Source organism: Actinomadura sp. SCN-SB (genome assembly GCF_043906805.1).
GTDB lineage: Bacteria > Actinomycetota > Actinomycetes > Streptosporangiales > Streptosporangiaceae > Spirillospora.
This window is the reverse complement of the sequence record NZ_JBIMPP010000022.1, coordinates 1-57,671: the sequence shown is the minus strand read 5'-3', so window position 1 is coordinate 57,671 and position 57,671 is coordinate 1. Positions and strand designations below refer to the sequence as shown.

At 72.0% G+C, this 57,671-nt stretch carries 48 protein-coding genes and 1 pseudogene (1 of these 49 running past the window's edge); 28 read left to right on the top strand and 21 right to left on the bottom strand.

Features of this window, described 5'->3' with window-relative positions:
• From ACGWYJ_RS16665 to ACGWYJ_RS16655, 3 genes are all read left to right on the top strand, one after another.
• Positions 1–1,122, top strand: partial view of a branched-chain amino acid ABC transporter permease gene (locus ACGWYJ_RS16665; RefSeq protein ID WP_395106938.1) — the 3' portion only. 15 nt of this gene lie to the left of the window's left edge; only the last 1,122 of its 1,137 coding nucleotides appear in the window; its start codon lies beyond the left edge, outside the window; it ends in the stop codon at positions 1,120–1,122.
• A 92-nt stretch (positions 1,123–1,214) separates the two neighbouring features.
• Positions 1,215–1,955 (top strand): ABC transporter ATP-binding protein, encoded by a 741-nt coding sequence (locus ACGWYJ_RS16660; protein WP_395106937.1) that lies wholly within the window; start codon positions 1,215–1,217, stop codon positions 1,953–1,955.
• The gene (locus tag ACGWYJ_RS16655) at positions 1,945–2,673 is read left to right on the top strand and encodes an ABC transporter ATP-binding protein (RefSeq protein WP_395106892.1); all 729 of its coding nucleotides are present in this window, start codon (positions 1,945–1,947) and stop codon (positions 2,671–2,673) included. Before ACGWYJ_RS16660 ends, ACGWYJ_RS16655 begins: the two co-directional genes overlap by 11 nt.
• A 74-nt stretch (positions 2,674–2,747) precedes the next feature.
• Here ACGWYJ_RS16655 and ACGWYJ_RS16650 read toward each other — a convergent pair whose 3' ends face one another.
• Together ACGWYJ_RS16650 and ACGWYJ_RS16645 are read right to left on the bottom strand one after the other, a co-directional pair.
• Complete coding sequence (locus ACGWYJ_RS16650; RefSeq protein WP_395106891.1) at positions 2,748–3,326, bottom strand: DUF4352 domain-containing protein; 579 nt, start codon at positions 3,324–3,326, stop codon at positions 2,748–2,750.
• A 202-nt stretch (positions 3,327–3,528) separates the two neighbouring features.
• Positions 3,529–3,984, bottom strand: a complete 456-nt coding sequence (locus ACGWYJ_RS16645; protein ID WP_395106890.1) for a PaaI family thioesterase — start codon at positions 3,982–3,984, stop codon at positions 3,529–3,531.
• 131 nt (positions 3,985–4,115) lie between these two features.
• On the opposite strand from ACGWYJ_RS16645, the gene polA reads away from it, so the two are divergent.
• The 7 genes from polA to ACGWYJ_RS16610 all read left to right on the top strand — a co-directional run bounded on the left by polA (position 4,116) and on the right by ACGWYJ_RS16610 (position 14,620).
• The gene (gene polA, locus ACGWYJ_RS16640; RefSeq protein WP_395106889.1) at positions 4,116–6,836 is read left to right on the top strand and encodes a DNA polymerase I; all 2,721 of its coding nucleotides are present in this window, start codon (positions 4,116–4,118) and stop codon (positions 6,834–6,836) included.
• 240 nt (positions 6,837–7,076) lie between these two features.
• Entirely contained in the window at positions 7,077–8,180 is a 1,104-nt protein-coding gene (locus tag ACGWYJ_RS16635; protein ID WP_395106888.1) for a polysaccharide deacetylase family protein, read from the top strand.
• A gap of 333 nt (positions 8,181–8,513) precedes the next feature.
• On the top strand, positions 8,514–9,995 hold the full coding sequence (gene rpsA, locus ACGWYJ_RS16630) for a 30S ribosomal protein S1 (RefSeq protein ID WP_285694183.1): 1,482 nt from the start codon (positions 8,514–8,516) through the stop codon (positions 9,993–9,995).
• Positions 9,996–10,669: 674 nt separating this feature from the next.
• Positions 10,670–12,625: an endonuclease/exonuclease/phosphatase family protein gene (locus ACGWYJ_RS16625; RefSeq protein WP_395106887.1), complete on the top strand. Its 1,956-nt coding sequence runs from the start codon at positions 10,670–10,672 to the stop codon at positions 12,623–12,625.
• A 96-nt stretch (positions 12,626–12,721) separates the two neighbouring features.
• Positions 12,722–13,231, top strand: a complete 510-nt coding sequence (locus ACGWYJ_RS16620) for a GNAT family N-acetyltransferase (RefSeq protein ID WP_395106886.1) — start codon at positions 12,722–12,724, stop codon at positions 13,229–13,231.
• A 23-nt stretch (positions 13,232–13,254) separates the two neighbouring features.
• Entirely contained in the window at positions 13,255–13,860 is a 606-nt protein-coding gene (gene coaE, locus ACGWYJ_RS16615) for a dephospho-CoA kinase (protein ID WP_395106885.1), read from the top strand.
• A gap of 10 nt (positions 13,861–13,870) precedes the next feature.
• Complete coding sequence (locus ACGWYJ_RS16610; protein WP_395106884.1) at positions 13,871–14,620, top strand: integrase; 750 nt, start codon at positions 13,871–13,873, stop codon at positions 14,618–14,620.
• An 11-nt stretch (positions 14,621–14,631) separates the two neighbouring features.
• Here ACGWYJ_RS16610 and ACGWYJ_RS16605 read toward each other — a convergent pair whose 3' ends face one another.
• Entirely contained in the window at positions 14,632–20,535 is a 5,904-nt protein-coding gene (locus ACGWYJ_RS16605) for a TIR domain-containing protein (RefSeq protein WP_395106883.1), read from the bottom strand.
• Positions 20,536–20,593: 58 nt separating this feature from the next.
• Here ACGWYJ_RS16605 and ACGWYJ_RS16600 point away from each other — a divergent pair, with 58 nt between their 5' ends.
• Complete coding sequence (locus ACGWYJ_RS16600; protein WP_395106882.1) at positions 20,594–21,826, top strand: SLC13 family permease; 1,233 nt, start codon at positions 20,594–20,596, stop codon at positions 21,824–21,826.
• On the opposite strand, the gene ACGWYJ_RS16595 is transcribed toward ACGWYJ_RS16600, so the two are convergent.
• From ACGWYJ_RS16595 to ACGWYJ_RS16585, 3 genes are all read right to left on the bottom strand, one after another.
• Entirely contained in the window at positions 21,816–22,727 is a 912-nt protein-coding gene (locus tag ACGWYJ_RS16595) for an inositol monophosphatase family protein (RefSeq protein WP_395106881.1), read from the bottom strand. The genes ACGWYJ_RS16600 and ACGWYJ_RS16595 overlap by 11 nt on opposite strands.
• Positions 22,728–22,796: 69 nt before the next feature.
• Positions 22,797–23,564, bottom strand: a complete 768-nt coding sequence (locus ACGWYJ_RS16590) for a hypothetical protein (RefSeq protein WP_395106880.1) — start codon at positions 23,562–23,564, stop codon at positions 22,797–22,799.
• Positions 23,565–23,610: 46 nt separating this feature from the next.
• The gene (locus ACGWYJ_RS16585) at positions 23,611–24,660 is read right to left on the bottom strand and encodes a hypothetical protein (protein WP_395106879.1); all 1,050 of its coding nucleotides are present in this window, start codon (positions 24,658–24,660) and stop codon (positions 23,611–23,613) included.
• A 149-nt stretch (positions 24,661–24,809) separates the two neighbouring features.
• Between ACGWYJ_RS16585 and ACGWYJ_RS16580 the strand changes: the two genes are divergently transcribed.
• Together ACGWYJ_RS16580 and uvrB are read left to right on the top strand one after the other, a co-directional pair.
• Positions 24,810–25,961, top strand: coding sequence for a sensor histidine kinase (locus ACGWYJ_RS16580; RefSeq protein ID WP_395106878.1), 1,152 nt, complete (start codon positions 24,810–24,812; stop codon positions 25,959–25,961).
• A gap of 103 nt (positions 25,962–26,064) precedes the next feature.
• Positions 26,065–28,194, top strand: coding sequence for an excinuclease ABC subunit UvrB (uvrB, locus tag ACGWYJ_RS16575; protein ID WP_395106877.1), 2,130 nt, complete (start codon positions 26,065–26,067; stop codon positions 28,192–28,194).
• Positions 28,195–28,352: 158 nt separating this feature from the next.
• Here the strand turns inward: uvrB and ACGWYJ_RS16570 are convergent, their stop codons facing one another.
• Entirely contained in the window at positions 28,353–29,009 is a 657-nt protein-coding gene (locus tag ACGWYJ_RS16570; RefSeq protein ID WP_395106876.1) for an RDD family protein, read from the bottom strand.
• A gap of 137 nt (positions 29,010–29,146) precedes the next feature.
• On the opposite strand from ACGWYJ_RS16570, the gene ACGWYJ_RS16565 reads away from it, so the two are divergent.
• Positions 29,147–29,977: a TIGR03620 family F420-dependent LLM class oxidoreductase gene (locus tag ACGWYJ_RS16565; protein WP_395106875.1), complete on the top strand. Its 831-nt coding sequence runs from the start codon at positions 29,147–29,149 to the stop codon at positions 29,975–29,977.
• A 128-nt stretch (positions 29,978–30,105) separates the two neighbouring features.
• Here ACGWYJ_RS16565 and ACGWYJ_RS16560 read toward each other — a convergent pair.
• Both ACGWYJ_RS16560 and ACGWYJ_RS16555 read right to left on the bottom strand, forming a co-directional pair.
• Positions 30,106–30,411: pseudogene (locus tag ACGWYJ_RS16560) on the bottom strand (Uma2 family endonuclease); the annotation flags it as partial.
• A 123-nt stretch (positions 30,412–30,534) separates the two neighbouring features.
• Complete coding sequence (locus ACGWYJ_RS16555; protein ID WP_395106874.1) at positions 30,535–30,915, bottom strand: VOC family protein; 381 nt, start codon at positions 30,913–30,915, stop codon at positions 30,535–30,537.
• Between the two features lie 165 nt (positions 30,916–31,080).
• On the opposite strand from ACGWYJ_RS16555, the gene ACGWYJ_RS16550 reads away from it, so the two are divergent.
• From ACGWYJ_RS16550 to ACGWYJ_RS16535, 4 genes are read left to right on the top strand one after another with little or no spacing between them, the layout of a single operon-like run.
• A complete protein-coding gene (locus tag ACGWYJ_RS16550) occupies positions 31,081–31,833 on the top strand; it encodes an ABC transporter ATP-binding protein (RefSeq protein WP_395106873.1) in 753 nt (250 codons plus the stop codon).
• A complete protein-coding gene (locus ACGWYJ_RS16545) occupies positions 31,833–34,352 on the top strand; it encodes an ABC transporter permease (protein ID WP_395106872.1) in 2,520 nt (839 codons plus the stop codon). Before ACGWYJ_RS16550 ends, ACGWYJ_RS16545 begins: the two co-directional genes overlap by 1 nt.
• Positions 34,353–34,385: 33 nt before the next feature.
• Positions 34,386–34,913, top strand: a complete 528-nt coding sequence (locus tag ACGWYJ_RS16540; RefSeq protein ID WP_395106871.1) for a GNAT family N-acetyltransferase — start codon at positions 34,386–34,388, stop codon at positions 34,911–34,913.
• A 56-nt stretch (positions 34,914–34,969) separates the two neighbouring features.
• Positions 34,970–35,995: an SGNH/GDSL hydrolase family protein gene (locus ACGWYJ_RS16535; RefSeq protein ID WP_395106870.1), complete on the top strand. Its 1,026-nt coding sequence runs from the start codon at positions 34,970–34,972 to the stop codon at positions 35,993–35,995.
• Here ACGWYJ_RS16535 and ACGWYJ_RS16530 read toward each other — a convergent pair.
• From ACGWYJ_RS16530 to pip, 12 genes are all read right to left on the bottom strand, one after another.
• Entirely contained in the window at positions 35,955–37,130 is a 1,176-nt protein-coding gene (locus tag ACGWYJ_RS16530) for a nitronate monooxygenase (RefSeq protein ID WP_395106869.1), read from the bottom strand. The two genes, ACGWYJ_RS16535 and ACGWYJ_RS16530, sit on opposite strands and share 41 nt — an antisense overlap.
• Before the next feature lie 33 nt (positions 37,131–37,163).
• Entirely contained in the window at positions 37,164–37,559 is a 396-nt protein-coding gene (locus tag ACGWYJ_RS16525; RefSeq protein WP_395106868.1) for a Zn-ribbon domain-containing OB-fold protein, read from the bottom strand.
• Positions 37,560–37,561: 2 nt separating this feature from the next.
• The gene (locus ACGWYJ_RS16520) at positions 37,562–38,752 is read right to left on the bottom strand and encodes a thiolase family protein (RefSeq protein ID WP_395106867.1); all 1,191 of its coding nucleotides are present in this window, start codon (positions 38,750–38,752) and stop codon (positions 37,562–37,564) included.
• A gap of 58 nt (positions 38,753–38,810) precedes the next feature.
• Positions 38,811–39,677 carry an ectoine/hydroxyectoine ABC transporter ATP-binding protein EhuA gene (gene ehuA, locus ACGWYJ_RS16515; RefSeq protein WP_395106866.1) on the bottom strand — a complete coding sequence of 289 codons (867 nt, stop codon included), beginning with the start codon at positions 39,675–39,677 and terminating at the stop codon, positions 38,811–38,813.
• Positions 39,664–40,317, bottom strand: a complete 654-nt coding sequence (gene ehuD, locus ACGWYJ_RS16510) for an ectoine/hydroxyectoine ABC transporter permease subunit EhuD (protein ID WP_395106865.1) — start codon at positions 40,315–40,317, stop codon at positions 39,664–39,666. The genes ehuA and ehuD overlap by 14 nt, the downstream gene beginning before the upstream one ends.
• 4 nt (positions 40,318–40,321) lie before the next feature.
• Positions 40,322–41,041, bottom strand: coding sequence for an ectoine/hydroxyectoine ABC transporter permease subunit EhuC (gene ehuC / locus ACGWYJ_RS16505; protein WP_395106864.1), 720 nt, complete (start codon positions 41,039–41,041; stop codon positions 40,322–40,324).
• A gap of 3 nt (positions 41,042–41,044) precedes the next feature.
• Positions 41,045–41,938, bottom strand: a complete 894-nt coding sequence (gene ehuB, locus ACGWYJ_RS16500) for an ectoine/hydroxyectoine ABC transporter substrate-binding protein EhuB (protein WP_395106863.1) — start codon at positions 41,936–41,938, stop codon at positions 41,045–41,047.
• A 162-nt stretch (positions 41,939–42,100) separates the two neighbouring features.
• Positions 42,101–43,009: an ectoine hydroxylase gene (gene thpD / locus ACGWYJ_RS16495; protein ID WP_395106862.1), complete on the bottom strand. Its 909-nt coding sequence runs from the start codon at positions 43,007–43,009 to the stop codon at positions 42,101–42,103.
• Positions 43,006–43,422, bottom strand: a complete 417-nt coding sequence (locus ACGWYJ_RS16490) for an ectoine synthase (protein WP_395106861.1) — start codon at positions 43,420–43,422, stop codon at positions 43,006–43,008. Before ACGWYJ_RS16490 ends, thpD begins: the two co-directional genes overlap by 4 nt.
• Before the next feature lie 80 nt (positions 43,423–43,502).
• The gene (ectB, locus tag ACGWYJ_RS16485; protein WP_395106860.1) at positions 43,503–44,765 is read right to left on the bottom strand and encodes a diaminobutyrate--2-oxoglutarate transaminase; all 1,263 of its coding nucleotides are present in this window, start codon (positions 44,763–44,765) and stop codon (positions 43,503–43,505) included.
• Between the two features lie 127 nt (positions 44,766–44,892).
• On the bottom strand, positions 44,893–45,492 hold the full coding sequence (ectA, locus tag ACGWYJ_RS16480; RefSeq protein ID WP_395106859.1) for a diaminobutyrate acetyltransferase: 600 nt from the start codon (positions 45,490–45,492) through the stop codon (positions 44,893–44,895).
• 567 nt (positions 45,493–46,059) lie between these two features.
• On the bottom strand, positions 46,060–47,031 hold the full coding sequence (gene pip / locus ACGWYJ_RS16475) for a prolyl aminopeptidase (RefSeq protein ID WP_395106858.1): 972 nt from the start codon (positions 47,029–47,031) through the stop codon (positions 46,060–46,062).
• A 399-nt stretch (positions 47,032–47,430) separates the two neighbouring features.
• Between pip and ACGWYJ_RS16470 the strand changes: the two genes are divergently transcribed.
• The 10 genes from ACGWYJ_RS16470 to ACGWYJ_RS16425 all read left to right on the top strand — a co-directional run.
• Complete coding sequence (locus ACGWYJ_RS16470) at positions 47,431–48,933, top strand: hypothetical protein (RefSeq protein ID WP_395106857.1); 1,503 nt, start codon at positions 47,431–47,433, stop codon at positions 48,931–48,933.
• A gap of 321 nt (positions 48,934–49,254) precedes the next feature.
• On the top strand, positions 49,255–50,973 hold the full coding sequence (locus tag ACGWYJ_RS16465; protein ID WP_395106856.1) for a CTP synthase: 1,719 nt from the start codon (positions 49,255–49,257) through the stop codon (positions 50,971–50,973).
• Positions 50,970–51,635, top strand: a complete 666-nt coding sequence (locus tag ACGWYJ_RS16460; RefSeq protein ID WP_395106855.1) for an NUDIX domain-containing protein — start codon at positions 50,970–50,972, stop codon at positions 51,633–51,635. The genes ACGWYJ_RS16465 and ACGWYJ_RS16460 overlap by 4 nt, the downstream gene beginning before the upstream one ends.
• Before the next feature lie 187 nt (positions 51,636–51,822).
• Complete coding sequence (locus tag ACGWYJ_RS16455; protein ID WP_395106936.1) at positions 51,823–52,752, top strand: site-specific tyrosine recombinase XerD; 930 nt, start codon at positions 51,823–51,825, stop codon at positions 52,750–52,752.
• Positions 52,753–52,846: 94 nt separating this feature from the next.
• Entirely contained in the window at positions 52,847–53,833 is a 987-nt protein-coding gene (locus ACGWYJ_RS16450) for a ParA family protein (protein WP_395106854.1), read from the top strand.
• 115 nt (positions 53,834–53,948) lie between these two features.
• A complete protein-coding gene (locus ACGWYJ_RS16445) occupies positions 53,949–54,809 on the top strand; it encodes a segregation and condensation protein A (protein WP_395106853.1) in 861 nt (286 codons plus the stop codon).
• Positions 54,802–55,407: an SMC-Scp complex subunit ScpB gene (gene scpB, locus ACGWYJ_RS16440; RefSeq protein ID WP_395106852.1), complete on the top strand. Its 606-nt coding sequence runs from the start codon at positions 54,802–54,804 to the stop codon at positions 55,405–55,407. Before ACGWYJ_RS16445 ends, scpB begins: the two co-directional genes overlap by 8 nt.
• Positions 55,404–56,135 (top strand): pseudouridine synthase, encoded by a 732-nt coding sequence (locus ACGWYJ_RS16435; RefSeq protein ID WP_395106851.1) that lies wholly within the window; start codon positions 55,404–55,406, stop codon positions 56,133–56,135. Before scpB ends, ACGWYJ_RS16435 begins: the two co-directional genes overlap by 4 nt.
• A gap of 35 nt (positions 56,136–56,170) precedes the next feature.
• Positions 56,171–56,533: a chorismate mutase gene (aroH, locus tag ACGWYJ_RS16430; RefSeq protein WP_395106850.1), complete on the top strand. Its 363-nt coding sequence runs from the start codon at positions 56,171–56,173 to the stop codon at positions 56,531–56,533.
• 39 nt (positions 56,534–56,572) lie between these two features.
• Positions 56,573–57,671, top strand: a 1,099-nt coding sequence (locus ACGWYJ_RS16425; protein ID WP_395106849.1) for a prephenate dehydrogenase, incomplete at its 3' end; no start/stop codon positions are given.

Sequence of the window (57,671 nt, the reverse complement as noted above, 5' to 3'; positions counted from 1 at the left end):
AGCCGGAGGTGGGCGACCCTGCCGCCGGCCGGCCGGTGGACCGTCTACCTGCTGCTGATCGTCGGGGCCGTGCTGCTGCCGTCGTCGACGATCGGCGAGTTCATGTCGCCGGAGAGCGACTGGTCGACGCTGCTGTTCTTCCCGATCGGCGGGTACATCCTGCTGGCGATCGGGCTGAACGTGGTGGTGGGGCAGGCGGGCCTGCTCGACCTGGGTTATGTCGCGTTCTTCGCCATCGGCGGCTACGCGATGGCGATCCTGGGGAAGAACCTCGGCTGGAACTTCTGGGAGATCCTGGCCGTGGGCATCCTGCTGGCGGCGCTGTCCGGGGTGATCCTGGGCGCTCCCACGCTGCGGCTGCGGGGCGACTACCTGGCGATCGTCACACTGGGCTTCGGTGAGATCATCCGGATCTCGGCGCGCAACACGCCGGCGATCGGCGGCCCGAACGGCATCTCCGGCATCCCGCACCCGCCGACGCTGACCGAGTGGGAGATCCCCGACGTGGAGCCGTGGACCTCGCTGGGGCTCGGCGGCGTTTCCCCGTTCCAGTACGGGGCGCTGGACATGCGGCCGTACTACTACCTGATGCTGGCCGCCATCGTCATAACGATCATCTTCGTGAAGCGGCTGGAGCGCAGCCGGGTGGGCCGCGCCTGGGCGGCCATCCGCGAGGACGAGGACGCGGCCGAGCTGATGGGCGTCCCGACGTTCCGGTTCAAGCTGGCGGCGTTCGCGATCGGCGCGGCCATCGGCGGCCTGGCCGGCGTCCTGTACGGCGCGCAGGCGACGTCGATCATCCCCGCGAACTTCCTGTTCATCGTGTCGGCGCTGCTGCTGTCGTCGGTGGTGCTGGGCGGTTCGGGTAACCTGCCGGGCGTGATGCTGGGCGCGTTCCTGGTGGCCTGGCTGCCGGAGCGGTTCCGTGAGCTGGCGGACTACCGCGTGCTGATGTTCGGTGCCGCGCTGGTGCTGATGATGGCGCTGCGGCCGGAGGGCCTGCTGCCGTCCAGGCAGCGCAAGGCCGAGCTGGCCGAGGGCACCGGCGGGATGGGCAGCATGGGCGCCGAGGTAGCCACGCCCACCAGCGCGCCCGGAGCGACCGAGGTGGTGTCCAAATGAGCCGTGGCGAAGCCGAGAAGACGATCCCCGAGGCTTCCGAGGCCCCCGAGGCGCCGGGCGGTGAGCCGCTGCTGGAGCTGAAGTCGCTGACCATGCGCTTCGGCGGCGTGGTCGCGGTGAACGAGCTGGACCTGACCGTGCGCAAGGGCGAGATCTTCGCCCTGATCGGGCCGAACGGAGCGGGCAAGACGACGGTGTTCAACGTGACCACCGGCGTCTACCGGCCGACGTCCGGGGACGTGGTGTTCGACGGCCGGCGGCTGAACGGCATGAAGCGGTTCGCCGTCACCAAGCTCGGCGTGGCGCGCACGTTCCAGAACGTGCGGTTGTTCCACAACATGACGGCCCTGGAGAACGTGATGGTGGGGGCGGACGCGCACCACCGCACCGGGTTCGTCAGCGCCTCGCTGGGCCTGCCCCTCCACCGCAGGGAGGAGCGGGACGGCCGGGACAAGGCCAGGGAGCTGCTGACGTTCGTCGGCATCCCGCACCGGATCGACGAGGTCGCCAAGAACCTGCCGTACGGCGACCAGCGCCGGCTGGAGATCGCGCGTGCGCTGGCCACCGACCCCACCCTGCTGCTGCTGGACGAGCCCGCCGCCGGCATGAACCCGGCGGAGAAGCTGTCGCTGCAGGAGCTCATCCGCAAGATCCGCGACAGCGGCCGCACGGTGCTGCTCATCGAGCACGACATGGGGCTGGTGATGGGGATCAGCGACCGGGTGGCGGTCCTGGACTTCGGCCAGAAGATCGCCGAGGGCCTGCCCGCCGAGGTGCAGAACAACCCGAGGGTGATCGAGGCGTACTTGGGGGCTCCCGCCGATGCTTCTTGAGATCGAGGACGTGCACGTCCACTACGGAAAGATCGCGGCGCTCAAGGGCATCACGATCGAGGTCGGGCAGGGCGAGATCGTCTCGCTGATCGGCGCCAACGGGGCCGGCAAGACCACGACCCTGAAGACCATCTCCGGCCTGCGCCCGCTGTCGGCCGGCCGGGTGCGGTTCGACGGGAAGGACATCAGCCGGATGCCCGGCCACCGGCGGGTGCTGGCGGGCATCGCCCAGGCCCCTGAGGGCCGCGGGATCTTCCCCGGGATGTCGGTCGAGGACAACCTGCTGATGGGCGCCTACAGCCGCAAGGGGGACGTCTCCAAGGACCTCAGGCAGGTCTACGAGCTGTTCCCTCGGCTGGCCGAGCGCAGGACGCAGCCGGGCGGCACCATGTCCGGCGGCGAGCAGCAGATGCTCGCGATCGGGCGGGCGCTGATGACCGAGCCCAAGGTGCTGCTGCTCGACGAGCCGTCGATGGGCCTGGCGCCGATGCTGGTCCAGCAGATCTTCTCGATCATCGCGGAGATCAACCGGCGCGGCACCACCGTCCTGCTGGTCGAGCAGAACGCGCAGCAGGCGCTGCAGCTCGCCCACCGCGCCTACGTCCTGGAGACAGGGACCATCGTGAAGTCGGCCCCTGCTTCGGAACTGCTGGACGACCCGCAGGTGCGCGCCGCTTATCTAGGCGGCGACCTCGGTGAGGCGGCGCAGAACGCATAGCCCCGCCGTCGACGTGCCCGCCGCCTCCCGCCCAGGGGGCTGCGGGCACGCCGGCTTTCCGGCCTGTCAAGGCTTCAGGGCAGTTTGACGTCCACGGGCGAGGGCTCGCTCACCGCGCCCACGCCCGGTTCCCCCTGGAAGCGGATCGCGGTGGGACGCTCGCTGCGGGGGACGTCGTACCAGATGTCCAGCTCGACCCGCATGCCCGCGCCCACGGGGAACTGCTCGGGCATCCGCTTGACCAGCATCGCCTCGCGGTCGAGCGCGATGGTGCGGCCGGACGCCAGCACCAGCACCTGTTCCTTGGGCACGAACGTCTGCCCGGTCCGGCCCGTGTTCTCCACCACGAGCCGCACCCGGACGTACCGGCCCTTGGGCGCCACGTCGGCGTGGCTGCCGACGAGTTCGGGCATGCCGCCGGTGTAGCCGATGACGGTGAACGCGGTCTCCCCGCTGCGCGCGGTGGGGGTCTTCACCGCCTTCTCCCCGTCCCGTACGGGACGCGGCGGGAGCTCATAGGTGGGCTTGGCGGCCGTGCGGCCCTCCTCGGCCCCGTCGTCCGAACAGGCGGTCGCCGTGAAGACCGTGACGGCCAGCAGGGGGAGCAACCGGGGAAGCAACTGGGGAAGCACTGACCAGGTGCGCAGGGCCATGGGGCGTTCCGGTCCTTGATCGGGGAGGGGGACCGGACCCGGAACCACCTTTGGGGCCGCGCCCGCCCTGTCCGGACACGCGCGTTGTCTACTCAGTGATCCCGGGCCGTTCCGATGCACGCTACCGACCGTTCCTCGGGCGAGGCAAAGGAAAGCCGGTACCGGCCTCTGCAAAACACGCCAAATCGCTGGATCGTTCCTGTCAGGTCGCGGGCTTGTCACGCAGCATGCAGGTGAGGCGGGCGGTGCACACGCGACGCCCCTGCTCATCGGTGATCACGATGTCGTAGGCGGTGAGCGTCCGCCCGCCGTGGACCTGGGTGGCGACGCCGGTGACCCAGCCCTCGGAGGCGGAGCGGTGGTGCGTGGCGTTGATCTCGATGCCCATCGCGCTCCGGCCCGGACCGGCGTGCAGCGTCGCGCCCACCGACCCCAGCGTCTCGGCCAGGACGCAGGAGGCGCCGCCGTGCAGCAGCCCGTACGGCTGTGTGTTGCCCCGCACGGGCATCCGGCCGGTCACCCGCTCCGGTGTGGTCTCCAGGAGCTCGATGCCCAAGGCGCTCGCCAGACCGCGGTTCACCCCGGACCCGGCGCCCTCCGCGTCTGGCGGTGCGGCGTCCTGTGGCGGCGCGGCGAGGTCCCGCCCCTCCGTCGTCATCGAGCCTCCTTTTGCCCCTTCTTACCCCTTGAACCGCACTTCGGGTGAACTCCCGGGGGTGTGGGGGCCGGCCCCCCGGGAAGCACCTCGAAGCGACTCGAACTGTCGCACACGCAGACTAGAGTCCAGGTGTGGCAACGACAGCAGCGACCCCCGACGACAAGCGGCAAGACCGGCTTCTCCTGCTCGACGGGCATTCCCTGGCCTACCGGGCGTTCTTCGCCCTGCCGGTGGAGAACTTCACCACCACCGACGGCCAGCCGACCAACGCCGTGTACGGCTTCACCTCGATGCTGATCAACGTCCTGCGGGACGAGGCGCCCACCCACATCGCGGTGGCCTTCGACCGTTCCGAGCCGACGTTCAGGCACGAGCAGTACGTGGAGTACAAGGCGGGCCGGAGCAAGGCGCCCGACGAGTTCCGCAGCCAGGTCAGCCTGATCTTCGAGGTGCTGGACGCCCTGCGCGTCCCGCGGCTGTCGGTGGCCGGCTACGAGGCCGACGACATCATCGCCACACTGTCGGTCCAGGCCGGCCAGTCCGGTATGAAGACCCTGATCGTCACCGGCGACCGGGACGCCTTCCAGCTCGTCAGCGAGGACGTCACGGTCCTGTACCCGGTCCGCGGGGTCTCCGAGCTGTCCCGGATGGACCCGGCCGCCGTCGAGGCCCGCTACGGCGTGCCGCCCGAGCGGTACCGCGAGCTGGCCGCGCTGGTGGGGGAGAGCAGCGACAACCTGCCCGGCGTCCCCGGGGTCGGGCCCAAGACCGCCGCCAAGTGGCTCGCCAAGTACGGCGACCTCGACGGCCTGGTCGCGCACGTGGACGAGATCAAGGGCAAGGCCGGCGACAACCTGCGCGAGCACCTGGGCCAGGTGCTGCGCAACCACCAGATCAACCGGCTCGACACCGAGGTCGGGCTGGAGATGCGGCCGCCGCAGCTCACCATGGGCCAGTGGGACCGCGAGGAGATCCACACCCTGTTCGACTCGCTGCAGTTCCGGGTGCTGCGCGAGCGGCTGTACTCCACCCTGGCGCCGGCCGAGCCCGAGGCCGAGGAGGGCTTCCAGGTCGCCCGCGAGGAGCTGGAGCCCGGCGCGCTGGCCGCCTGGCTGGAGGAGAACGCCGGGCCCTCGGCCCGTACCGGCGTCGCGGTCACCGGAACGTGGGCGCGCGGCACCGGCGAGGTGACGGGCATCGCGCTGGCCTCGTCCGCCCCGGCCACGTCCGGCCCGGCGCCCGCGGTGTACCTCGACCCGGCCGAGCTGATCGAGGACGACGAGCGGGCCCTGGCCGCCTGGCTGGGCGACCCGACACGGCCCAAGGCGCTGCACGAGGCCAAGGGCCCGAGCCTGGCGCTGGCGGCCCGGGGCATGGAGCTGCGCGGCCTCACCAGCGACACCGCCCTGGCCGCCTACCTGGCGCTGCCCGGGCAGCGCACCTTCGACCTGGCCGACCTCGTCCTGCGCTACCTGCACCGGGAGCTGCGCGCCGAGGCCGACGACTCCGGGCAGCTCACCCTCGACGGGTCCGGCGAGGCCGAGGCCGCCGACGACCTGGCCGTACGGGCCCGCGCCGTGGCCGAGCTCGCCGACAGGCTCGACGCCGCCCTGGAGGAGCGCGGCGCCACCCGGCTGCTGCACGAGGTCGAGCTGCCGCTGGTGAGGGTCCTGGCCGGCATGGAGCGGGCGGGCATCGCCGTCGACACCGGCCGGCTGGCCGAGATGGAGGCGAGCCTGGCGGGTCAGGAGAAGGAGGTCGAGCAGCTCGCCCACCAGGCCGTGGGGCACGAGTTCAACCTGGGCTCGCCCAAGCAGGTGCAGCAGGTGCTGTTCGAGGAGCTCGGGCTGCCCAAGACCAAGCGCACCAAGACCGGCTACACCACCGACTCCGAGGCCCTGACCAACCTGGCCGAGAAGAGCGACCACCCGGTGCTGGAGCACATCCTGCGCTGGCGCGAGGTCTCCAAGCTCAAGAGCATCGTCGCGTCCCTGATCCCGATGGCCGACGACTCCGGGCGCATCCACACCACGTTCAACCAGATGGTCGCGGCCACGGGGCGGCTGTCGTCCACCGATCCCAACCTGCAGAACATCCCCATCCGCACCGCGGAGGGCCGCCAGATCCGCGAGGCGTTCGTGGTCGGCGAGGGCTACGAGTCGCTGCTCACCGCCGACTACAGCCAGATCGAGCTGCGGATCATGGCGCATCTCTCGGAGGACGAGGCCCTGCTGGAGGCATTCCGCGCCAAGGCCGACTTCCACACCATCACCGCGTCCCGGGTGTTCGGCCTGCCGCCCGAGCAGATCGACCCCGAGCTGCGCGCCCGCATCAAGGCGATGAACTACGGCCTGGCCTACGGCCTGTCGGCGTACGGCCTGTCGCAGCAGCTGCGCATCTCACCGGACGAGGCCCGGGCCCTCATGGAGGAGTACTTCCAGCAGTTCGGCGGCGTCCGCGACTTCCTGCGCGGGGTCGTCGACCGCGCCCGCAAGGACGGCTACACCGAGACCATCATGGGCCGCCGCCGCTACCTGCCCGACCTCACCTCCGACAACCGCCAGCGCCGTGAGATGGCCGAGCGGATGGCGCTGAACGCCCCGGTGCAGGGCTCGGCCGCCGACATCATCAAGGTCGCCAGCCTCAACGTCGACCGCGCCCTGCGGGAGCACGGCCTGCGCTCCAGGATGCTCCTCCAGGTGCACGACGAGCTGGTCTTCGAGGTCGCCCCCGGCGAGCACGAGGTCCTCACCGGCCTCGTCCGCGACCAGATGTCGTCCGCCTACGAGCTGAAGGCCCCTCTCGAGGTGAGCATGGGCACCGGCCCGACCTGGGAGTCCGCCGCGCACTAGACGGCCGCCGACCCAGGGCTCGCCCCGCCTGGGCGCCCTGCCGCGTGCCATGAGTGCCGCGCTGCCGGGGCGTCCTGGTGACCTGCGCGCGCTGGGACGGGAGTTCGCCGTCAGGGCGGTCGTTGCCTGAGTGGCCGGATTCGTCTTCGGTAGCGATGTGGTTTGCGGGGCGCGAGAGCGGCCGGTGAGAGATCATTGTGCGGGCGCCGGGGGTGCCGGGAATTCGATCGAGGGAGACGCGTGCCACTCCTCCACAAGATCGCCGCTGTCGTGATCGTCGCCGCCGTGGTCGCCGGGCTCTGGCTGCCCGGCGAGCGGGACGGGTCCCGCGCCGCCACCCAGGCGAAGGAGCCGGTGGCGCAGGCCGGCGGCGTCGGGCACCGGAGTCCCCCGCCGGCACCGGGGCCGGCACCGGGGAAGGCGGCGCCTTCGCCCGCCGGGACCGTGGGCCCCGCCACGCCCGCGGCCGCCGCCGCGAAGGCCAACGAGCTGGGACAGGTCCCGGTGATCATGTATCACCGGATCGTCCCGAAGCCGGAGCGCGACCTGGACCGGTCGGCGAAGGACTTCCGGGCCGAGCTGGTGCGGCTCGCGAAGAGCGGCTACGTGCCGATCACGGCGGGCGAGTTCGCCGCCGGGTGGATCAACGTGCCGGCCGGGCGGCATCCGGTCGTGCTGACCTTCGACGACAGCATGCCCGAGCAGTTCTCCCTGGACGCCCAGGGCCGCCCCAAGGCGGGCACGGCGGTGGCGATCATCCAGGAGGTGGCGCGGCGGTACCCGGGGTTCCGGCCCACCGCCACGTTCTACCTGACCAAGGACCTGTTCCGGCTGGACGGGCAGGAGGCGGCCGGGCTGGCCTGGCTCCTGCGCAACGGGTTCGAGCTGGGCAACCACACCCTGAGCCACCGGAACCTCTCGCAGCTGTCCAAGAAGGACGTGCAGAGGGAGATCGGCGACATCGAGGCCAGGATCGTCCGGCTCACCGGCAGGCACACCACCACGCTGGCCTACCCGTTCGGCGCCGAGCCGGACAAGCGGTCGTGGGCGGCGAAGAAGGACGGCGCGTACGCGTTCAAGGGCGTGTTCCTGGCCGGCTGGAAGCCGTCGGAGTCCCCGTTCGACAAGGACTTCGACCCGCTGGCGATCACCCGCGTCCAGTCCGAAGGCAAGATCGACAGGAACGACTGCGCCCGGTACTGCTCGGCCGCCTGGCTGGACGAGCTGGAGAGGAACCCCGAGTCGCGGTACACCTCTGACGGCGACCCCAACACGATCACGTTCCCGCGGGCCGCCGAGGACCGGCTGGCCAAGGAACTGCGGGGGCGTGGCCGGGTGTACTGAGTTCCCATCTGTTCTCTGATCCGACTCTGTCTCGCCTTCATCGCGCCCTGGGGCGCGTCCGCGAGAACCCCGCGTCGCGGGGGCCGGTCCACTGTGACGGGGGTGGCGTGGACCGCGCCGATTGACCACGCGGTTTCCGTCCCATATGCTGATCGCTGCGCTGTGGGCTTGCGCGTGCTTCGGACAGAGCAGGCTCGCGCTCGGTCAGGTCGACATCGGTTTCCCTGACGTGGTTCGTGGCCACGTCCCATCTCCGGTCATCGGCAGGGCGGAAAAGGGCCCTCCGCGCACTACGCGCAACTACGCATGTCCGTATCCGGAGCCAGCCGACACATGACGAGCAGCACCGAGGCAACCTCGACCACCCCGCAGGTAGCGGTCAACGACATCGGGTCCGAGGAAGCCTTCCTCGCCGCGATCGATGAGACCATCAAGTACTTCAACGACGGCGACATTGTCGAGGGCACTGTCGTCAAGGTCGATCGTGACGAGGTCCTCCTCGACATCGGCTACAAGACCGAGGGCGTCATTCCCTCGCGCGAGCTGTCCATCAAGCACGATGTCGACCCCAACGAGGTCGTCACCGTCGGCGACCACGTCGAGGCCCTGGTCCTTCAGAAGGAGGACAAGGAGGGCCGGCTGATCCTGTCCAAGAAGCGCGCGCAGTACGAGCGCGCCTGGGGCACGATCGAGAAGATCAAGGACGAGGACGGCATCGTCACCGGTACGGTCATCGAGGTCGTCAAGGGCGGCCTGATCCTCGACATCGGTCTGCGCGGCTTCCTCCCCGCCTCCCTGGTGGAGATGCGGCGGGTGCGCGACCTCCAGCCGTACGTGGGCCGCGAGCTCGAGGCCAAGATCATCGAGCTGGACAAGAACCGCAACAACGTGGTGCTGTCGCGCCGCGCCTGGCTGGAGCAGACGCAGAGCGAGGTCCGCCAGACCTTCCTCAACACCCTGCAGAAGGGCCAGGTCCGCAAGGGCGTCGTCAGCTCGATCGTCAACTTCGGCGCGTTCGTCGACCTCGGCGGCGTGGACGGCCTGGTGCACGTCTCCGAGCTGTCCTGGAAGCACATCGACCACCCGTCCGAGGTGGTCGAGGTCGGCCAGGAGGTCACCGTCGAGGTCCTCGACGTCGACATGGAGCGCGAGCGGGTCTCGCTGTCGCTGAAGGCGACGCAGGAGGACCCCTGGCAGCAGTTCGCCCGCACCCACCAGATCGGCCAGGTCGTGCCGGGCCGCGTCACCAAGCTGGTGCCGTTCGGCGCGTTCGTCCGGGTCGAGGAGGGCATCGAGGGCCTGGTGCACATCTCCGAGCTGGCCGAGCGCCACGTGGAGATCCCCGAGCAGGTCGTCCAGGTCGGCGACGAGATCTTCGTGAAGATCATCGACATCGACCTCGACCGGCGCCGCATCAGCCTGTCGCTCAAGCAGGCCAACGAGAGCGCCGCCGGCATCGAGGAAGAGGACTTCGACCCGACGCTGTACGGCATGCCGGCCGAGTACGACGAGCAGGGGAACTACAAGTACCCCGAGGGCTTCGACTCCGAGACCGGCGAGTGGCTGCCCGGCTACGACCAGCAGCGCGAGACCTGGGAGCGGCAGTACGCCGAGGCCAGGGCCCGGTTCGACGCCCACCGCAGGCAGATCGAGGAGGCCCGCAGGGCCGAGGCGGAGGCCGAGGGCGGCGCCCCGTCCGGCGGTGGCGAGACCTCCTACTCCGGCGGCGCCGAGCGCGAGGACACCTCCTCCGGGGCCCTGGCGACCGACGAGGCGCTGGCGGCGCTCCGCGAGAAGCTCTCCGGCGGCCAGTAACATCACCCGGCCGGCGCCCCGGTCCCTTCCCAGGGGCCGGGGCGCCGGCGGTCGCGTTTCCGTCGCCCTGCCTTAGCCGATGTTCATCGGCGCGTGCGGGCCGGCGGTGTATCCCTTCGGTGTCCGGCGAGCACGGCCGGGACCGGCCCCACCCCGGGCCCGTCCCGGCCATGACTCGTTGCTCCTCCGTGCTCCTTGTGTCCTGCTGCCGCGTAGCGGAGACGGAGGGCGACCGGCGCAGGCCCCTACCCGGGCGTGCGCCGATCCAACCCCGAACCGTCCCGCCCGCAACGCACCCCCACGCGACCCGCGAGGCGGAGGCGGCTCGTCCAGTGGTACGGGCGGGAGGCCGCCCATGGTTCGCGGGATCCTGGACGGTCACGCACCGTTTCCGGGCGGTCATGCGCCGTTTCCGCGAGGTCCCGGGCGGTTCCGGCGGCGCGGGGACGCGGCCGGCGCGGGCGTTCATGACCGCGCGAACACGGGCACGGAGCCCGGGCCTGGAGGCCGCCGCTGCGCTATTCTCGCGCGCGACGGCCAGGTATCGCGCGGATCGCGGTGCCCGCCCTTCGTGCCGCCGCAGTACCGCGACACCGATGTACCGCTCCACAGCGGTACCGCGCCATCGCGGTACCGCCCCTCCGCCCGATCGTCCCCGGGGAGCAAACGTTCAATTGGCCACCACACAGCTCGGTACCAGGCCCGGTGAACCCGTCCAGCCGGCAGGCGCGCCGATCGTCCCCCAGGGGCCGGCGCGGCTGGCGCTGATCGCGGTCACGGCGGCGGTGCTCGCGCAGACGCTGCGGTTCGCGCTGCCCCAGTACGACCATTTCGCCGACACGGCCGGGACCGCGGTCGCGGGCGTCGTGCTCCTGGCGGTGTACCTGGCCGGGCTGGCGGCCCCGGTGATCAGGAGCGTGGCGGGGCCGCGCGGGCTGCTGCTGGCCGGGGTCGGCGGGCTGCTGGTGGTGCGGCTGCTCGCGCAGGCGCTGACCCCGCAGACCTGGCTGGCGTTCGCGGGCACCGCCATCGGCATGATCGCTGTGGCCGCGTTGTACGAGGGCGCGCGCGGTCTGTCGGGCGTGGGCTTCGCGACCGCCACGGTGGCGGGACTGTCGGCCGACACCGCGATGCGGATGGCGTTCGCGACATGGGACCCGTCGTGGCGCTCGGGCGTGGGCCCGTGGCTGGCGTGCCTGCTGTTCGTGGGCCTGGGCGCCGCCGCGCTGTTCAGGGAGCTGGGCTCGGGCCCGGTCGAGCCCCCCGGCATCTCCTGGCGGGACGCCTTCGGGGCCGTGGCGTTCGGGCCGTTCCTGGCGCTTCAAGTGCTGGTGCTGTCCAGCCCCGGGTTCGTGGCGTCGGCGAGCTGGCGGTCGCTGACCGCCGCGCACGTCGTGATCGTGGTGGGGCAGGGCCTGGCGCTGGCGTTCCTGGCCTCGGGACTGGCCGTGCGCGCCGTGCCCGGCGGCGTCTGCGTCCTCGGCGGGACGCTGCTCGGCGTCGGCGCCGCCGCGGTCTCGGGCACCTACTCCATCGCGGGCGTCGAGGTGGTCCCGGTCGTGGTGGTCGGGCACGTGCTGTCGGCATGGCTGCTGGCGGTGGCGTGCCGGGCCCCGCTGCGCCGCGCCGGGACGGGCGGCCCGGTGTGGAGGGTCGACGTGGGCGCCGCGACCGGTGGCCTGCTGATCGGCCTGATCCTGGTGTCGTACCAGGTCAGCGCGCTGGAGCCGCTGCCGTTCCCGAACAACGCGCTGCCCGGCCTGGCGGGGCTCCTGCTGGGCGCGCTGGCGGCGATCGCCGCGGCCCGCGGCGGTCCGCTGCCGGCCCGCGCGCCGCTGCGGGCGCTCACCGCGGGCGCCGCCGCGCTCGTCCTGCTGCTCGGCACGCTGGCCTTCGCCGTGGCCGGGCCGGACGGAACGGCGCAGGCCGCACCGGCGGACGGCCGTGTGCGGTTGCTCACCTACAACATCCACGACGCCGTCAACCAGAAGGGGCGGCTCGACCCGGAGAGCATCGCCCGCAACATCGAGGCGCAGCGGGCGCACGTGGTGCTGCTCCAGGAGGCGGGCCGCGGGTCCCTGCTGTCGGGGACGACCGACGTGGGCGTGTGGCTGTCGCGGCGGCTCGGCATGACGCTCCTGTGGGGCCCGGCCGCCGACGGGCAGTTTGGCAACGCGATCCTCACCTCGCTGCCGGTGGAGGACTCGGGCATCGGGCGGATGCCGAGGGGTGACTGGTCGCAGATCCGCGGGTACGTGTGGGGACGGCTGCGGGTCGGGGACCGGTCCCTGACCGTGTGGTCGACGCACCTGGAGGGCGGCGCCGACCAGGCGGAGGAGCGGACCCGGGAGATCGCGGCGCTGGTACGGGCCTGGGGCGGCGCGCCCCGCACGGTCATCGGCGGCGACTTCAACGCCGCGCCGGGCAGCGCCGAGATCACCCGGGTGCTGGACGGCACCGAGCTGCGCAGCGCCGCGCCCAGCGGCGACCCGTCGCCGACCACGGCCGACGGCCGCCGGGTCGACTGGATCTTCGGCACCGACGACCTGCTGCTCTCCGACTACGACGTGCCGCGCTCGGCGGCGTCCGACCACTATCCGGTCGCGGTGACCGTCTCGATCGGCCCCTGAAGCGGCCTCCGACGAGCCACCTTTGACGAGCGGCCTTTGATGTCGGGAGGCGACCGGGCGGCTCCGCGGCCAGGGTCCGGGGATCTCCCAGGAGGGATGGGCATGAGTGAGCCGGAGGGGCGGGGCGCCGTCATCGAGCGCGCCGCGCTGGCCGACGCGGGGGAGATCCTGACCGTGCAGCGCGCGGCCTACGTCGCCGAGGCCCAGCTTTACGGCGACCCGTTCATCCCGCCGCTGGTGGAGTCGCTGGAGCAGTTGCGCAAGCTGCTCGGCGGGGACGACGCGGTGGTGCTCAAGGCGGTGGTGGACGGCCGCCTGGTGGGGGCGGTGCGCGCCCAGTTCAGCGACCGCACGTGCCTGGTGGGGCGGCTCGTGGTGGCGCCGGACATGCAGGGCCGCGGCATCGGGCGCCGGTTAATGGAGGCGCTGGAGCGGGAGGCGGCGGACCGCGCGGACGCCTGCGTGCTGTTCACGGGCCATCTGAGCGAGGGCAACCTGCGTCTCTACCGGCGGCTCGGCTACGGCGAGACGCACCGTGAGCGGGTCGCCGCCCACCTCACCCTCGTGCACATGCGCAAGGCGCTCGTCCCCGCCGCCGCGCCGTGAACGCCGCGCCCTACAGTGGTGCCGTGCTGAAAGTGGGACTGACCGGCGGCATCGGGGCGGGCAAGAGCGAGGTGTCGTCGCTGCTGCGCGAGCGCGGCGCGCTGGTCGTCGACGCGGACGTGATCGCACGCGAGGTGGTGGAACCGGGCACGCCCGGTCTGGAGGCGATCGTCGCCGAGTTCGGCGAGGACGTCCTGCGGCCCGACGGCACGCTGGACCGGGAGAGGCTCGGTTCGATCGTCTTCGCCGACCGGGACCGGCTGGCCGCGCTGAACGCCATCGTGCACCCGCTGGTGGGCGAGCGGATGCGGGAGCTGGTGGACACGGCGCCGCCCGACGCGATCGTGGTGTACGACGTGCCGCTGCTGGTGGAGAACGGGCTGGCGGAGAACTACGACGTGGTCGTGGTGGTGGACGCCCCCGTGGAGGTGCAGCTCGACCGGCTGACGTCCCGGCGCGGCATGAGCGAGGAGGACGCCAGGGCGCGGATCGCCGCCCAGGCGTCCCGCGAGGAGCGCCGCGCCGTCGCCACCCACGTGATCGACAATTCGGGCTCCCTGGACGATCTCAAGGCCCAGGTGGACGCCCTCTGGGAGGATCTGACCCGGCGTGCGGGCTCGGCCGGGTGAGGGGGGCGCGATGCGGGTGACGTGGGCGACCGACGAGGGCAGTCCCGAACGTGGCAACGAGGACTTCGTCGCGTCCGCTCCGGGCGCCGTCGTCGTCCTGGACGGCTGCGGGCTGCCGCTGGGCACCGATCTCGGCTGCGTCCACGGCACGGCCTGGTACGCCCGCTCGCTCGGCATGAGGCTGCTCTCACGGCTCGTGGACGGCCTCGGAGGGGCCCGCCCGTCCTCGCCCCCGGTCGGGCCCCCGGAAGGGACGTACAGGCCGGATCAGCGCCCTCTGGTGGGCCGCCTGGCGGGCGCCATCGCCGATGTGGCGGCGTCCCACCGGTCGACCTGCGACCTGCGCCGCCCGACGACGCCCGCGGCGACCGTGCTGGCGCTGCGCGTCCGCGGCGAGCTCGTGGACTACCTCGTGCTGGCCGACTCGACCCTGCTGCTGGACGGCCCGGACGGGCTCCGGGAGATCACCGGGGGCCGGGACTACGCCGCCGCCGACCCCGCCGTCGCCCGGCACGCGATCACCGGCACCGTGCCGCTGGCCGGCCTGCGCCACGCCTACCTCCTCACCGACGGCGCCACCCGCCTGGCCGACCGGTTCGGCCTCGCCGACTGGCACGGGCTGGCCGGCACCATCCGCGAGCAGGGCCCGGCCGCGCTGATCGCCCGCACCCGCGAGGCCGAGCGCAGCGACCCGAGCGGCGCCCGCTGGCCGAGGGGCAAACCCCACGACGACGCCACCATCGCCCACTGCGCCTTCTGAAGGCGGGCTCGTCAGAAGTCGGCCTCCATGGCGATCTGGCGTACCTCGGGGAGGTAGGCGTCAAGTTCGCCTGGCTCGAAGCGGCACATGCCTATCGCGTACCAGAACTCGCCTGCCGTGTTGCCCTCCCGCTTGTAGCGGCCCTCGGGGGCGAGGGCGGCCCATCCCTCGGAAAGGCCGAGGAGGGTGACGCGGGGGGACGGGGCGTCCCGCCCTGTGGGGTCGGGGACGTTCCACAGGATGACCGCGCCGTCGTCGCCCGCCCCTGCGAGAAGCGTCCCGTCCGGGCTGAACTCCACCGCCCAGACGCGGCGGGTGTGGCCGGTGAGGGTGTGCAGGTGGTGTCCGGTGTGCGCGTTCCAGAGGTGGATGACCAGGTCGTCGCCCGCCGTGGCCAGCAGCGCGCCGTCCGGGCTGAACGCGCACGTCCACAGCCGCCCGGCGTGGCGGGTCAGGACCCGCTGCGGCTCGCCGGTGCGCGCGTCCCACAGCCGCGCCGTGCCGTCGTGCCCGGCGCTGGCCAGGGTCCGGCCGGAGGGGTGGTGGCGGACGCGGTAGACGCGGTCGGTGTGGCCGTGCAGCTCCGACAGCAGGGTGCCCGAGCGGGCGTCCCAGATGCGCACCAGGCCGTCGTCGCATCCGGTGGCGACCCGCGCCCCGTCGGGGCTGAAGTCGATGGAGCGGACGCGGCCCCGGTGGTCGGCGAGGTTGACGATCTCGCGCCCGGTCGTCCAGTACCAGAGGCGCACGGTGTCGTCGTCGTTGGCGGTGGCCAGGACCTCCCCGCCGGGGTTGAACGCCTGCGCCCACACGTGGTCGGTCTCGACGTTCAGCTCGCGCTCGAACGTGCCCGTCCCGGCCTGCCACAGGTGGACGCCGCCGTCGTTGGTGGCGGTGGCCAGCCGCGTCCCCGCGGGGCTGAACGTGGCGAAGGTGAGGTTGTCGGCGATGCCGCGCAGCACGCGCACGAGGCGGCCGGTGCGCGGCTCCCACAGGCGGACCAGGCCGTCGTTGCCGCTGGTGGCCAGGAGGCCGCCCTCGGGGCTGAACGCGACACCGGTGGTGCGCCTGCCGTGGCCGCGCAGGACGAAGCGGCACTGGCCGGTCTCGGTGTCCCACAGCCGGGCGGTTCCGTCGTTGCTGCTGGTGGCGAGCTGCGCCCCGTCCGGGCGGAACGCGAACGGCCACACCGCCCCCCGGTGCCCGGACAGTTCCAGGCGCTGCCGCCCGGTCGCGGCGTCCCAGAGGCGGACGGACCCGGCGCTGTCGGCGGTGGCGAGGCGGCCGCCGTCCGGGCTGAACGCCGCCTGGTAGATGGCGCCGCTGTGACCGGACAGCGTCAGCTTGTGGCGGGCGCCCTCCCAGAGGCGGACCGAGCCGTCGGTGTCTCCGGTCACCATCAGCTCGCCATCGGGGTGGAACGCGATGGCGTAGACACGGCCGGTATGGCCGAGCAGCTCTTCCCGTATCTCGCCCGTGTGAATGTCCCAGAGCCGCACGGTGCCCGTCTCGTCGCCCGCGGCCAGCAGTGCCCCGTCCGGGTGGAACACCGCGCGGAACACCGCGCCCCTGTGGCCGGTGAGAGTCCGCTGGAGGGCACCGGTGGTCAGGTCCCACACGCGCAGGGTCCCTCCCGCGTCACCTGTCACCATCAGGGACCCGTTCGGGTCGAAGACCGCGGTGTAAACGGGAGCGGTGTGCCCTGCCAGCTCGTGCCGCAGTTCCCCTGTCGCGGCGTCCCAGAGGCGAATCGTGCCGTCCGCGGCCCCTGCCGCGATGAGGGGATCGGGTCCGGGGCCGACGACGACGGGCCAGACCCCTTCGGGATGGACGGTGTGCGTGTGCGCGGTGTGTCCCGTGGCCAGGTCCCACACGCGGACGGTGCCATCGGCGGCGCCCGTGGCGAGCAGGTTGCCCTGGGAGTCGAACGCCACCGCGTAGGCGCGGCCCCGGTGCCCTTGGAGAGTGCGCAGGGGAGTGCCGGTGACCGCGTCGCAGATGACGACGCCTCCGTCCTCGCCTCCCACCGCGACCACGGAACCGCCGGGGCTGTAGGCGAGCGGCTGCGGCAGCCTGCTCGTCTGGAAATGGAACCCGTACGGGACCCCGACCGCCGCAGGGGCCATCTCGATGCCCACGGGCCGTCCCGGGGCGATCGCGGCCTCGCGCAGCTCGGGGGAGCGCGCGATGCGGTCGGGGAGCGCGGCGGCGATGAGCGCGGCACGGGTCCAGCGGCTGCCGTCCACCACGGCGTCGCGCAGGTCGGCGCGGGCGAGCCGGGCCCGGGACAGGTCGGCGCCGCGCAGGTCCGCGCCGGTCAGCCGCGCCTCGTCCAGCCGCGCCCCCGCCAGGGACGCGTCGCGCAGGACGGCGCGTGACAGGTTCGCCCCCACCAGATGGGCGTCGGTGAGGTCGGCGCCGGTGAGATCGACCTCCTGGAGGTCGCGGTAGGACAGGTCCTCGCCCTGGAGGCGGGCGCCGCGCAGGTCGGTGCGGGCCGGCGTGCGCAGCCTGGTGGTGATCTTGATGGCGTTGGCGCGGGCGGCGTCGGCCGCGCCCGGATCGGCCAGGACCTCCGCCACCCAGTCCTGGCAGGCGCGGGTGTCGGCCAGGTCGCACAGGAAGTCCACGGTGAGTTGCGACAGCGCCCTGCGCGACAGTGCCGCGGGCGTGCCGCCGCCCTCGAACTCCATGGCGATGTGCCGCGCCACGAGCCACTCCATGACCGACCCGTGGATGAACCCGAACATGCCCTCGGCGGTGCGCACCAGCAAACTCCCCGCGCCCACCGCGTGCGTCACCTGCTCGGACGACAGCCGTCCCTCGGCCAGATCGCTGAGCGTCCCGGCGACGTCGGCGAGCTCGGACAGTTGCAGGAACTCCTCGTTGCCCTCCCACAGCCGCAGCGCGAGCGTGCCGACCGCCGTCCACATGTCCTCGACGGTCAGCCCGGAGGGCCCGCCCGACTGGCGGACGCGCTCCGCCTCGTAGGTGAGCCAGGACGTCAGGATCTCGCGGTACAGGTCGGCCGGGCTGACGGTCGCGCGCGCTTGGGCGACGGCGCGCAGCCGGTCCTCGGGCAGGTCGGCGATGAAGCTGAGCATCCGCGGGTTGCTGGTCAGGCCGAGCAGCTCCCCGATGCTGTGCAGGGCGCGCAGCCGCGTGTCCGCGGCCTCCTCGCTGCCGTACCGGCCCACCAGGTACGAGCGCACCTGCGCCGGGTTGAAGTCCTCCAGGCCGAGCACGCGCCGGTGCGGCAGCACGCCCACCTTCTCGCCCATCGCGGTCAGCACCTGCGCCTGGGACTTGAAGTGCTGGGTGCGGCTCGCCACCACGATCTTCGCCTTGTCCTGGGCCGCCTGAAGCAGCGTGTCCAGGTGGTCGGCGGCCTGGTCGTAGGTGACCCTGGTGACCAGCTCGTCGAACCCGTCGAACAGCAGCACGATGCGGCCCTGGCGCAGCATGTAGTGGAACGCCTTGAGGTCGATCAGCTCCTCGCCGTGGTTGGCCAAGTGCGCCGCCACCAGGCCGTCCACCGAGTGCGCCTTGTCGAGCGCGCGCAGCTCGATGAGGATCGGGATGACGTGCGGCAGCTCGGCGGGGATGCGGCGGGCCAGCTCGCGCAGCGCGAACGTCTTGCCGCGGCCGAAGTCGCCCAGCAGAAGCAGGAAACGCCCATGGTCGGCGGCCAGCAGCCGCAGCATCTCCCCGACGACGTCCTCCTGCACCTCGGGGTCGCCCGCTTCGGACGACGCCTGCCCGCCGTCGGCGCGTGGCGTGCGAAGGCTGTCGAGTTGCCGGAACCGCTGCGGGACGTAGAGGGACGGTGGATACAGGCCCCCCGCGTTGAGCCGCGCGGTCTGGCCCGCGACGTACTCCGACAGGTCCAGCAGCCCCTGGAACTCGGTCAGGCTGCGCAGCCGTATGCCACGCCGCATCGCGTCCTCGCGCAGGGAGCGGGGCGGTGCGGGCCCTAGGAAGACCAGTTCCGATCCGAAGTCGTCCCCGTCCGCGTGGACGTGCCGTACGAAGGCGTCCACATCGGCCTCGGTGACCTGCCCGACGTGGGCGCCGATGTGGTACTGGCGGACGAACCCGTCCTCCATATGCGAGAGCAGCAGGTGCGGCGGGTCGGCCTCGATACGGCGGATCTTCGGGTTCTCGAACCTCGTCTCGCACGCCTCGGTGATGCGGTCGAGAAGGCGGCCCGTCGGGTCGGGAGTGGGTTCGGGGGGCTCCTCCCCGCCTTCGCGTAGGGGCACCAGCGGCGGGACGGGGCGGGGCTCGTCGGGCGGGGGCGGGAACGTGCCACTCACCATCGTCCAGGACTGGTCGAGCCGTTCCGGGCCGCGCCGCGCCGCGTCCTCAGGGGTCCAGCGCTCCAGGCCGTCCCTGCTCACCACGAGGATCTGATGACGTCCGGTGCCGAGCGCGGGAACGGACGGCACACCCGATGGCAGCAGCGGGATCATCCCCTGATCGGACTCGGCCCCCTGGAGGAACAGGTTGACGTGGCCCGCGAGCAGGGAGTTGACGGTGTCGGTATCGCGCAGCGCACCGGGCTCAGAGGGGATGGGGCTGTGCTCCACGGCGGCGAGCCTCAGCCAGCCCTCGCTCTCGTAGTGCCGCAGCCGCTCGGTGAACCACGCCGCCTGCGCCTGCCCGACCTGCCCGTACCTGTCCCCTGGGCGATGCGTCTGCGGCATCGTCGAGTTGAGACCGGCCACCACGACCTTGAGGTCGTCCATGGGGAACAGCGTCCACGGCTGTGCGCTGTCGAAGATGAGGCTGTCCAAGCCCTGGTAGAACTCCTTGAACAGTCCCGTGAAGTGCCGCCACTTCGGCCAGAACGGGGGCTGCGGATCGATGTCGTCGGCCTCGCAACTGGCGAAGTACGCCTGGCACGCGGCGCGCGTCACATCGTGCGTGCCGGGCACGACCACCACGCGCTGTGCCTCCAGGCCGAGGAGCGCGCGCAGGCTCGTCAGGAACGACAGGGCCTCGGTGAACTCCTTGCGGCTCCCCGAATGCGTCAGGTTGCCCGTGACGACCAGCAGATCGGGCCTCGGCACCCCCGCGTCCGCCAGCAGCGTGACATCGCTCCAGATGCGGTTCTGCAGATCCGTGGCGCTGGTCGGCTCGTCCGGCTCGGCGAGCGTACGGCCGAAGCGCGGGCCCGACACGTGCAGGATGCTCAGCCGCTCCCGTGGCCGCTCGCCGTCGCCGTCGCCGGAGCGGGCGGGGTACGCGGGCGGCACCACGGGGGCCCTGCGCGCCGGACGTTCCCCGGCGATCTCCGGCAGCCGGGGCCCGGATCCTTCGACGCGCCCCTGGAGCGGCGCGCGGCCCGGCGGCGCCGATCCGGTGCCTCCGGCCGCACCTGGGAAACCCGGGCCGTTCATGGGACGGGCATGGCCCGCCAGGGCCTGCTCGATCCGCTCCATCAGAAGCGCGCGCGCCTCATCGGCGTCCTCGATGCCGACCAGGTCCACGTAGGTGATGGTGGACAGCAGCCCGTCGATCGGGCAGTCCTCGATCCGCACGGTGACGAGCTTGTTCGCGGGGTCGTCCGGGTCGGCGCGCAGCGCGGTCATCCACTCCCACCTGCCGTACCGCGAACGCAGGTAGTTGCGCGACAGGACGGCGACCACCACCTTGGCCTCCGACAGGCCGCGGTCCATGAAGTCGATGAAGTTGGTCCCGGCGACGAAGTCCCACGCCTGCATCATCGTGCGGTGCCCGGCCGCCTCCAGTTGCCAGGCGATCCAGGACGCCCAGCGCTCGTCGGCGGGGGAGTAGCTGATGAAGAAGTCGGTCGGGCGCTCCCGCCGTGAGGGCTCGCGGCCCGGCGGCTCTCGCCTGAAAGGCTCCGGCGCTGGGGGATCCTGTCGGAAGGCTTCACCGGGGGGAGTCATGCGGCCAGTATCGCGCGGCCTGCTCACGGGTCCCAGGGCGGCGCGCGGCCATGGGATCATGAGGCGCGTGGTGACCCTCGCACTGCCGTTCCGCCGCCTGGCCCGTGCCTTGAGCGTGCTGGACTGGATCCGCGTCGGGTTGCTGGCCGCCGGGCTGGGGTTCGTCGCGACGGGGCTGCTGCCCGCGGACGACGCCGAGGCGAGCGTGCGCCGGATCGCGCCGATGCTGGTCTTCCTGTTCTCGGTCATCGTGCTCGCGGAGCTCACCAAGGAGGCAGGGGTCTTCGACCTCATCGCCGAACGGGTGGCGCGCGCCGGACGGGGAGGCTACGGGGCGCTGTTCTTCCTCTGCGTGGCGTTCGCGTCCCTCACCACCGTCTTCCTCAACCTCGACACCACCGCCGTCCTGCTGACCCCGGTCATGCTCGCCCTGGCCGCGCGCACGGGCATCGCCGCACTGCCCCTGGCGATGACCACGGTATGGCTCGCCAACACGGCCAGCCTGCTCCTCCCGGTGTCGAACCTGACCAACCTCCTGGCCTCCGACCGGGTCGCCTTGGAGACACCCGCGTTCGCCGAACGCATGTGGGCCCCGCAGTTGGCGTCACTGGTCATCACCATGGTGCTGCTGTGGGTCTTCTACTGGAGGCGCAGCGAACGTGGGGCCGACCGGTACGAGCCGCCATCGCCCACGCCCATCCAGGACCCGGTGCTGTTCGGCGCGACGGCGCTCGCCTGCCTGGTGTTCATCGGGGCCGTCCTGGCGGGCGCGGAGACCGGCTGGGAGATCGCCATCGCGTCCAGTATCGCGGCCGTCATCGCGGTGGCCGCGTTCGCCGTGCGGGAACGGTCGCATCTGCGGCCCGCGCTGATCCCCTGGCAGCTGCTCGTGTTCGTCACGGGCCTGTTCCTGGTGGTGCCGACACTGAGCCGGTTCGGGCTGGACACCGTGATGCGCGGGCTCGTCGGTGTGGACGACGGCACGGGCGGGGCGTTCCGCGCGGTCTTCTCGGGCGCGGGACTGTCCAACGCGCTGAACAACCTGCCCGCCTACGTGGCGGGGGAGTCGGTGGTGCACCCGGCCAACCACGACCAGTTGCTGGCCTTGCTCATCGGCACGAACGTGGGGCCGGTCATCACCCCCTGGGGCTCGCTGGCCACGCTGCTGTGGTTCGAGTGGTGCCGGCGCCGGGGAGTGGCCGTGCCGATGCGCCGCTTCGTCCTCACCGGTGTGGCGCTCGCCGTCCTCGGATGCGCGGCCTCCACCGCGGCCCTGCTGCTCACAGGCTGAGGTGCGGGGCCTCCAAGCGGACGATTCCCAGCAGGCGGTCCAGATGCTCGGGACGTGCCGCGACGAAGCTGAGCTCGTCCGGGGAACGGTCGATCGACGCCTCGTACGAGGAGCCGTCCAGCCCGCGCAGTTCCGCGCCCGCCTCCGCGGCCAGCAGCGCGCCCGCCGGCAGGTCCACGATCTCCGGCCGGTAGCCGACGATGCCGTCGATGTCGCCACGCGCCAGCATCACCCACGCCACCAGCGGCGCCCACAGTTGCAGCAGGCGGCGGCTGTGAGCCTCCAGCATCGACCTCATGGACGACGCGACCGGGTCGCTCGGCCCCACCTGGTGGCCCTGCGTCCACGCCAGGACGGGGTTCTCCAAGCGCCCTGGACGTTCCGTCTCGCCGAGCAGCAACGCCGCCCCCGACGGGCTGCGCGCGCCCTCACCGCGGATCGCCGACCACGTGCGCCCGCTCACCGGATCGTGGACGACGCCTACGACGGGGACGGAACCCGCGCACAGCGCCAGCCCCACCGCGTACACGGGCATCCCGATCGCGATGTTGTTGGTGCCGTCCAAGGGATCCACCAGCCACACCGGGGTCCCGGCGCCGTTGCCTTCGGGTGCTCCGGACGCTTCCAGCAGGCCCGACTCCTCGGCGATGATGCGGTGCCCGGGGTAGGCCGCGCGCAGCCGCCGCACGATCAGCGACTCCGCGGCCATGTCCAGATCGGTCACCACGTCCCCGGCGCCGTCCTTGAGCCGCACCTCCATCGGCCCCTGCATCCGGGTTCGCAGGAGCGCCCCGGCCGACTCGGCGGCGTCCACCGCCACCCGCCGGGCCGCGGCCAGATCAACCTGTGCCGTGGCCGACGTCGCCTGAGCGGCCTTGGCGGTGGGGGTGAGCGGTCTCATCGAGGCGCCTCCAGTGGCGTCCGGTCCGCGGGCGGGAGGGTCGACCGGAAAAGGGTCGACCGGGAAGGGTCAACTCGGTGCGGCGCGACCGGTCCGCCCGCGCGTGCCGGGCGGGTCGGGGTCGGCCGGGGGCCTCGCGGCGATGCGGCCGGCGGCGGGTTCGGGCAGGACCGGGTGGGCGGCCTCGATACGGCGGACCGAGCGCAGCGCCGCCCTGGCCGTCTCGTCCGGCCCGCAGCGCATCCGCCGCGTCTCGTGCGACGGGGCGTCCAGCGGGCCGAGTGACAGGTTGCCGCCGCCCGGGTCCTGACGGCCCAGCGCGACGGTGGCCGCGTCGGGGCCGCCCTCGACGTACGTGCTGTGGAAGACACCGGCCGGCAACGTGTAGGTGTCGCCCGTGCCGTAGGTGGAGGTGGGCCCGGGGAGGTAGCGGACGGTACGGCCGGTCGCCTTGAGCTCGTCCACCTCGCCCTTGCTGACGACCTCGAACAGCCGGTGCGTGGCACCGTCCGGTCCGGAGGGCGCGGTCTCGGCCACATGGGCGCGGGCGTTCCGCACCGAGCCGTACAACACGAAGCTCACCAGCTCCCAGCTATGGCAGTGCACGCCGGAGGTCGTCGTCTCCACCGACTGTACCTCGGGGGACCAGATATGCAGGCACACGCCTAGGTCACCTGTCCGTTCCAGAGGAAGACACAGGAAACCCAGGGGGTGGCGCACCGCGTTGATGGGCATACGCCCCTCGGCGATGTCACCCAGCACGCGCCAGGCCCACCGCGGGACGGTGGCGGCCGCAGTACCTCCGGTGATCTCCCCGTACAGGTCGGTGTAGCGCATGGCCGTTCGTCCGCTGCGTCGATTCGGTGGTCAAACTGGTGGTGGCCTACTCGTAGGGGTCCTTGGCGCGGAGCGCCTTGCGGATGATCTCGACGATGTCGCGGTCGGTGTAGCCGGGCGCCAGATCGATCCCGAGCACCTCGAAGAGCTTGCGCACCTCCTCGACGGTCGGCTCGTCGTCCAGCGGCGCCGTGCGGGCCCGCTCCACCGGCACCCGCCGGGCCTGGTCGAGGCTGGTCTGCAACTCCGCGCTGATCCAGCCGTAGTAGAACTTGCCGCTGTCGATCACCAGCGCCTCGCCGCGCGGGTCGTCCCGCGTCACCACCACGCGCGACGCCGCCAGGTCATAGCGCAGCGTCGTCATCGTCTGCGACAGGCCGATGTCGATGTCGAGCATGCCGAACCGCTGCTTGTGCCAGCAGGCCGCCAGGATCGTCGCGTACGCCTCCTTGCGGGTGCGCTCCAGCGTCCACGTCTCCCCGGTGGCGTCGGGGCGATCGGCCACCGAACGCCGGTGCTGCGCGTAGTCGCCGCACACCGCCTCATTGGTCGGATCGATGATCTCAAGGCGGAACCACAGGGTGCGGCGGTCGCGGCGGGCGGCGGACACGCACTCGGGCAGCGTCTTGGCCCGGATGTAGGTGCCGGTGCCGCCCTTGAAGAACCACCGGTCGGTGTCGCGCCGGGCCTCCTCCAGCACCTGACCCACCTGCGCCCCGCTGATGACCCGGACGACCGCGGTCTCCTCCAGCGCGCGCCTGGTGTCGGTCACCACGCCCTCGAACACGTCCAAGCGGTCGAACTTCGCGCTGAGGTCGTCCAGGCTCGTCGAGGAGGACTGGAGCGCCTGGCGCACCTCCACCTCGACAGGGCCCCGGCGGGCGCGGTCCCGCAGCAGGTAGGTGGCGAGCAGGCCGACCACGGCCAGCACCGCGCCGTCGGTGATCTCACTCTCGTTCGGCAGGTCGAAGCCCACGCTGAGCACGCCGACGGCTATGGCCAGGACCAGCGCGATGACGGCATCGATGTTCTTCCCTATCCAGGTGGCGAAGCGGGTCATCGTTTGCTGCATCCCCGTCCATGTCGGCGTGGTCATGGTAACCACCCCGCGCGGCATGCGGCCACCGCCATATCCCTTGCGTGGAAGGGGTTTCCGCGAACTCCGCCGCCTTTTCTCGGTAAGGCTCCCTTTGAACTGCCATGACCGGTGCAGGATGTTCACAACCTGCGCTATAAGCTCGTTCCATGACCATCCGGGGCTGGTGGTCGGCGCTGTGGCCGACGCGTCGCTCCCGTGCGCTGGACGTCTCACTGGCCCTCGGAACGGCCGTGCTGGATGCTGTCTGGCTGTTCTACGCGGAGCAGCATTTCTGGCTGCCCCCATGGGAGGTCTCACTCGCCAGCGTCGTTCTGGGCCTGGCCCTGGTGGTGCGGCGCCGCCACCCGGTCGGATTGACCGTGTTCGGCCTGATCTTCGCCCCGCCCACGGGCGGCGGGGGCATCTCGGCCCTCATCCAGCTCTACTCCCTGGGCGCCTACGCGGCCTCCAGGCGGACCGTCATCGCCCTCGCGGTCGCCGGATACCTGCTGTACCTGATCTTCCCCGGGCCCACGGCGACGACGGAGTCGTTCGCCGTCCGGGCCATCACCGGGTTCGCCTTCATCGCCCCGCCCGTCCTGCTGGGCCTGTACATGGGCACCCGCAAGCAGCTCCTCCGCTCCCTCCAGGAGCGCACCGAGCGGCTGGAGCGCGAGCAGCATCTGCTGGCCGAGCGGGCCCGGGGGGAGGAGCGCACCCGGATCGCCCGCGAGATGCACGACGTGGTGGCCAACCGCGTGAGCGTCATGGTCGTCCACGCGGGGGCCCTCAAGGCGATCGCCGCCCGCGACCCCGTGCGCGCCGCCGAGACCGCCGCCGTCATCGGCGACATGGGACGGCAGGCCCTGGAGGAGCTGCGCCATGTCATCGGGGTCCTGCGGCAGGGTGAGGAACCCCTCACCCAGGGCACCCCCTCCTTCTCCGAGATACGCGAGCTGATCGGGCGGTCGAGCGCCGCCGGGCTCCCCGTGGAGATCACCGTCTCGGGTGAGGAACGTCCCATGCCGCCGGCCGTGGGACGCACGCTCTACCGCCTCGTCCAGGAGGCCCTGACCAACGTCCACAAGCACGCCGGGGACGCCGACACGGAGATCGAGGTCGCGATGACCGCCGAGGCGGTCGAGGTCGAGGTCCGCAACGCCCCGCCCCGCGCCGCCCCCAGGCACGGGCTGCCCAGCGGCGGGAACGGCCTGGTGGGGCTCCGGGAGCGGGTCACCGCGCTGGGCGGCGGCTTCGAGGCGGGCCCCTGCGAGGGCGGGTTCAAGGTCAGGGCCCGCCTTCCGCTTCCGGCCTCCTGACCTGCGGAAATAATCCGTGGCGCCAGATTGTCCTTCCCCCTGCATACAGTGGGACGGGCAGCGAAGTCCGGCCGATGGGCCGGTGTGGCACGAGGGGGGCAGGATGCGGCCGATCACCGATCTGCGGCGCCGTGTGGCGCCGTTCGAGGTCGTCACGGAGATGACGCCGTCCGGCGACCAGCCCCAGGCCATCGCCGGGCTGGCCGAGCGGATCGAGCGCGGCGACAAGGACGTGGTGCTGCTCGGCGCCACCGGCACCGGCAAGACCGCCACCATCGCCTGGCTGGTGGAGAAGCTCCAGCGGCCGGTCCTGGTCATGCAGCCCAACAAGACCCTGGCCGCCCAGTTCGCCAACGAGCTGCGCGAGATGCTGCCCAACAACGCCGTCGAGTACTTCGTCTCGTACTACGACTACTACCAGCCCGAGGCGTACATCCCGCAGACCGACACCTACATCGAGAAGGACTCCTCGATCAACGACGAGGTCGACCGGCTGCGGCACTCGGCCACCAACTCGCTGCTGACCCGCCGCGACACGGTGGTGGTCGCCTCGGTGTCGTGCATCTACGGCCTGGGCACCCCGCAGGAGTACGTCGACCGGATGGTGCGGCTGCGGGTCGGCGACGAGATCGAGCGCGACGACCTGCTCAGGCGGCTGGTCGGCATGCAGTACACCCGCAACGACCTGGCGTTCAGCCGCGGCACCTTCCGCGTCCGCGGCGACACCGTCGAGATCATCCCGCAGTACGAGGAGCTCGCGGTCCGGATCGAGATGTTCGGCGACGAGATCGAGAAGCTGGCCACCCTGCATCCGCTGACCGGCGAGGTGATCAGCGAGGACGAGGAGCTGTACGTCTTCCCGGCGTCCCACTACGTCGCGGGCCCGGAGCGGATGGAGCGGGCGATCCGCGACATCGAGGCCGAGCTGGCCGAGCGCCTGGCCGAGCTGGAGGGCCAGGGCAAGCTGCTGGAGGCGCAGCGGCTGCGCATGCGCACCACCTACGACATCGAGATGATGCGGCAGGTCGGCACCTGCTCCGGCATCGAGAACTACTCCCGGCACATCGACGGGCGCCCGGCGGGCTCGGCGCCCAACACCCTGCTGGACTTCTTCCCCGAGGACTTCCTGCTGGTCATCGACGAGTCGCACCAGACCGTCCCGCAGATCGGCGCGATGTACGAGGGCGACGCCTCCCGCAAGCGGATGCTGGTCGAGCACGGCTTCCGGCTGCCCTCGGCCATCGACAACCGGCCGCTGAAGTGGGAGGAGTTCCTGGAGCGCATCGGCCAGACCGTGTACCTGTCGGCCACCCCCGGCTCCTACGAGCTGAACCGGGTCGGCGGCGACGTGGTCGAGCAGGTCATCCGCCCCACCGGCCTGGTCGACCCGGAGATCGTGGTCAAGCCCACCAAGGGCCAGATCGACGACCTGATCCACGAGATCCGGCTGCGCACCGAGAAGGACGAGCGGGTCCTGGTCACCACCCTCACCAAGAAGATGGCCGAGGACCTCACCGACTACCTGCTGGAGATGGGCGTCAACGTCCGCTACCTGCACAGCGAGGTCGACACCCTGCGCCGCATCGAGCTGCTGCGCGAGCTGCGCTCGGGCGAGTTCGACGTGCTGGTCGGCATCAACCTGCTCCGCGAGGGCCTCGACCTGCCCGAGGTGTCGCTGGTCGCGATCCTGGACGCGGACAAGGAGGGCTTCCTCCGGTCGGAGACCTCACTGATCCAGACCATCGGCCGCGCCGCCCGTAACGTCTCCGGCCAGGTCCACATGTACGCCGACACGGTCACCCCGTCGATGGAGCGCGCGATCGACGAGACCAACCGGCGCCGGGCCAAGCAGATCGCCTACAACACCGAGCACGGCATCGAGCCGACCGCGCTGCGCAAGCGCATCGCCGACATCCTCGACTCGCTGGTCCGCGAGGACGCCGACACCGAGACCCTGATCGGCGGCGCCGGCCGCCAGCAGAGCCGCGGCAAGGCCCCCGTCCCGGGCCTGGCCTCCCGCACCCGCGGCCGCGGCTCCGAGGCGGGCCGCCACGCCGCGGACCTGGTCGGCGAGCGTCCCCGCGAGGAGCTGGAGGGGCTGATCGAGCAGATGACCGCGCAGATGCACCAGGCCGCCACCGACCTCCAGTTCGAGCTGGCCGCCCGCCTCCGCGACGAGATCAAGGAACTCAAGCGGGAGCTGCGCGAGATGAAGGAGGCCGGCGTCAACTGACGGCGGCCCTGCCCGCCCGGCTCCTGGCCAGGAGCGCGTCCAGGAAGGGCCGGCCGTCCGATTCCAGTAGGCGCCGTCCTCCGCCCGCACCACCCCGCCGTCGCGCAGGTGCCCCTCGGTGACCAGGCGGCCGGGGCCCCTGCGCGCCACGGCCCGAATCAGCCCTGCTCGGGCGGTTCGGGCCGCTCCTGCGGCTTGGGCTGCGCGTACGGGTTGGGCATGCCCGGCTCGACCTTGACCACGAGGGTGCGCGCGGCCTTGTCGTGCAGCATCTGCTTGCGCCGGTCGAAGAAGAGCCAGAGCACGTCCAGCAGGGTGCCGATGCCGCAGGGGATGGCGAGCAGGATCTGCACGCCGTACCGCCAGGCGGACGTCCCGTAGCCGATCGCGCCGCCGTCCTGTTCCCGGACGACCCGGATGGACAGCGCCATCTTGCCGAGGGTCTGCCCCCATCGGGCGGTCATGAGCCAGTAGTAGAAGAAGCCGAGCACCGTGGAGAGCACGGTGTTGACAACGTCGCCCGTGGTGTACAGGGGAGCGTCCGGGGACGGGTTCAGCATGGCGTCCAGATCCATGAACGGCAGCGACAGCGTCGTGCTGACGACGCCGACCAGGAGGGTGTCGAGGACGAACGCGCCCAACCGCGCCCAGCGGCTCGCCAGCCCGCCGTAAGACCCGGCGCCGTAGCCGGGCACAGCCCCGTAGGGCTGCCCGGTTTCGAGTTGGGAGTAGGGGGACGGCCCTTGCGGCACCTGCCCGTAGGCGCCGTCGTAAGGGGGCGGCTGCTCGCCGGGAGCCGGCTGCGGTTGCGTCATGCGGGTCATGGTAGAGACTCCCCGCCCCGCCGCCCTGGCCGATCTTGGACGGGCAGAGGCCACCGGTTAACCTCAAGCAAACTCGAGGAACTAGCGTCGCCGACGTCCAAGGACGCGAACCCGGAAGGCGCAGGCGGATGCCACGACTCGATGTCGGCCCCATCGGCGTGACCCTGGACGTACGCTCCGACGGCGGTCACCTCGACGACGCCGCCATGCTGGAGAGCCTCGGCTACTCGACGCTCTGGATCCTCGGCGGCCAGTTGGCGACCCTGGATCCCCTGCGGGACGTCATCAGGGTGACCACAACCGTCCCCGTCGGCAGCGCGATCATCCCCGCACGGGTGTACGCGCCCGAGGACGTGGTCGCGCTGCGCCGCGACCTCGAGACCACCGATCCGGGACGGCTGGTCACGGGGCTGGGCGGGGCGCACGGCGATCATCCGCTGCGCACGATGAACGCCTTCCTCGACAGCCTGGACGCCGCCGACCCGCCCGTCCCGGCCGCCGCCCGCGTGCTGTCGGCGCTGGGCCCGCGGATGCTGGAGCTGTCCCGCGACCGGGCGGCCGGTGCCGTGCCGCTGCTGGTCACCCCGGAGTTCACCGCGGACGCCCGGCGGATCCTGGGGGACGAGGCGACCCTGGCCGTCATGGAGTACGTCGTCCTGGAAAGCGATCCGCGCCTCGCAAGGGACACGGTGCGCGCGCCCATCGGCTTCCTGACCAGGGTCGGCGGCTACCCGAAGAACCTGCGCCGCATGGGCTTCACCGAAGAGGACATCGCCGGCCTCAGCGACCGCCTGATCGACGGCCTGGTCGCGTGGGGCGACATCGACACCGTCGCCGCCCGTCTGAAGCGCCACCTCGACGCGGGCGCCGACCAGGTCGTCCTGGTCGTACGCCCCACGGACCCGAACGACGTCCCCCGCAAGGAGTGGCACGCCTTGGCCGAAGCCCTCATCGGCTGAACCCGCCCTGCCAGGCTTCGGGCAGATCCCGCCTGCCTTTGCGCCAGTCGGCGTTGGACGTGTCGTGCCCGTTCACGCTTCGGAGCGTAGGCGCCGACGCATGGCGGCGTCGTGGGGAGAAAGGTCAGGCTGGTCGCCTGGACTCTGACGCGGTCGATCGCCAGGACGTCCGGGACGGGTGCGAAGTCGTCACGCAGCTCGATGCCCTTCTCGACGACTATCGCCGTGTCCGGTGGCGCGTGGCGGCGAAGAAGATCACGGAGGAGGATCTTCGCCTCGTCGTGCCACTGCGTGGCCGGCGCCCTCATCACGATTTCTCCATCGACCAGTTCGTAGGGAAGGTCGAGCACGATGCCGGGCAGATCGGCCACGGTGTACCCGCCCGGCTTGGGCGCCGGATAGTCGATCTGCCAGTAATGTGGCTCCGCTGTCATCTCGTCCTCGTTCAGGTCATCATCCGAGGTCCCCGGCGCGATGAGACCGTGTCGTCGGGAGCGGTCGAGTGGAGTCGGCGTCCGCCAGTCTGTCGAAACCGGGTTTCGTGGATGAGCGGTCCGTCAGTACGGGAGTTGCTGGAGGGTCCAGCCGTTGCCGTCGGGGTCGGTGAAGGCGGCGTAGGACACGGCGGGTTTGCCGGGGGCGCCCATGGTCTCGACTTCGCCGATCTCGACGCCGCGGTCGAGAAGCCAGGCGCGGGACGCGTGGATGTCGGAGACGACCAGGTGCAGTCCTTGCACGGAGCCGGGGAGGGTGTCGACGACTCCGGTGCCGATGCAGATCGAGCACGCCGAGCCGGGTGGGGTGAGCTGGACGACGCGGAACTTGTCGCCGAAGCGCTGGTCGAGGTCGACGGTGAAGCCGAGCTTGGCGGAGTAGAACTCCTTGGCGCGGTCCACGTCCGAGACCGGGATCGGGACGAGTTCCAGTTTCATGTCCATGGCGGTGTCCTTGTCCGAGTGGGGGTGCGCTCCAACGTAGGGCCGGACGCGATCACGTAGGCGGCCGTGGCCATGAGAGGACGCCGGGACACCTGACGAAAGTCATGGAGACGCCCGCCGATCCTGCATGGTGCGCGGGGCGGGCGGATCCCTAGGTTCGGCGGCATGAACGATGCCGATCACTGGGCCGCCTCCGCCAGGGAGCTGACCAAGGTCTACGGTCAGGGCGAGACGCGGGTGACCGCGCTCGACAAGGTCTCCGTCGGGTTCCGGCGGGGCGAGTTCACCGCGATCATGGGGCCGTCCGGGTCGGGGAAGTCGACCCTGATGCACTGCATGGCGGGCCTCGACTCGCTCACGTCCGGGTCGGCGCGGATCGGCGGCACCGAGCTGGGCTCGCTGGGCGACCGGCGGCTCACCCGGCTGCGCCGCGACCGGATCGGGTTCGTCTTCCAGTCCTTCAACCTGCTGCCGACGCTGACCGCGGGCGAGAACATCACGTTGCCCCTCGACATCGCGCGCCGCAGGCCCGACCCGGAGTGGCTGGCGAAGGTGGTGGCGACGGTGGGCCTGGCCGACCGGCTCGGGCACCGGCCCGGGCAGCTGTCCGGCGGGCAGCAGCAGCGGGTGGCGGTGGCGCGGGCCCTGGTGACGCGGCCCGAGATCGTGTTCGCGGACGAGCCGACCGGCAACCTGGACTCGCGGTCCGGCGCGGAGGTGCTGGGGTTCCTGCGTGATTCGGTACGGGGGCTGGGAAGCACCGTGGTGATGGTCACGCACGATCCGGTGGCCGCCGCGTACGCGGACCGCGTGGTGTTCCTCGCCGACGGACGTGTCGTGGGGGAGCTGAGCGGGCCCACCGCCGAGGCGGTGCTCGACTTCGTCAAGCGGCTGGACGCGGGGAGCGGTCAGAACTGATGGTCCGTACCGCGTTGCGCGACGTTATCGCGCACAAGGCCCGGCTGCTGATGACCGCGCTCGCCGTTCTGCTCGGCGTGGCGTTCGTGTCCGGCACGCTGGTGTTCACCGACAGCGTCTCCACCGCCTACACGCGCGGCTCCGAGAGGAGCTTCGACCGCGTGGACGTCCGGATCCGTCCCATCGGGACGGGGGACTCGGGCGGCACCGGCAGCCTGCTCGACAGGCGCCTGCTGGACCGGGCGGGCGCGCTGCCGGGCGTCGCGTCCGCCACCGGCACGGTGTCCGGTTTCACCGCGCTGGCGGGACGGGACGGCCGGATGCTCGGCGACGGCTGGGCCACCATGGGCGCCAACTACTCCGGGCAACCGCTGGTGGAGGGACGGGCGCCGCGCGCCGCCGGCGAGATCGCCATCGACGCCGAGACCGCCGCGCGCAGCGGGTACGGGGTGGGCGACACCGTCCGGCTGTCGGTGAGCGGACCCGTGCTGGACGGGCGGGTCACCGGTGTCTTCTCCACGACCGATGGGAACGTCGCGGCGGGCGGCACGCTCACCGTCTTCGACACCGCCACGGCCCAGCGCCTGTTCGCGGAGCCGGGCCGCTACAACCACATCGACCTGGAGGCGGCGCCCGGCACGTCCCAGGACGCGCTGCGGCGGCAGGTGGAGCGGCTGCTGCCGTACGGGAGCGAGGCCGTCACCCGGGGCGAGCTGGTCCGGCAGCAGACGGCCCGGAACGCCGCGAGCTTCTCCTCGCTCTCCCAGATCCTCCTGGCCTGCGCGGGCGTGGCGCTGTTCGTCGGCGGCTTCCTGATCGTCAACACCTTCACGATGCTGATCGCCCGGCGCGGCAGGGAGCTGGCGCTGCTGCGCGCGGTCGGCGCGACCCGGGGGCAGGTGACCAGGTCGGTGCTGGCCGAGGCCGCCATGGTCGGCCTCGTCGCGTCCGCGGTGGGCCTGGCCATCGGCGCCGGTGTGGGCGCGGCCGTCCGCGCGCTGCTGTCGGCCTCGGGCGGCCTGCTGCCCGACGGCCCGCTGGTCATCAGCTCCGCCACCGTGCTGGTCTCGCTGGGGCTCGGTCTCGGCGTCACGCTGGCCGCCGCGTGGCTGCCCGCCCGGCACGTCTCGGCGATCCCGCCGGTGGCGGCGCTGAGCGGCGCGTACACGCCACCGGCCGGGCGGCGCCTGGTGGTGCGCGACTCCATCGGCGCCGTCCTCGCCGCGACCGGTGGCGGCATGGTGGTCGCCTCCACCTTCGCGGACGGGGGCGGCACCGCGGCCCTGGACGAGCAGGAGGCGTTGCTGGGCCTGGGGGCGGTGCTGCTGCTCACCGGCGTGTTCGTGCTGACCCCGCTGATCTCCCGGCCGGTGATCGCCGCCGCCGGGCCCGCGCTGCGCCGCTTCGGCGTGGTCGGACGGCTGGCCGGGCGGAACGCCGTGCGCGATCCGCGCCGCACGGCCGCCACCGCCTCGGCGCTGACCATCGGCCTCACTCTGATCACGGCCCTGAGCGTGCTCGGCACCAGCGCCGACAGGACCATCCGGGAACTGGCCGGAGCCGACTACATCCGCGCCGACTACGTCGTCACCATGGCGAACTCCGGTTCCCTCGCGCCCGACGCGGAGCGGCGGCTGAACGCGCTGGAGGAGGTCGTCGCGTCGTCCCCGAGGCGGGAGACGCCGGCCCGTGTGGACGGTGAGGACCAGGCGGTGACGGGCTTCGACACGGCGACGATCCGGCAGCTGGTCGGGTTCGAGTTCGTCGAGGGGACGTACGCCCCCGGCGACACGGCCGTGGTCGACGACGTGACCGCCGCCGAGCGCGGCTGGCGCGTCGGCGACACCCTCACGGTCGTCTGGCCGGACGGCAGGCGCGGCACGCTGACGGTCAGCGGCCTCTACCGGAGCGCCTTCGACAGGGGTGTGAAGGTCGACACCTCCGTGATGGACCCGCATCTGGACCGCATCGCCGACAACCAGATCTTCCTCAAGACCAGGGGCGGGACGAGCGACGCCAACAGGCGCGCCGTGGAGAGGGCGCTGGGCGGCAGTCCGGCCGTCCGCGTCTCCGACAAGGACGACCTGGTGAAGCAGTTCACGGGCGCGGTCGGGATCGTCCTGAGCGTCCTGTACGGGATGCTCGCGCTCGCCGTCCTCGTCGCGGTCCTCGGCGTGGTGAACACGATGGCGATGTCCGTCCACGAACGCGCGCGGGAGATCGGGCTCCTCCGCGCGGTCGGGCTGGACCGCCAGGGCGTCCGCCTGATGATCCGCCTGGAGGCGACGGTCATCGCGCTGTTCGGCGGGGCGCTGGGCGTCGCGCTCGGCGTCCTGCTCGGCTGGGCGGCCGGTGAGCTGGTCTCCACGACGGTCCTGGACACCTGGAGCTTCGTGGTCCCCTGGGGACGCCTGGCGCTCGTGCTGGTGTCGGCGGCGCTGGTCGGCGTGGCGGCCGCGGTGTGGCCGGCGCGCCGCGCCACCAGGCTCGGCACGCTGGAGGCGATCGGCGCCGGATGAGGCGGTGTCCGGGAGGGGACGTACGATCGCGGGATGAGCATGGAGCCGCGGCCCGCGCGGGAGACGGATCTGGCCGTCCTGCCGGAGATCGAGAGGTCGGGCGACGCGATGTTCGCGGACCTGGGGATCGTGTTCCCTCCCGGGCCCATGGTGATCGAGACGATGATCGGGAAGGGCGCGGACATCCTGGTGGCCGGGGACCCGCCGGTGGGGTTCGCCGCCGTCCGCGAGCTGGACGGCGCGGCGCATCTGGAGCAGATCTCCGTGCGCTCCGACCTGGTGGGGAACGGCATCGGCGGCCGGCTGCTCAAGGTGGTGCTCGCGCGCGCCGCCGAGGAGGGCGCTCCCGGGGTGTCGCTGCTGACCTTCCGGGACGTCCCCTGGAACGGGCCCTGGTACGCCAGGCACGGCTTCGCCGTCCTGCCCGAGGAGCGATGGACGCCGGGGCTGCGCGCCCACTGGTACGCCGAGGTCGGCGCGCGGCTGCACGAGCTGGGGCCGCGCGTCGTCATGTGGGCGCCGCTCCCGGGCCCCGGCGGCACTGAGCAATCTACAATGTAAAGGCGGGAACCCGGGCGGGCCCAGGGACGTCGTCTCATGGCGAGGGGAGGGGGCGCATGCGCATCGGGCTCGGTGGACGGGGTCGCTCGGTCGCCGTCCTCGTCGGGCTGCTCGCCGTGGCGATCGTTCCGCTGGTCGCGTTTCCCGCCGTCCGCTGCGAGGTCTTCGGCAGCGGCTGCCCCAGGCCGGTCGCCGCGAAGGCCGACGACACGGTGCGGGCGCCGCAGCGCCGCCCGCTCACCCCGGTCGAGGCCGCGACCGGCGGCACGTACGTGGCGCTCGGCGACTCCTACTCCTCCGGCGTGGGCGCCGAGGCGACGGCGGCCGACCACAACCCGCTGTCGGGGTGCCGGCGGACGTCCAAGGCGTACTACCACCAGGTCGCCAGGTCGTTCAGGTTCAAGTCGACCGCGTTCTGGGCCTGTGCGGGCGCCACCACGCGCACCGTCCTGACGGGCAAGTCGGGGGAGCCGTCCCAGCTGGACCGGATCGACGGCGGCACCAGCCTGATCACGATCAGCGTGGGCGGCAACGACATCGGATTCTCGAGGGTGATGGCGGGCTGCGTGGTGAAGCTGCCGTGGAGCCGCAGCTGCACCGAGCAGGGCAAGGACGTGGCGTACCGGATCGCCGACCTGCGCCGCTCGCTGCCCGACCTGTACGCGCGGATCATCGCGAAGGCGCCCCGGGCGCGGATCGTGGTGATGGGGTATCCGCGTCCGTTCTCCGAGGTGGACGGCGCGGCGGGCGACAACATCTCGGTGGGGGACCAGCAGTGGCTGAACGCGCGGGCGCGTGATCTGAACGAGGTGATCCGGCAGACCGTGGCGGAGGCCGACCAGCGCGTGGCGGAGACCAACGGCGCGGGCAGCGTGGAGTTCGTGGACGCCTACAGCGCCTTCGCGGGCCACGAGGTGGGCAGCGCGGACCCGTACATGAACGGCCTGGCCGTCAGCCTCGCGTCGCTGGCGGCCGAGCCGCGCAGCTTCCATCCGACGGCGCGCGGGCACGAGGCGCTGGCGCGCCTGTTCATCGCGCAGATCAACCGGGGCCCGGGACGGCCGCTCCATCAGTTCCGCTGAGCCGGTTGAGCCGGTCGAGGGCGTCGGTGAACTCCTCGATCATCTCGTAGACGACCTGGCGGGCGGGTTTGACGGCGTTCAGGTAGCCGACGCACTGGCCGACGAAGTAGTTGGCGAGCGCCCGCGCGCCCGGATGACCGGATTCGGCGATCTTGTCGATCTGGTTGAGCGCGCCCTGCGCGATGATCATCTGGAGGGGCATGCCGAGCGCGCCGGGGCTGTCCGGGCCGTCCCATTCGTCGGTCCAGGCGGAGCGGAGCTGGCGGGCGGGCTTGCCGGTGCGGGACCGGGATCTGACGGTGTCGCGGGACGTGGCGGCGAGCAGCTTCTCCTTGACGGCGGGCGCGGTCTCGGCCTCTTCGGTGGTGAGCCAGACCGAGCCGCACCAGACGCCGGAGGCGCCCAGCGCCATCGCGGCGGCCATCTGGCGTCCGGTGGCGATGCCGCCGGCGGCCAGGACGGGGATCGGGGCGACGGTGTCGACGACCTCGGGGACCAGCACCATGGTGGAGATCTCGCCGGTGTGCCCGCCGGCCTCGCCGCCCTGCGCGACGATGATGTCGGCTCCGGCGGCGACCTGGCGGCGGGCGTGCTCGGCGGTGCCGACGAGGGCGGCGACGGGGACGCCCGCGCCGCGGGCCGCGTCCACCATCTGGGGCGGGGGCGGGCCGAGCGCGCTGGCGATGAGGCGGATGGGGTGCGCGAGCGAGACGTCGATGAGTTCGGTGGCGCCCTCCTTGGTGACCTGGGTTCCGCCCGAGCGGGCGTTGCCGGTGCTCGACGGGGTCCGCGCGGGCATGGGGACGTCGTACTTCTCGAAGAGGTGGCGCAGGAACTTCCAGTGCTCTTCGGGGATGGCGGCGAGCATGGTGTCGAGGCCGCCCTCGCCGCGTCCGGCCCGCTCGGCGGATTCGTCGATCTTGCCGGGGACCAGCACGTCCACGCCGTACGGGCGGCCGCCGACGTGCTCGTCCAGCCAGGTCAGCTCCTTGTCGAGCTGGTCGGGGGTGTAGGCGACGGCGCCGAGCACGCCCATGCCCCCGGCGTTGGTGACGGCGGCGACCACGTCGCGGCAGTGGCTGAAGGCCAGCAGCGGGAACTCGATGCCCAGTGTCTCGCGGATGTCGGTGCGCACGGCTCGTACGCTAGGCCCCGAACGCGATTCGGTCTAGGGCCGGAAGAGCAGCGCGGTCTCGCCTTCGCCACGATGCTCGTAGTGGGCCCGGAGCGGCAGGTCCTCGCGCAGCTCGCCGGGGGCGACGCCGTCCAGCCGCGTGTGCAGCCACGGGCCTTCGGCCAGTTCCACCAGGGCCAGGATCGCCGGGGGCGGCACGGTCCCGTCCTCGGCGGGGCGGCCGTGCACGACCGTCCAGCTCACCAGGGTCGCGTCGCCGCGGGCTTCCGCCCAGTCCAGGCCCTCCTCGCCGCATTCGGCGCAGGTGCCCTGGTCCGGTGCCGACCAGTGGCCGCAGGACGCGCAGCGCCTGATCATCAGCCGCCCGGATGCCGTCCCGTCGAAGAAGGGGTCGGTGCGCCCGTCCCGGCGCAGGATCCCGATGTCCACGCCTAGACCTCCTTCGGGTGGGGGCTGAGGATCAGCGTGGAGTGGTGGTCGAGGATGCCGCCGTTCCCACTGACCAGGATGACGTCGTTGCGGTCGGCCTGGCGCTCGCCGCCGTCCCCGCGTCCCTGGATGACCGCCTCCGACAGCGGGGTCATGCCCCACATGTAGTACGCCGACAGCTGTCCGCCGCCGGTGTTGGTGGGCAGCGCGCCGCCGGGCCCGAGGGCGCCGGACGCGGCGAACGCGCCGCCCTCGCCCTTGGCGCAGAACCCGTAGTCCTCCAGGGTCACCACGACGGTGTAGGTGTAGCAGTCGTAGAGCTGCGCCTGGCTGATGTCGTCCACGGTCACACCGGCCATCTTCATCGCGATCGGCCCGGACGTGGCCGCGCCGGTGGTGAGGCCGAAGCCGCTGCCGCGTTCCCTGCGGTGACCGGGATGGCCCTGCCCCCAGCCCCACACGTGGACGGGCGGCCGTGCCAGGTCGCGGGCCCGGTCGGAGCCGGTGAGCACGACGGCGATGGCGCCGTTGGAGACCAGGCAGCAGTCCAGGAGGCGCAGCGGCTCGGCCACCCAGCGGGACGAGCGGTGGTCGTCCAGTGTGATCGGCTTCCGCATCTGCGCCCGCGGGTTCCGGGACGCCCATGCGCGCGTGCTCACGGCGACGGCCCCGAGCTGTTCGGTGGTGGTCCCGTACCGGGCCATGTGCCGCTGGGCGGCGAGCGCGTAGAAGGTGTTGACGGACCGGAACCCCAGCGCCGCCGTCATCCCGCCGTACCCGTACCACTGTGCCTGTCCCGGCGCGGCCTCGGGGCCCCGGTCGTACGCCGAGCCCGCCGATTGTTTCGGTTTGAGCGGTGCGTCGGCGAACACGCAGGCCACCGTGGACGCGGCGCCGCTGAGGATCGACATCGCCGCGTAGGAGACCATCGCGCCCGCGGTGGCGCCGAAGGAGTTCACCAGGGACAGCAGCCGAAGGTCGCGCAGGCCCAGCGTGGCGGCCAGCTCGATCCCCGGTGACCCGCCCAGGCCATGGCTGACCAGCAGCCCGTCCAGGTCGCCGAGCGTCAGCCCGGCGTCCGCCACCGCCAGCCGCACCGCCTCGGCCGCGAACGAGCGCGGGCTGCGCCCGTACACCTTGCCGAGCTCGGTCATGCCGAGACCGACGATCGCGGCGCCCGTGCCATCACCCATGCCCCCACGGTACCGAATCACGTTCGGCTCATCCGGAGTCGGGTGCGGGGCCCCGCGCTCAGCTCGCGAGCACCGCCTGGAGGAAGTCGCGGGTGCGCTGCTCGGACGGCTCGCCGAAGATCTGCTCGGGCGGACCCTCCTCGACGATCTGGCCCTGGTCGAACATCAGGACCCGGTCGGAGATGTCCCTGGCGAACCCCATCTCGTGGGTCACGCACAGGATCGTCAGGTCGCTGGTGCGCGCGATGTCGCGCAGCAGGTCCTGGACGCCCACCACCAGTTCCGGGTCGAGCGCCGAGGTGACCTCGTCCAGCAGCAGCACCTTCGGCTCCATGGCCAGGGCCCGCGCGATGGCGACGCGCTGCTGCTGCCCGCCCGACAGCTGCGTGGGGTGCGCGTTCGCCTTGTCGCCCAGCCCGACCAGGTCCAGCAGCCGGTGGGCGCGCTCGGCGGCGGCGTCCTTGGACAGCCCCAGCACGTGCATCGGCGCCTCGGTGAGGTTCCGCAGCACGTTCATGTTGGGGAACAGGTTGAACTGCTGGAACACCATGCCGACCTGCTTGCGCATCTCGTGCAGGTGACGCTCGTTGGCCGGGACGAGGGCGCCGCCCTTCCTCATGTGCCACAGCGGCTCGTCGCCGATGCGGATCACGCCGCCGTCGAGCCGTTCCAGCGTCATCAGCAGCCGCAGGATCGTGGTCTTGCCCGAGCCACTGGGCCCGATCAGCGTCACGTGCTCGCCGGGCGAGACGTGGAAGTCCAGCTCGCGCAGCACGACGTTGTCGCCGAACCGCTTGACGACCTTCTCGAAGTGGATGCCCGGGGCCTGGCCGCCGTTCGAGCGGGCCGGGACCTCGCCGGCGTCCTTGACGAGCGGGGGCTCCTCCGGTGTCGGGGTCTCGGGGGTGGTGTCAGTAGGTGGCATAGCGCCTCTCCAGGCGACGGACGGCGATCGACGACACGATGCTGACGACGACGAACAGCACGGCGATGGTGGTGAGCGGCTCGAGGGTCTTGAACGACCTCGCCCCCTCCTGGTACGCGACGCCGAGGAGTTCCAGGACGGTGATGCCGAACAGCAGCGGCGAGTCCTTGAACATGGCGATCAGGTAGTTGCCGAGCGTGGGTATCACCTTGCGGACGGCCTGCGGGAGGACCACGTCCTGCCAGACCCGCCGTCTCGGCAGGTTCAGCGCGGTGCACGCCTCCCACTGTCCGCGGGGGACGTCGGCGATGCCCGCCCGGTACACCTCGGCGGTGTAGGTGGAGTAGTGGATCCCGAGGCCGAGGATGCCCGCGGAGAGCGGCCCCAGCGTGAGCCCGAACTCCGGGAACACGTAGAAGATGAAGAACAACTGCACCAGCAGCGGGGTGCTGCGGATGAACTCCATCACCCAGCGCGTGATCTGGCTGACGATCCTGCTGGGCGAGCGGCGCAGCAACGTCCACACCAGGCCCAGCACCAGGGCGAGGGCGTAGCCGACCAGCGTGGCCACGACCGTGATCCGCAGGCCGCTCAGCATGTCGGGCAGGAACTGCCCGGTGTACTCCCAGTCCCAGGTCATCGCGTCACCCCGCCGTTCCGCCGCCCGGCGCGGACGCCGCCACGGTGGCCAGGCCGGCCTTGTCGCGGGACGGCCTGCGGCCCAGCATCCGGTCCACCCGCCGCTCGGCGTAGCGGACGGACAGTTGCAGCAGCTGCGCGATGACGAAGTACATCACCAGGATGGTGGTGAAGGTCCACACCGTCTCGCCGGTATTGGTGCGGATCTGCTGGGCCCGGAACGTCAGGTCCGCGATGGTGATCAGCGAGACCAGCGCGGTGCCCTTCATCAGTTCGATGAGCAGGTTCCCGAACGGCGGCAGCATCAGCGCGATCGCCTGCGGCAGCAGCACCCGGCGCAGCCGCTGGGCGGGCCGGAAGTTCAGCGCCACCGTGGCCTCGTACTGTGCCCTGGGGACGGACTGGATCGCGCCGCGCACCACCTCGGCCCCGTAGGCGCCGACGTTGAGGCCGAGCGCGAGCACCCCGGCGAACATCGGCACCAGTTCCAGGCCGAGGCTGGGCAGCGAGTAGAAGAACCAGTACATCAGCACCAGGGCGGGCGAGCCGCGGAAGAACTCCACGTACACGCGGTTCAGGAAGCGCACCCCGCGGTGCCGCGAGGTACCGGCGATGCCGAACACGAGCGCGAGCACCAGGGCCAGCGCGCTGCCGTAGACGGTGAGCTGGATCGTGATCCACGCGCCCTGCACCAGCAGCCGGTAGCTGTCGAGGACGTCGCCCACGGCTCAGACCGCGCAGAACTTGGCGGCGGTGTCGTCGGCGGCCGGCAGCTCGGCCTGGGTGAAGCCGAACGGCTGGATGATCGGCAGCAGCCTGTTCTGCCGCTTGAACTCGGCCAGCTTGTCGTTGAACGCCTTGAGCAGGTCGGTGTCGGCCTTGCGGAACGCGAACCCGCCCGCGCCCAGCTGCTCCTTGCCGTCGATCACCGGGGTGAACGGCTCGGTCAGCTCGTACGGCTCGCCCTTGTGCTTGGACAGCAGGTCGGCCAGCGAGATGCGGGTGAGCGCGATCGCGTCGATCCGCTTCGCCTTCAGCGCCTCGTACGCCGAGGGCTGGTCCTCGAACGTCTTGATCTGCCCCTTGGGCACGCCCAGCTTCTCGGCGAACCCGCCCTCGACCGCGCCGGTGAGCACGCCCACGTTGGCCTTGGCCCGGGTGAGGTCCTCGAACTTGGTGATGTTCTTGGGGTTGCCCTGGGGCACCATGAACGCGTTCTTGGCCACGTAGTCGGGGTCGGAGAAGGCGACCGACGCGCAGCGTTCCTTGGTGATGAACATCCCGGCCGCGATCACGTCGAACCGCCGGGCGTTCAGCCCGCCGATCAGGCCGCCGAAGGCGACCTGGACGCCCTCCACCTCGGGGATGCCGATCTCTTTGAAGATCGCCCGGGCCAGTTCCGGCGCCTCCCCGGTGAGCTTGCCCGAGCTGTCGGTGTACCCGTAGGGCGCCTCGTTGGCGAAGCCGACCTTGATCTTGCCGTCCTGCCTGGCCTTCTCCAGGCTGCCGCCGCCCTGCCGTTCCTGCTCGGGATCGGTGGTGGAGCAGCCGGCCGCGGCCAGGGAGACGCCGGCGCCGAGCAGCACGCCTGCGCGCAGGAAGTCGCGTCGTGAGGAAGTCATCGTTGATCTCCTTGGGGGCCCCGCGACCGCCGCATGCCCGGAAGGGCCCGCGGCGGCCGCGAGGCGTGGTGTCGGTGGCGGGTGGTCATTGTTTGGCGGGTGGCTCGGACGATGGATGCCGCGAAGGGCTGTTCAAGGAAATCGGTGTGGCGGCCCCGCTGGTTACGCACCCACCGGTGTGAAGTCGCGGGCGCCGATGAACGACGGCCTCGGGGAGTCCGCCGCGAACGGCTTCACGCAGGCGTTCTCGACGCTGTTGAACACGATGAACACGTTCGAGCGAGGGTACGGGGTGATGTTCCCGTTGGAACCGTGCATGCAGTTGCAGTCGAACATGGTCGCCGAGCCCGCCGCGCCGGTGAACAGCTCGATACCGTACCGGTCGGCGAGGATCGACAGGCTGCCCGCGTCGGGCGTGCCGACCCGCTGGTCCTTCAGGGACTGCTTGTAGTGGTCGCCGGGGGTCTCGCCCACGCACGACACGAAGGTCTTGTGCGAACCGGGCATGATCATCAGCCCGCCGTTGTGGACGAAGTTCTCCGTCAGCGCGATGGAGATGCTGACCGCGCGCATGCGCGGCATGCCGTCCTCGGCGTGCCAGGTCTCGAAGTCGGAGTGCCAGAAGAAGTCCCTGCCGCCGAACCCCGGCTTGTAGTTGACCCTGCTCTGGTGGACGTAGACCTCCGAGCCGAGGATCTGCCGGGCACGGCCCACCACCCGCGGGTCGCGGACCAGGGCGGCGAACACCTCGCTGATCCGGTGCACCTCGAAGATGGAGCGCACCTCGTCCGAGCCCTTCTCGGTGACGGTCCGCTCGTCCCGCAGCACCGCCGGGTCGGACGACAGCCGCCGCAGCTCGGCCCGGTAGTCCTCCACCTCCGCGGGCTCCAGCAGCCGGTCGATGGTCAGGTAGCCGTTGGCCTCGAAGGACTCCAGCGTGGCCGCGTCGATCGGCCCGTCCTCGGGACGGCCGTACACGACCGGGTCCTGACGGTAGAGGAGCGCGGGCTCGCCGCACTGGCGGGTGGGGTAGGCGTCGTCGATGGACGGATGGTTCTGGATGATGCTCACGAGGGCGCGTCCTCCTCGGTCGGGTCCTCCACGGTCAGGAGGGGGTAGACACCGTTCTCGTCATGCACCTCCTGGCCGGTGACCGGCGGGTTGAAGACGCACACGGTGCGCACGTCGGTGTGGGCGTTGAGGGTGTGGTGCTCGTGGCCGTCGAGCAGGTACATCACGCCGGGCTCGATGCGGTGCCGCTCGCCGGTCTCGTCGTTGACGAGCTCGCCCTCGCCCTCGATGCAGTACACGGCCTCGATGTGGTGCGCGTACCACATCTTGGTCGAGGTGCCCGCGTACAGCACCGTGTCGTGGAGGGAGAAGCCCACCCTGTCGCCGGCCAGCACGAAGCGGCGGCTGCACCAGGTCGGCGCCTGCACGTCGCGCTCTGTTCCGATGATGTCCTTGAGAGAACGGACGATCACGTCTGTTTCCTTTCCGGTGTCGCGCCTGGGTCGGGGGGACCGGCGCTCAGACCGGCCTCATACCGACCCTCATACCGACCTCAGACCGATACGGTCTCGCGCACGGCGCGCACCGAGTCGGCGATGATCTCCAGGCCCTGGTCCAGTTCGGCCTCGGTGGTGGTGAGCGGCGGCAGCAGCTTGACGACCTCGCTCTCGGGGCCCGAGGTCTCCATCAGCAGGCCGCGGCCGAACGCCTCGGCGCACACCTTCGGCGCGGCCTCGGCGTCCCGCATGACCAGGCCCCAGGCCAGCCCGCGGCCGCGCACGCCCTCGACGGCGCCGGCGTGCTCCATCGCGATCTCGTTCAGCGCCCGCTCCACCCGGCCGCCCTTGGCGGTGGTCTGCTTCTGCAGGTCCTCGCCCGTCCAGTAGTCCTCCAGGGCGCCGGTGGCGGTGACGAACGCGGGGTTGAAGCCGCGGAAGGTGCCGTTGTGCTCGCCGGGCTCCCACACGTCCAGGTCCCGCCGCAGCAGCGTGATCGCGAACGGCAGCCCGTACCCGCTCAGCGACTTGGACAGGCAGACGATGTCGGGGACGATCCCGGCCTCCTCGAAGCTGAAGAAGCTTCCGGTGCGGCCGCAGCCCATCTGCACGTCGTCGACGATCAGCAGGATGTCGTGCCGCCTGCACAGGTCGGCCAGGCCGCGCAGCCAGTCGGTGGTGGCCACGTTGATCCCGCCCTCGCCCTGCACGGTCTCGACGATCACGGCGGCGGGCTTGTCGAGGCCGCTGCCGCTGTCGTCCAGCATCGTCTCCAGCAGCAGGAAGTCGGGGGTGCGGCCGTCCAGGTAGTTGTCGTAGGGCATGGTGACGCCGTGCCCGAGCGGCACGCCCGCCCCGTCGCGTTTCATCGAGTTGCCGGTCACGGCCAGCGCGCCCAGCGTCATCCCGTGAAAGGCGTTGGTGAAGCTGATGACCGTCTCCCGGCCGGTGTATTTGCGCGCCAGTTTGAGCGCGGCCTCCACCGAGTGATTTCCCGCGGGCCCGGGGAACTGCACCTTGTAGTCGAGTCCGCGCGGGCGCAGCACGATCTCGTTGAAACGCTCCAGGAACTCCCGTTTGGCGACGGTGTACATGTCCAGGCCATGGACCACCGCGTCGCTCGCGAGGTAGTCCATGAGCCGCTGTTTCAGGAGTGGATTGTTGTGCCCGTAGTTCAGTGTTCCGGCGCCGGCGAAGAAGTCGAGGTAGGATTTGCCGTTCTCATCGGTCATATGGCTTCCGCTGGCGGTGCTGAACACGGTGGGCCAGCTCCTGCAGTAGCCGCGGACCTCGGATTCGAGGTGGATGAAAACGTCCATGTTCTGCCTCCGGGAGGTGGGGGTGGACGGGTGGGGTGGACGGGGGCGAAAAGCGGATCTTGGAAAGGGCGGCGGGCATGCCGCCCTCCGGGCAGGGTCCGCTCGTCCCTGCCCGTGACGTCTCGCGCTAAGTGGCCGGCCGTGCCGCCCGCGGGCGCGCCGCGTCCGCCCGCGCGGGCGCCGGGCCCGCCGGTACGGCGGTCGTCAGCGGGCCGATCCGGAACAGCTCTTCGGGTTCGTGGCCTTCGGGAAAGTGCTCGGCCCCGAACAAGGGGGTGCGTTCCAGCGGGCAGCCGCGGGCCCGGGCGAAGGATTCGAACATCCTCGCCGAGGCGGTGTTGTCCGGCGTGACGGTGGCCTCCATGTAGGTGTGGCCGCGCGGCGCGAGCCGGTCGCCGAGGGCGTCGAGCATGCGGCGCGCCACGCCCCGCCCCCGGAACGAGGGGTCGACGGCCACCTGCCAGACGAAGAAGGTGTCGTCACTCCCGGGGCGTATGTAGCCGGTGATGAAACCGCACGGCCCGGTTTTCGCACGGGCCACTACGGACGTACCGGAGAAGTCCCGGCACCACAGTAGGTAGCTGTACGGCGAGTTCACGTCCAGAACTCGCGAATCCCGTGCGAGCCGCCACAACTCCGGGCCGTCTTCGAGCCGTGGCTCCTCCAGTCGTATGGCCGGGTCCGGTCCTGTTCGGTCAGCGGGCGATTGCAGGGGTTGCGCTGCCATGTCCAGGTAATTTAGCGAATCACCGCCGCTGATCGCTACGGATTGTTATCCGGCCGATGTTTAGCCTTCCCGGTACTGGGTATAACAAAAAGCTTGTCAATTTCGGGTTTATTTTCGGGCGTTCCGCGCGCGCCGTTCCGGCGCAATTCCGGGTGCTACGCAGGTGGAACCCGGGAACCCGGGCGGCGGCCCGCGGGCCGCTCGTCACGGTGCACTCTAGGCGTGTGTTACGGGCGTGTGACGGAATCTATGTCTCATTTGTGTGACGTGAATCACAGGAACTTCGTGTCAACGAGGTGCGTGCGGTCCGCGTCACGTTTCGTTGCACGAGGTGAGGGCGGTACCGGCGGCCTGTGCGCCGGCTGAAGACCCCCTGAAGGGCACCTGAAAGCACGCTCACTGCGCGTAACGCACCTGCCTCGCGCGTCCCACGAAACCCGGTGAGACCTGCGAGGCGCGGCCACGGCGGAAGCCCGGCCCGGCGCCGTCCGGGGCCACCCGCTGGGCCGGGGCCACCCGCCCGGCCGGCGCCGCCCGGCCGGGGCCGTCCGGCCGGCGCCGGGGAGGTCAGCCGTCCGAGCGGGCGAAGCGGTCGGTCGCCTCGATCAGGCGGTGCAGGATTCCCGGCTCGCTGTAGGCGTGGCCGGCGTCGTCGACGATGTGGAACTCGGCCTCGGGCCAGGCGCGGTGCAGGTCCCACGCGGTGGCCACCGGCGTGCACACGTCGTACCGGCCCTGGACGATCACCGCCGGGATGTGCCGGATCCTGTCCACGTCCCGCAGGAGCTGGTCCTCCTCGAAGAACCCCTCGTTGACGAAGTAGTGGTTCTCGATGCGGGCGAAGGCCACCGCCTGGTCGGGCTCGCCGAACGCCTTGGCCATGTCCGGGTCGGGGCGCAGCGTGATCGTCCGTCCCTCCCACAGCGACCACGCCCGCCCGGCGGCGATCCGCACGTCCCGGTCGGGGGAGTTGAGCCGCTCGGCGTAGGCGGCGAGCAGGTCGTCGCGCTCGTCCTCGGGGATCGGGGCCAGGAAGTCCTCCCACAGGTCGGGGAACAGCAGCGAGGCGCCCTCCTGGTAGAACCAGTACAGCTCGAACGGCCGCAGCATGAAGATGCCGCGCAGCACCATCTCCGAGACCCGGTCCGGGTGCGTCTCCGCGTACGCGAGCGCCAGCGCGCTGCCCCACGACCCGCCGAACACCAGCCACCGTTCGATGCCCAGGTGCTCGCGCAGCCGCTCCATGTCGGCCACCAGGTTCCAGGTGGTGTTGGACTCCAGGGACACCGCCGGGTCGCTGGCGTGCGGGAGGCTGCGACCGCAGTTGCGCTGGTCGAACAGCACGATCCGGTACGCCTCCGGGTCGAACTGGCGGCGGTGCGCGGGGCTGCAGCCGCCGCCGGGGCCGCCGTGCAGCATTACCGCAGGCTTGCCCTCGGGGTTCCCGCAGACCTCCCAGTAGATCTGCTGGCCGTCACCGACATCGAGCATCCCGGACTCGTACGGCTCGATCGGCGGGTACAGCGTGCGAAGTTCCATGAGCGCCGATTGTCGCACCGCGATCGTTCCCGCACCGCCCTCGCCGCGCTCGTTTCACGCCTCGCGGCACGCCCGCCCGCGCGGCCTAGTAGCCTCCTGCCGTGGCACGGAGCGGACCCTGTGGACGACCCATGCGCGCGAATAGACGGCGAGGATCGAGAAACTAAACCCCAAACTGGGCAAACGCCGTGCTCGACGGCACTAGAGTGCCTTGGGTGAGCGAAGCGACGAGGCGCCGGGCGGAGTGCGGCCGCCGGGCGAGGAGTGCGGCGAGCACCATGCGAACGACGGCCCCGCGAGAGCGGCTCCGCGTCGCCGGGCGAGGAGACACGTGAGCGGGCTTGCGAGCGAACCGATGAGCGCGGCGGTCCCGCTCACGGGGCCGACGAGGGAGGCCGCGTGAGTGAGCTGAACGGATCGGGTTCACGGCCCGTCCAGAACACCGGCGCTCCCTGGCCGCGGCCGGCCAGGGACGCGGCGGCGAAGCAGCCGATCAAGGCGGCCGGGCAGCAGCCGGGCGCTCAGCAGCCGGCTGCGCAGCCCCCGGGCACGCAGGCACCGGGCGCACAGCCCCCGGGTGCCCGGCAGCCCGCCGAGCCCGCCCGGCCCGAGCCGGTACGGCCCGAGCCGGAGCGGCAGGAGGCGCAGCCCTGGGACATCGTGGAGCGGCTGCGCCAGATGGCCGACCTCATCGGCGACGCCCTGGCCGCCGGTGAGCGCAAGGTCAACGAGGCGCAGACCGACCTGCAGTCGATCCAGGCGGAGAAGGAATCGGCGCAGCGCGACGCGGCCGCCGCCTGGGGCGAGGTGCAGCGGGCGCGGGGTCAGGCCGAGCAGGCCGATCGGCGCGCGGTCGAGGCCGAGCGGCGGCTGGCCGAGGCCCAGAAGGAAGCGGCCACCCAGTTGCAGGCCGCCAAGGCGGAGAAGGAGTCCGCGCAGCGCGACGCGGCCGCCGCCTGGGGCGAGGTGCAGCGGGCGCGGGGTCAGGCCGAGCAGGCGGACCGGCGCGCGGTCGAGGCCGAGCGGCGGCTGGCCGAGGCGCAGAAGGAGGCCGCCGCCCAGATCCAGGCCATCCAGGCGGAGAAGACCGCCCAGGTCCAGGCGATCCAGGCCGAGAAGACCGCGCAGGTCCAGGCGATCCAGGCCGAGAAGGAGTCCGCGCAGCGCGACGCGGCGGCGGCCTGGAACCAGGCCCAGCAGGTCCGCGCCCAGGCCGACCAGGCTCGCGCCCAGGCCGAGAAGGCCCAGGCGGGGCTGGAGCAGGCCGAGCGGGCCCTTGAGGAGGCCGCCAGCGCCCGGCGCGCCGTCGAGGCCGAGCGCGACCGGCTCAAGGACCAGGCCGCCGAGCTGTCGCGGGCGCTGGAGGCGGCGCACGCCGATCTGTCCGGCCTGCGCGCCAAGCTCACCGACGCGGAGATGAAGACCCAGAACCTCCAGCACTCCGCCGCGGCCGCCGCCAAGGAGGCCGAGGACGCGCGGCGCCGCGCCCAGACCGCCGAGGCCGAGCGCCAGCAGGCCCTCGACACCGCCGCGCAGTCGCTGGAGGCCGCCAAGAAGGCCGAGCGCGAGCGCGACACCGCCGTCCAGGCCCAGGCCCGCGCGGAGTCGGAGACCACGCTGGCGCGCGGGCAGGCCGAGCAGGCCGGGCGGGAGCGCGACCAGGCCGCGAGCGCGATGCGGCAGGTCGCCGCCGAGCGCGACGCGATCAGCGAGAAGCTCAAGGAACGCGACCAGTGGGTCGACCAGCTCGCCCAGGCGGTCACCGAGCAGCGCGCCGCGATCGCCGAGCTGTCCCAGGAGCGCGACGCCGCCCGCCAGGCCGCCGACCAGGCCCGGTCGCTGATCGACGAGCTCACCCGGCAGCTCCGCACGATCATGCCGACCGCCGCCCCGCGGATCTGACCCGCCCGCCCCGCTCCCGGCCTTCCCGGGCCGCGGGGACGGCGCGGACGGGGCCCGACCGCCGGATCGTCTGCCGTGAACGCCCTGCCACGCCCGATTCGTCCGTGGGGGCGGGCGGGGCGTCCATGACGCTCGGCCGGTCGCGCCCGGACGGGCACGACGCGGGCGCCGCCCCCTCCCGGCCCTGTTATCCTGGTGGCCCGTGGACCTTGAGTCTCTCGTATCCGGCCCGCCCAGGGGCGCGGCAGCGTCCGGCCCGCGGAGGCCGGCGAGGGCTCAGCGCGGTACCGTCCGCATCGCTACGACCACGGGAGCGCCTCCTTGCCTTCGGCAGCCACTGGTAGAACACGTCCTACCAAGCATCTCTTCGTCACCGGCGGCGTCGCCTCCAGCCTCGGCAAGGGCCTGACGGCGTCCAGCCTTGGCCGGCTGCTCACGCTGCGCGGCCTGCGCGTCACGATGCAGAAGCTCGACCCCTATCTCAACGTCGACCCCGGCACGATGAACCCGTTCCAGCACGGCGAGGTCTTCGTGACCGACGACGGAGCCGAGACCGACCTGGACGTCGGCCACTACGAGCGGTTCCTCGACACCGACCTGCACGGGTCGGCCAACGTCACCACCGGCCAGGTCTACTCCAACGTGATCGCCAAGGAGCGGCGCGGCGCCTACCTGGGCGACACCGTCCAGGTGATCCCGCACATCACCAACGAGATCAAGGACCGGATCCGGGGCATGGCCACCGCCGGGGGGCCGTCCTCGCGGGCGGGGGGCGACGAACCCGCGGTGGACATCGTGATCACCGAGGTGGGCGGCACGGTCGGCGACATCGAGTCGCAGCCGTTCCTGGAGTCGGTCCGCCAGATCCGGCACGAGATCGGCCGGGAGAACTGCTTCTTCCTGCACGTGTCGCTGCTGCCCTACATCGGGCCCTCAGGCGAGCTGAAGACCAAGCCCACCCAGCACTCGGTGGCCGCGCTGCGCTCCATCGGCATCCAGCCCGACGCGATCGTGTGCCGCTCGGACCGGCCGATCAGCGACGGGCTGAAGAACAAGATCAGCCTGATGTGCGACGTCGACCGCGAGGCCGTGGTCTCCGCGGTGGACGCCCCCAGCATCTACGACATCCCCAAGGTGCTGCACGCCGAGGGCCTGGACGCCTACGTCGTGCGCCGCCTGGACCTGCCGTTCCGCGACGTCGACTGGGGCGCCTGGGACGAGCTGCTGCGCCGCGTGCACCGGCCGGCGCGCGAGGTGACGATCGCGCTGGTCGGCAAGTACATCGACCTGCCCGACGCGTACCTGTCGGTGACCGAGGCGCTGCGGCACGGCGGGTTCGGCAACGACGCCCGCGTCAACATCCGCTGGGTCAAGAGCGACGACTGCGAGACCCCCGAAGGGGCCCGCCGCGAGCTGGACGGCGTCGACGGCGTGCTCATCCCCGGCGGGTTCGGGGTCCGCGGGATCGAGGGCAAGCTGGGCGCGGTCCGGCACGCCCGCGAGAACCGCATCCCGCTGCTGGGGATCTGCCTGGGCCTGCAATGCATGGTCATCGAGGCGGCCCGGAACCAGGGCGGCCTGCCCGAGGCGGGCAGCGCCGAGTTCGACCCGGCCACCCCGCACCCGGTGGTGGCGACCATGGCCGACCAGGTCGACGTGGTGGCGGGGGAGCGCGACATGGGCGGGACCATGCGGCTCGGCCTGTACCCGGCCGACCTGGAGGAGGGCTCGATCGTGCGGGAGCTGTACGGGAGCGCGAAGGTCTCCGAACGGCACCGGCACCGGTACGAGGTCAACAACGCCTACCGCGACCAGTTGGAGAAGGCGGGGCTGCGCTTCAGCGGCCTGTCGCCGGACGGCCGGCTGGTGGAGTACGTGGAGCTGCCCCGCGAGACGCACCCGTTCTTCGTGGGAACCCAGGCGCACCCGGAGTTCCGCTCCCGCCCGACCCGCCCGCACCCGCTGTTCGCCGGGCTGGTCGCCGCCGCGCTCGACTACGCCGAGGCGCGCGGCGGCGCGGGCGCGGTGACCACCTCATGACGGCGGAGGAGAGCGGCGGGGCCTCCGCCGTGCTCGGCGTGGAGGACGTGCGGGACCGCCCGGAACGGTGGGAGGTCGTCCAGGCGTCCCGCGAGTACCGGGGCCGGGTGTTCACCGTCCGCCGCGACGCGGTGAGGATGCCGAACGGCGACGCCACCGAGATCGTCCAGCGGGACGTGGTCGAGCATCCCGGGTCGGTCGGCATCCTGGCCGTGGACGCCGCCGACCGGGTGCTGCTGATCCGCCAGTACCGGCACCCCGCCGGGTACCTGCTGTGGGAGGCCCCGGCCGGGCTGCGCGACGTCCCGGGCGAGCCGCTGCACGTGCTGGCCGCGCGGGAGCTGCTGGAGGAGGCCGGGTACCGGGCCGGCCGGTGGGACGTGCTGGTCGACCTGTTCCCCTCCTCGGGGATGTCGGACGAGCGCGTCCGGATCTTCCTGGCCCGCGACCCGGAGGAGGTGCCCGCCGACGAGATCGACTTCAGGCGGGTGCACGAGGAGGCGGACATGCCGCTGGTGTGGGTGCCGCTGGACGAGGCCGTCCGCAAGGTGCTGGCCGGTGAGATCCACAACATGATCGCCGCGACCGGGATCCTGGCCGTCCACGCCGCGCGCGCCCGCGGCTATCGCGGCCTGCGCCCGGTCGATGCGCCCGAGGGCTGAGCCCGGCGGCCGGAGCCGGCGTTGGCGTCCCTTCGCCCTGCGCGAGGGGGCATGATGGGCAGCGACCCACTCGGCCACCCCGCCCGGGAATGAGGTGCCGCAACTGTCACCGAGCACGACCGGCCGGAGCCTCGCGCGGCCCGGCGCCGGCCAGCCGCACGACGGGACCGCCGGAGACCCCTCGCCCCTGGCCGCGGCCGTGCGCACCTACCTGGGGCATCTGGCCGTGGAGCGGGGCCTGGCCGCCAACACCCTCAGCTCCTACCGCCGCGACCTGCGCCGGTACGTCAGCGTCCTGGCGGGGCGGGGCCGCACGGCCATCGGCCAGGTCACCGAGGACGACGTCCGGGAGTTCCTGGTCGGGCTGCGCGAGGGCGACGACGAGCACCCGCCGCTGGCGGCCGGGTCGGCGGCCAGGGCGGTGGTCGCGGTCCGCGGGCTGCACCGGTTCGCGCTGCGCGAGGGCATGACCGCCACCGACCCGGCGCGCGAGGTCAAGCCGCCCACGCCGCCGCGGCGCCTGCCCAAGGCCATCTCGATCGGCGAGGTGGAACGGCTGCTGGCCGCGGCGGGGGCCGGGGGCGAGGCGGGCGGCGCCGAGGCGGCGCGGGCGCGGCGCGACCGTGCCCTGCTGGAGCTGCTGTACGGGTCGGGCGCCCGCATCTCCGAGGCCGTCGGCCTCGACGTCGACGACCTCGACCTGGACGAGGGCTTCGCGCGGGTCGCGGGCAAGGGCGGCAAGTCCCGCGTCGTCCCCATCGGCGACTACGCGCGGCGCGCGGTGGAGGACTACCTCGTCCGGGCGCGTCCCGAGCTGGCGAAGGCGGGACGCGGCGGGCCCGCCCTGTTCCTGAACGCGCGCGGCGGGCGGCTGTCGCGGCAGGGCGCGTGGATGGTGCTGCGCGCCGCGGCCGAACGCGCCAAGCTGTCCAACGTCTCCCCGCACACGCTGCGGCACTCGTTCGCCACGCACCTGCTGGACGGCGGCGCCGACGTGCGGGTGGTGCAGGAGTTGCTCGGACACGCCTCCGTGACGACCACGCAGGTCTACACTCTGGTGACGGTGCAGCTGCTGCGCGAGGTCTACGCGACCTCCCACCCACGCGCGCGAGGCTGACCCGAGCGTGACCGGGGCGCCGATGGGAGGCGTACGGCGCTGCCCGGGGGCAACCCGGCAAATCGCTACCAATGCGCGCGTCGGCTTGTGACGGGTGGTGTCAACCCCTAGAGTCCCGGTCCTGGATGGCATCTTCGCGCCACCGGGGAGGGATCTGGTGACGAGCACACAGACCACAGGGGGGGTCCTCTCCTCTGCCACCATTGAGACCGATCCGAGTCGCGCCCTCGGGCCGACCCAGCGTCCCGTGCCCGAGTTCCCCGAGCCGGCGCCGCTGGCCGAGCACGGCCCGGCCCGCATCGTCTCCATCTGCAACCAGAAGGGCGGGGTCGGCAAGACCACCACCACCATCAACCTGGGCGCCGCGCTCGCCGAGTACGGCCGCCGGGTCCTGCTGGTGGACTTCGACCCGCAGGGCGCCCTGTCGGTCGGGCTGGGCAAGGGCGACCCGCGCCAGCTCGACATGACGATCCACAACCTCCTGCTGGAGTCGGACACCGACTGGGAGGACGTCGTCATCGACACCGGCGTCGACGGCATGGACCTGCTCCCCAGCAACATCGACCTGTCCGGCGCCGAGGTGCAGCTGGTGCACGAGGTCGGCCGCGAGTACATCCTGTCGCAGGCGCTGAAGTCGGCGGTGCCGCACTACGACTACATCCTCATCGACTGCCAGCCGTCGCTGGGCCTGCTCACCGTCAACGCGCTGGCCGCCAGCCACGGGGTGCTGATCCCGCTGGAGTGCGAGTACTTCGCGATGCGCGGCGTGGCGCTGCTGATGGAGACCATCGACAAGGTGCAGGGCCGGATCAATCCCAGCCTGGTGATCGACGGCGTGCTCGGCACCATGTACGACTCGCGGACCCTGCACACCCGTGAGGTGCTGGGCCGTATCGTCGAGGCGTTCGGCGACCAGGTGTTCCACACGGTCATCAACCGCACCGTGCGGTTCCCCGACGCCACCGTGGCGGGCGAGCCGATCACCTTCTTCGACCCCAACTCCATGGGCGCCAACGCCTATCGCGGCCTGGCCCGCGAGGTCCTGGTGCGCTGGCGGGATCTGGAGAAGGCCAAGGTCTGACACACCGCGCGCGGGGCCGGTGCGGGATCTGACCCGCACCGGCCCCGCGCTGCCGTAAGCTGTGGCGTCGCGTTCTTTGGAGGGGTATCGGGTGGGCTCGGCTACCGTGAGTGACGTGGACGAGACCTCGCCGGAGCCGGGCGCCGAGAAAGCGCACGGGTTCCAGGTCCACCTGGACAACTTCGAGGGACCGTTCGACCTGCTGCTGGGCCTGATCTCCAAGCACAAGCTGGACATCACCGAGGTCGCGTTGCACAAGGTCACCGACGACTTCATCGCCCACATCCGGTCCCACGGCAAGGAGTGGGACCTGGACCAGGCCAGCCATTTCCTGCTGGTCGCGGCCACCCTGCTCGACCTGAAGGCGGCCAGGCTGCTGCCGTCCGGCCAGGTCGACGACGAGGAGGACCTGGCCCTGCTGGAGGCCCGCGACCTGCTGTTCGCGCGGCTGCTGCAGTACCGCGCGTACAAGGAGGTCGCCAAGGTCTTCGCGGCCCGCATCGCCGAGCAGGGACGCCGCTTCCCGCGGATGGTGCCGATGGAGCCGCGGTTCGCGAACCTGCTGCCCGAGGTGCTGCTGGGCCTGGGCCCCGACCAGTTCGCCCGGCTGGCCGCCAGGGCGCTGACCCCCAAGGCGCCGCCGTCGGTGTCGGTCGAGCACATCTACCAGGCGCAGACCACCGTCAGGGAGCAGGCCGCCGTCGTCGTGGAGCGGCTGCGGGCCCTGCGCGCCACGACCTTCCAGGTGCTCATCGAGGACTGCGAGGGGACGTTCGAGATCGTCGCGCGGTTCCTGGCGCTGCTGGAGCTGTACCGGGAGCAGGCGGTGGCGTTCGAGCAGCCCGAGCCGCTGGGCGAGCTGCGCGTCACCTGGACGGGGACCGACGAGGGCGAGATCGAGATCGGGGACGCCTACGAGGGCTCACCGCCCCGGGACGCCGATCGGAAGGAGCGGAAGGACGATTCCGATGCATGAGGGACCCCCTGACCGGCCCGCCGCCGACGGCGGCGGCGCCCCCGGCGGTGAGGGGCTGCCGGGGCTGCGCGCCTCCATCGAGGCGATCCTGCTGGTGGTGGACGAGCCCGTGGCCGAGATCACGCTGGCGCAGCTGCTGGAGCGGCCCACCCACGAAGTCGCCGCCACCCTGCGCGAGCTGTCGGCGGAATACACCGAGCAGGGCCGGGGGTTCGACCTCAGAGAGGTCGCCGGCGGCTGGCGGTTCTACACCAGGGACGCCTGCGCCCCCGTCGTGGAGCGCTTCGTCACCGACGGCCAGCAGGCCAAGCTCACCCAGGCCGCGCTGGAGACGCTGGCGGTGATCGCCTACCGGCAGCCGGTGAGCCGCGCGCGGGTGTCGGCGATCCGGGGCGTCAACAGCGACGGGGTGATCCGCACGCTGACCCTGCGCGGCCTGATCGAGGACGCCGGCCAGGACCCGGAGACCCAGGCGCACCTGTACCGCACCACCGGGTACTTCCTGGAACGGCTGGGCCTGCGGGACCTGGACGAGCTGCCGGAGCTGGCGCCCTACCTACCCGACGACCTGCCAGAAGACATCATCGAGGGACAGTGAAGGACAACGAGGGCGTACGACTGCAGAAGGTCCTGGCCGAGGCCGGGATCGGCAGCCGCCGCCACTGTGAGGAACTGATCGGCGAGGGCCGCGTCACCGTCAACGGGGAGAAGGTGTTCCGCTTCGGCGAACGCGTCGACCCGCAGCGCGACGTGATCCACGTCGACGGCCGCCGGGTGGAGACCCGCGCCGAGATGCGCTACTACGCCATCAACAAGCCGCGCGGCGTGGTGAGCACCATGTCCGACGAGCGGGGACGCAAGTCGCTGGCCGACTTCGTGGAGGTGCCCGAGCGGCTGTTCCACGTCGGCCGGCTCGACACCGACACCGAGGGGCTGATCCTGCTCACCAACGACGGCGAGCTCTCGCACCGGCTCACCCACCCGAGCTGGGGCGTCCCCAAGACCTACCTGGCCGAGATCCACGGGCCGATCCCGCGCGACCTGGGCAGGCGGCTGCGCGCTGGGCTGACGCTGGACGACGGCCCGGCCAAGGCCGACCAGTTCAGGGTGTTCGACCAGGTGGGCAAGCGGGTGCTGGTGGAGATCACCCTGCACGAGGGCCGCAAGCACATCGTCCGGCGGCTGCTGAAGGCGGCGGGCTTCCCCGTCCAGCAGCTGGCCCGCATCCAGTTCGGGCCGATCAAGCTGGGCTCGCTGCGGCCCGGCACCATGCGCGCGCTGACCGTCACCGAGGTCGGCGAGCTGTACAAGGCCGTGGACCTGTAGCCGGGCCGGCGGCGAGGACGAGGAGGGACGACGACGTGGCGGTACGCGCGATCCGGGGGGCGACGCAGGTCGACGCCGACGACCGGGACCAGATCCTGGCGGCGACCACGGAGCTGGTCACCGAGGTGATGGCGCGCAACAGGCTCACCACCGACGACGTGATCAGCGTGCTGTTCACCACGACGCCCGACCTGGTGGCCGAGTTCCCGGCGCTGGCGGCGCGCAAGCTCGGCTTCCAGGAGGTGCCGCTGCTGTGCGCGTCGGAGATCGCGGTGCCGCACGCCCTGCCCCGGGCGATCCGGCTGATGGCGCACGTGGAGACCGACCTGCCCCGCGAGGAGATCCAGCACGTCTACCTGCGCGGCGCGACCGCGTTGCGGCTGGACATCGCCCAGTAGCGCCCGGAGCGGTGCCCCGGTGCCACTACGCTTGGTGCCGTGGCTGACGAGGGGACACCAGCACGGATCGTCGTGATCGGGACCGGGCTGATCGGGACGTCGATCGCCCTGGCCATGCGCGAGCGGGGCACCGAGGTCCTGCTGGCCGACCGTGACGAGGCCGCGCTGCGGATCGCGGTGGAGCTGGGCGCGGGCGAGGCGCTGCCCGACGGCGCGACCGGGGGGTCACCGGCGGGGCCGGCCGACCTGGCCGTGCTCGCGGTGCCGCCCGCCGCCGTCGCCGTCACCCTCCTGGACGCCCAGAAACGCGGCCTGGCCACCGCGTACACGGACGTGGCCAGCGTCAAGGCGCTGCCGCTGCACCAGGCGGCCGAGCTGGGCTGCGACCTGTCGTCCTACGTCGCGGGCCACCCGCTCGCCGGGCGCGAGCGGTCCGGGCCCGCCGCCGCCCGCGCCGACCTGTTCCTGGGACGCCCCTGGGCGCTGTGCCCGACCGGGGAGACCTCGCCCGAGGCGCTGAAGGCCGTCACCGCGCTGGCCCGCGCCTGCGGGGCCGAGCCCGTGGAGGTGGCGCCCGAGGAGCACGACCGCGCCGTGGCGCTGGTGTCGCACGGGCCGCACGTGGTGTCGGCCGCCGTCGCCGCCCGGCTCACCGGCGCCGACGACGTGGCGCTGGGCCTGGCCGGGCAGGGCGTGCGGGACGTGACCCGGATCGCGGCCAGCGATCCCCGGTTGTGGATCGGCATCCTGTCGGCCAACGCCCGTCCCGTCGCGGACGTGCTGGAGGCCGTCGCCACCGACCTGGCCGTGGCCGCCTCGCTGCTGCGCGACGGCAGCGACGAGGCCGCCACGCACGTGGCCGACCTGCTGCTGCGCGGCAACGCGGGCCGGTCCCGCATCCCCGGCAAGCACGGCGGCGAGCAGACCAGCTACGCCGTGGTGCAGGTCATGATCCCGGACCGTCCCGGCGAGCTGGGCATGATCTTCCAGGCGGCGGGCGTCGCGGGGGTCAACATCGAGGACGTCAGCATCGAGCACTCGCCCGGACGCCCGCTGGGCATCCTGGAGATCTTCGTCAAGCCCGAGGCGGCCGAGACCCTGGCCGCCGAGCTCCGCGCCCGCGGCTGGTCTGTGCCTG

What these genes read in the sequence shown, in the direction of transcription:
- ACGWYJ_RS16535 (WP_395106870.1), top strand. Translation starts at nt 34,970, where the DNA reads ATGCGCATCGGGCTCGGTGGACGGGGTCGCTCGGTCGCCGTCCTCGTC.
- ACGWYJ_RS16520 (WP_395106867.1), bottom strand. Translation starts at nt 38,752, where the DNA reads ATGGGTGATGGCACGGGCGCCGCGATCGTCGGTCTCGGCATGACCGAG.
- ACGWYJ_RS16580 (WP_395106878.1), top strand. Translation starts at nt 24,810, where the DNA reads ATGACCATCCGGGGCTGGTGGTCGGCGCTGTGGCCGACGCGTCGCTCC.
- ACGWYJ_RS16600 (WP_395106882.1), top strand. Translation starts at nt 20,594, where the DNA reads ATGAGGCGCGTGGTGACCCTCGCACTGCCGTTCCGCCGCCTGGCCCGT.
- ehuA (WP_395106866.1), bottom strand. Translation starts at nt 39,677, where the DNA reads ATGCCACCTACTGACACCACCCCCGAGACCCCGACACCGGAGGAGCCC.
- ehuB (WP_395106863.1), bottom strand. Translation starts at nt 41,938, where the DNA reads ATGACTTCCTCACGACGCGACTTCCTGCGCGCAGGCGTGCTGCTCGGC.
- ACGWYJ_RS16645 (WP_395106890.1), bottom strand. Translation starts at nt 3,984, where the DNA reads ATGACGACGGAGGGGCGGGACCTCGCCGCGCCGCCACAGGACGCCGCA.
- pip (WP_395106858.1), bottom strand. Translation starts at nt 47,031, where the DNA reads ATGGAACTTCGCACGCTGTACCCGCCGATCGAGCCGTACGAGTCCGGG.
- scpB (WP_395106852.1), top strand. Translation starts at nt 54,802, where the DNA reads ATGCATGAGGGACCCCCTGACCGGCCCGCCGCCGACGGCGGCGGCGCC.
- ACGWYJ_RS16570 (WP_395106876.1), bottom strand. Translation starts at nt 29,009, where the DNA reads ATGACGCAACCGCAGCCGGCTCCCGGCGAGCAGCCGCCCCCTTACGAC.
- ACGWYJ_RS16650 (WP_395106891.1), bottom strand. Translation starts at nt 3,326, where the DNA reads ATGGCCCTGCGCACCTGGTCAGTGCTTCCCCAGTTGCTTCCCCGGTTG.
- ACGWYJ_RS16555 (WP_395106874.1), bottom strand. Translation starts at nt 30,915, where the DNA reads ATGGACATGAAACTGGAACTCGTCCCGATCCCGGTCTCGGACGTGGAC.
- ACGWYJ_RS16660 (WP_395106937.1), top strand. Translation starts at nt 1,215, where the DNA reads ATGCGCTTCGGCGGCGTGGTCGCGGTGAACGAGCTGGACCTGACCGTG.
- ACGWYJ_RS16565 (WP_395106875.1), top strand. Translation starts at nt 29,147, where the DNA reads ATGCCACGACTCGATGTCGGCCCCATCGGCGTGACCCTGGACGTACGC.
- ACGWYJ_RS16545 (WP_395106872.1), top strand. Translation starts at nt 31,833, where the DNA reads ATGGTCCGTACCGCGTTGCGCGACGTTATCGCGCACAAGGCCCGGCTG.
- ACGWYJ_RS16595 (WP_395106881.1), bottom strand. Translation starts at nt 22,727, where the DNA reads ATGAGACCGCTCACCCCCACCGCCAAGGCCGCTCAGGCGACGTCGGCC.
- ACGWYJ_RS16460 (WP_395106855.1), top strand. Translation starts at nt 50,970, where the DNA reads ATGACGGCGGAGGAGAGCGGCGGGGCCTCCGCCGTGCTCGGCGTGGAG.
- ACGWYJ_RS16585 (WP_395106879.1), bottom strand. Translation starts at nt 24,660, where the DNA reads ATGACCACGCCGACATGGACGGGGATGCAGCAAACGATGACCCGCTTC.
- uvrB (WP_395106877.1), top strand. Translation starts at nt 26,065, where the DNA reads ATGCGGCCGATCACCGATCTGCGGCGCCGTGTGGCGCCGTTCGAGGTC.
- ehuD (WP_395106865.1), bottom strand. Translation starts at nt 40,317, where the DNA reads ATGACCTGGGACTGGGAGTACACCGGGCAGTTCCTGCCCGACATGCTG.
- ACGWYJ_RS16610 (WP_395106884.1), top strand. Translation starts at nt 13,871, where the DNA reads ATGCGGGTGACGTGGGCGACCGACGAGGGCAGTCCCGAACGTGGCAAC.
- ACGWYJ_RS16655 (WP_395106892.1), top strand. Translation starts at nt 1,945, where the DNA reads ATGCTTCTTGAGATCGAGGACGTGCACGTCCACTACGGAAAGATCGCG.
- ACGWYJ_RS16540 (WP_395106871.1), top strand. Translation starts at nt 34,386, where the DNA reads ATGAGCATGGAGCCGCGGCCCGCGCGGGAGACGGATCTGGCCGTCCTG.
- rpsA (WP_285694183.1), top strand. Translation starts at nt 8,514, where the DNA reads ATGACGAGCAGCACCGAGGCAACCTCGACCACCCCGCAGGTAGCGGTC.
- ACGWYJ_RS16605 (WP_395106883.1), bottom strand. Translation starts at nt 20,535, where the DNA reads ATGACTCCCCCCGGTGAAGCCTTCCGACAGGATCCCCCAGCGCCGGAG.
- ACGWYJ_RS16620 (WP_395106886.1), top strand. Translation starts at nt 12,722, where the DNA reads ATGGGCATGAGTGAGCCGGAGGGGCGGGGCGCCGTCATCGAGCGCGCC.
- ACGWYJ_RS16550 (WP_395106873.1), top strand. Translation starts at nt 31,081, where the DNA reads ATGAACGATGCCGATCACTGGGCCGCCTCCGCCAGGGAGCTGACCAAG.
- ectB (WP_395106860.1), bottom strand. Translation starts at nt 44,765, where the DNA reads ATGGACGTTTTCATCCACCTCGAATCCGAGGTCCGCGGCTACTGCAGG.
- ACGWYJ_RS16590 (WP_395106880.1), bottom strand. Translation starts at nt 23,564, where the DNA reads ATGCGCTACACCGACCTGTACGGGGAGATCACCGGAGGTACTGCGGCC.
- ectA (WP_395106859.1), bottom strand. Translation starts at nt 45,492, where the DNA reads ATGGCAGCGCAACCCCTGCAATCGCCCGCTGACCGAACAGGACCGGAC.